48 protein-coding genes are annotated in these 56,003 nt (G+C 63.2%); 18 read left to right on the forward strand and 30 right to left on the reverse strand.

Annotation, left to right across the window (positions count from 1 at the left end):
- Positions 1-204: 204 nt before the first annotated feature.
- Positions 205-1,104: a LysR family transcriptional regulator gene (locus JFC13_RS18605; protein WP_198398525.1), complete on the reverse strand. Its 900-nt coding sequence runs from the start codon at positions 1,102-1,104 to the stop codon at positions 205-207.
- Positions 1,105-1,186: 82 nt separating this feature from the next.
- Here JFC13_RS18605 and JFC13_RS18610 point away from each other — a divergent pair, with 82 nt between their 5' ends.
- Entirely contained in the window at positions 1,187-2,224 is a 1,038-nt protein-coding gene (locus tag JFC13_RS18610) for a DMT family transporter (RefSeq protein WP_232488796.1), read from the forward strand.
- A gap of 13 nt (positions 2,225-2,237) precedes the next feature.
- Here JFC13_RS18610 and JFC13_RS18615 read toward each other — a convergent pair whose 3' ends face one another.
- Positions 2,238-3,305 (reverse strand): siderophore-interacting protein, encoded by a 1,068-nt coding sequence (locus tag JFC13_RS18615; protein ID WP_332839465.1) that lies wholly within the window; start codon positions 3,303-3,305, stop codon positions 2,238-2,240.
- 337 nt (positions 3,306-3,642) lie between these two features.
- Here JFC13_RS18615 and JFC13_RS18620 point away from each other — a divergent pair, with 337 nt between their 5' ends.
- Positions 3,643-4,605 carry an ABC transporter substrate-binding protein gene (locus JFC13_RS18620; RefSeq protein ID WP_198398527.1) on the forward strand — a complete coding sequence of 321 codons (963 nt, stop codon included), beginning with the start codon at positions 3,643-3,645 and terminating at the stop codon, positions 4,603-4,605.
- A 96-nt stretch (positions 4,606-4,701) separates the two neighbouring features.
- Positions 4,702-6,033, forward strand: a complete 1,332-nt coding sequence (locus JFC13_RS18625) for a D-serine ammonia-lyase (RefSeq protein ID WP_198398528.1) — start codon at positions 4,702-4,704, stop codon at positions 6,031-6,033.
- Between the two features lie 60 nt (positions 6,034-6,093).
- Here the strand turns inward: JFC13_RS18625 and JFC13_RS18630 are convergent, their stop codons facing one another.
- Positions 6,094-9,255, reverse strand: a complete 3,162-nt coding sequence (locus JFC13_RS18630) for a hypothetical protein (RefSeq protein ID WP_232488797.1) — start codon at positions 9,253-9,255, stop codon at positions 6,094-6,096.
- 175 nt (positions 9,256-9,430) lie between these two features.
- Between JFC13_RS18630 and JFC13_RS19565 the strand changes: the two genes are divergently transcribed.
- Positions 9,431-10,429 (forward strand): hypothetical protein, encoded by a 999-nt coding sequence (locus JFC13_RS19565; protein WP_232488798.1) that lies wholly within the window; start codon positions 9,431-9,433, stop codon positions 10,427-10,429.
- Positions 10,430-10,606: 177 nt separating this feature from the next.
- Here JFC13_RS19565 and JFC13_RS18640 read toward each other — a convergent pair whose 3' ends face one another.
- Together JFC13_RS18640 and JFC13_RS18645 are read right to left on the reverse strand one after the other, a co-directional pair.
- Positions 10,607-12,016: an APC family permease gene (locus tag JFC13_RS18640; RefSeq protein ID WP_332839466.1), complete on the reverse strand. Its 1,410-nt coding sequence runs from the start codon at positions 12,014-12,016 to the stop codon at positions 10,607-10,609.
- A complete protein-coding gene (locus JFC13_RS18645) occupies positions 12,013-12,945 on the reverse strand; it encodes an ornithine cyclodeaminase family protein (RefSeq protein ID WP_096178187.1) in 933 nt (310 codons plus the stop codon). The genes JFC13_RS18640 and JFC13_RS18645 overlap by 4 nt, the downstream gene beginning before the upstream one ends.
- Positions 12,946-13,181: 236 nt before the next feature.
- On the opposite strand from JFC13_RS18645, the gene JFC13_RS18650 reads away from it, so the two are divergent.
- A complete protein-coding gene (locus tag JFC13_RS18650) occupies positions 13,182-13,568 on the forward strand; it encodes a hypothetical protein (RefSeq protein ID WP_096178190.1) in 387 nt (128 codons plus the stop codon).
- A gap of 10 nt (positions 13,569-13,578) precedes the next feature.
- Here the strand turns inward: JFC13_RS18650 and JFC13_RS18655 are convergent, their stop codons facing one another.
- Complete coding sequence (locus tag JFC13_RS18655; protein ID WP_096178192.1) at positions 13,579-14,505, reverse strand: LysR family transcriptional regulator; 927 nt, start codon at positions 14,503-14,505, stop codon at positions 13,579-13,581.
- 106 nt (positions 14,506-14,611) lie between these two features.
- Here JFC13_RS18655 and JFC13_RS18660 point away from each other — a divergent pair, with 106 nt between their 5' ends.
- From JFC13_RS18660 to JFC13_RS18670, 3 genes are all read left to right on the forward strand, one after another.
- Positions 14,612-15,979, forward strand: coding sequence for an aromatic ring-hydroxylating oxygenase subunit alpha (locus tag JFC13_RS18660; RefSeq protein ID WP_198398529.1), 1,368 nt, complete (start codon positions 14,612-14,614; stop codon positions 15,977-15,979).
- Positions 15,979-17,190: a hybrid-cluster NAD(P)-dependent oxidoreductase gene (locus JFC13_RS18665; protein WP_198398530.1), complete on the forward strand. Its 1,212-nt coding sequence runs from the start codon at positions 15,979-15,981 to the stop codon at positions 17,188-17,190. The genes JFC13_RS18660 and JFC13_RS18665 overlap by 1 nt, the downstream gene beginning before the upstream one ends.
- Positions 17,191-17,330: 140 nt before the next feature.
- Positions 17,331-17,810, forward strand: a complete 480-nt coding sequence (locus JFC13_RS18670) for a zinc-binding dehydrogenase (protein WP_332839467.1) — start codon at positions 17,331-17,333, stop codon at positions 17,808-17,810.
- On the opposite strand, the gene JFC13_RS18675 is transcribed toward JFC13_RS18670, so the two are convergent.
- The 3 genes from JFC13_RS18675 to JFC13_RS18685 form a co-directional block, all read right to left on the reverse strand.
- Positions 17,729-18,361 (reverse strand): ABC transporter substrate-binding protein, encoded by a 633-nt coding sequence (locus JFC13_RS18675; RefSeq protein WP_198398532.1) that lies wholly within the window; start codon positions 18,359-18,361, stop codon positions 17,729-17,731. The genes JFC13_RS18670 and JFC13_RS18675 overlap by 82 nt on opposite strands.
- A gap of 95 nt (positions 18,362-18,456) precedes the next feature.
- Positions 18,457-19,524: a proline racemase family protein gene (locus tag JFC13_RS18680; protein WP_198398533.1), complete on the reverse strand. Its 1,068-nt coding sequence runs from the start codon at positions 19,522-19,524 to the stop codon at positions 18,457-18,459.
- Between the two features lie 4 nt (positions 19,525-19,528).
- Positions 19,529-21,613, reverse strand: coding sequence for an oxidoreductase (locus JFC13_RS18685; protein WP_198398534.1), 2,085 nt, complete (start codon positions 21,611-21,613; stop codon positions 19,529-19,531).
- A gap of 153 nt (positions 21,614-21,766) precedes the next feature.
- Here JFC13_RS18685 and JFC13_RS18690 point away from each other — a divergent pair, with 153 nt between their 5' ends.
- The gene (locus tag JFC13_RS18690; protein WP_198398535.1) at positions 21,767-22,498 is read left to right on the forward strand and encodes a GntR family transcriptional regulator; all 732 of its coding nucleotides are present in this window, start codon (positions 21,767-21,769) and stop codon (positions 22,496-22,498) included.
- Here JFC13_RS18690 and JFC13_RS18695 read toward each other — a convergent pair whose 3' ends face one another.
- The 3 genes from JFC13_RS18695 to JFC13_RS18705 form a co-directional block, all read right to left on the reverse strand.
- The gene (locus JFC13_RS18695; RefSeq protein WP_198398536.1) at positions 22,499-24,022 is read right to left on the reverse strand and encodes an MFS transporter; all 1,524 of its coding nucleotides are present in this window, start codon (positions 24,020-24,022) and stop codon (positions 22,499-22,501) included.
- Between the two features lie 313 nt (positions 24,023-24,335).
- Positions 24,336-25,994 carry an RNA polymerase sigma factor gene (locus JFC13_RS18700; RefSeq protein ID WP_198398537.1) on the reverse strand — a complete coding sequence of 553 codons (1,659 nt, stop codon included), beginning with the start codon at positions 25,992-25,994 and terminating at the stop codon, positions 24,336-24,338.
- A 306-nt stretch (positions 25,995-26,300) separates the two neighbouring features.
- Positions 26,301-27,815, reverse strand: coding sequence for an aminotransferase class I/II-fold pyridoxal phosphate-dependent enzyme (locus JFC13_RS18705; RefSeq protein WP_198398538.1), 1,515 nt, complete (start codon positions 27,813-27,815; stop codon positions 26,301-26,303).
- Positions 27,816-27,927: 112 nt separating this feature from the next.
- Here JFC13_RS18705 and JFC13_RS18710 point away from each other — a divergent pair, with 112 nt between their 5' ends.
- Positions 27,928-28,950, forward strand: a complete 1,023-nt coding sequence (locus tag JFC13_RS18710; RefSeq protein ID WP_232488799.1) for a LysR family transcriptional regulator — start codon at positions 27,928-27,930, stop codon at positions 28,948-28,950.
- Between the two features lie 24 nt (positions 28,951-28,974).
- On the opposite strand, the gene JFC13_RS18715 is transcribed toward JFC13_RS18710, so the two are convergent.
- From JFC13_RS18715 to JFC13_RS18755, 9 genes are all read right to left on the reverse strand, one after another.
- Positions 28,975-29,433: an RrF2 family transcriptional regulator gene (locus JFC13_RS18715; RefSeq protein WP_198398539.1), complete on the reverse strand. Its 459-nt coding sequence runs from the start codon at positions 29,431-29,433 to the stop codon at positions 28,975-28,977.
- Between the two features lie 27 nt (positions 29,434-29,460).
- Positions 29,461-30,369 (reverse strand): sulfite exporter TauE/SafE family protein, encoded by a 909-nt coding sequence (locus JFC13_RS18720; protein WP_198398540.1) that lies wholly within the window; start codon positions 30,367-30,369, stop codon positions 29,461-29,463.
- A gap of 119 nt (positions 30,370-30,488) precedes the next feature.
- Positions 30,489-31,874 carry a tripartite tricarboxylate transporter permease gene (locus JFC13_RS18725; RefSeq protein ID WP_332839468.1) on the reverse strand — a complete coding sequence of 462 codons (1,386 nt, stop codon included), beginning with the start codon at positions 31,872-31,874 and terminating at the stop codon, positions 30,489-30,491.
- A complete protein-coding gene (locus JFC13_RS18730) occupies positions 31,871-32,284 on the reverse strand; it encodes a hypothetical protein (protein ID WP_198398541.1) in 414 nt (137 codons plus the stop codon). Before JFC13_RS18730 ends, JFC13_RS18725 begins: the two co-directional genes overlap by 4 nt.
- 47 nt (positions 32,285-32,331) lie before the next feature.
- Positions 32,332-33,267 (reverse strand): hydroxymethylglutaryl-CoA lyase, encoded by a 936-nt coding sequence (locus tag JFC13_RS18735; RefSeq protein WP_332839469.1) that lies wholly within the window; start codon positions 33,265-33,267, stop codon positions 32,332-32,334.
- Positions 33,264-34,574, reverse strand: a complete 1,311-nt coding sequence (locus JFC13_RS18740) for a hydroxymethylglutaryl-CoA reductase, degradative (RefSeq protein ID WP_198398542.1) — start codon at positions 34,572-34,574, stop codon at positions 33,264-33,266. Before JFC13_RS18740 ends, JFC13_RS18735 begins: the two co-directional genes overlap by 4 nt.
- Positions 34,575-34,754: 180 nt before the next feature.
- Complete coding sequence (locus JFC13_RS18745) at positions 34,755-36,653, reverse strand: helix-turn-helix domain-containing protein (RefSeq protein ID WP_198398543.1); 1,899 nt, start codon at positions 36,651-36,653, stop codon at positions 34,755-34,757.
- Between the two features lie 48 nt (positions 36,654-36,701).
- Positions 36,702-37,970, reverse strand: a complete 1,269-nt coding sequence (locus tag JFC13_RS18750) for a pyridoxal phosphate-dependent aminotransferase (protein WP_198398544.1) — start codon at positions 37,968-37,970, stop codon at positions 36,702-36,704.
- Positions 37,971-38,156: 186 nt separating this feature from the next.
- Entirely contained in the window at positions 38,157-38,738 is a 582-nt protein-coding gene (locus JFC13_RS18755) for a GNAT family N-acetyltransferase (RefSeq protein ID WP_198398545.1), read from the reverse strand.
- 141 nt (positions 38,739-38,879) lie between these two features.
- On the opposite strand from JFC13_RS18755, the gene JFC13_RS18760 reads away from it, so the two are divergent.
- The 3 genes from JFC13_RS18760 (at position 38,880) to JFC13_RS18770 (ending at position 41,173) form a co-directional block, all read left to right on the forward strand.
- A complete protein-coding gene (locus tag JFC13_RS18760; protein WP_198398546.1) occupies positions 38,880-39,515 on the forward strand; it encodes a TetR/AcrR family transcriptional regulator in 636 nt (211 codons plus the stop codon).
- A gap of 90 nt (positions 39,516-39,605) precedes the next feature.
- A complete protein-coding gene (locus JFC13_RS18765) occupies positions 39,606-40,442 on the forward strand; it encodes an ABC transporter ATP-binding protein (RefSeq protein WP_198398547.1) in 837 nt (278 codons plus the stop codon).
- On the forward strand, positions 40,439-41,173 hold the full coding sequence (locus JFC13_RS18770) for an ABC transporter permease (protein ID WP_198398548.1): 735 nt from the start codon (positions 40,439-40,441) through the stop codon (positions 41,171-41,173). The genes JFC13_RS18765 and JFC13_RS18770 overlap by 4 nt, the downstream gene beginning before the upstream one ends.
- A gap of 79 nt (positions 41,174-41,252) precedes the next feature.
- On the opposite strand, the gene JFC13_RS18775 is transcribed toward JFC13_RS18770, so the two are convergent.
- From JFC13_RS18775 to JFC13_RS18795, 5 genes are all read right to left on the reverse strand, one after another.
- Positions 41,253-41,972 carry an ABC transporter permease gene (locus JFC13_RS18775; protein ID WP_232488801.1) on the reverse strand — a complete coding sequence of 240 codons (720 nt, stop codon included), beginning with the start codon at positions 41,970-41,972 and terminating at the stop codon, positions 41,253-41,255.
- Positions 41,973-41,982: 10 nt separating this feature from the next.
- Positions 41,983-42,867 carry an anti-sigma factor gene (locus JFC13_RS18780; RefSeq protein WP_198398549.1) on the reverse strand — a complete coding sequence of 295 codons (885 nt, stop codon included), beginning with the start codon at positions 42,865-42,867 and terminating at the stop codon, positions 41,983-41,985.
- On the reverse strand, positions 42,864-43,493 hold the full coding sequence (locus tag JFC13_RS18785; RefSeq protein ID WP_198398550.1) for a sigma-70 family RNA polymerase sigma factor: 630 nt from the start codon (positions 43,491-43,493) through the stop codon (positions 42,864-42,866). The genes JFC13_RS18780 and JFC13_RS18785 overlap by 4 nt, the downstream gene beginning before the upstream one ends.
- A gap of 152 nt (positions 43,494-43,645) precedes the next feature.
- On the reverse strand, positions 43,646-44,323 hold the full coding sequence (locus tag JFC13_RS18790) for a fasciclin domain-containing protein (RefSeq protein WP_198398551.1): 678 nt from the start codon (positions 44,321-44,323) through the stop codon (positions 43,646-43,648).
- A 261-nt stretch (positions 44,324-44,584) separates the two neighbouring features.
- Positions 44,585-46,201: a molybdopterin-dependent oxidoreductase gene (locus tag JFC13_RS18795; RefSeq protein WP_198398552.1), complete on the reverse strand. Its 1,617-nt coding sequence runs from the start codon at positions 46,199-46,201 to the stop codon at positions 44,585-44,587.
- 125 nt (positions 46,202-46,326) lie between these two features.
- On the opposite strand from JFC13_RS18795, the gene JFC13_RS18800 reads away from it, so the two are divergent.
- The 3 genes from JFC13_RS18800 to JFC13_RS18810 all read left to right on the forward strand — a co-directional run bounded on the left by JFC13_RS18800 (position 46,327) and on the right by JFC13_RS18810 (position 48,592).
- Complete coding sequence (locus JFC13_RS18800; RefSeq protein ID WP_096146109.1) at positions 46,327-46,827, forward strand: OsmC family protein; 501 nt, start codon at positions 46,327-46,329, stop codon at positions 46,825-46,827.
- A 160-nt stretch (positions 46,828-46,987) separates the two neighbouring features.
- A complete protein-coding gene (locus JFC13_RS18805) occupies positions 46,988-47,671 on the forward strand; it encodes a trimeric intracellular cation channel family protein (RefSeq protein WP_198398553.1) in 684 nt (227 codons plus the stop codon).
- Between the two features lie 57 nt (positions 47,672-47,728).
- Positions 47,729-48,592, forward strand: coding sequence for a PPK2 family polyphosphate kinase (locus JFC13_RS18810; protein ID WP_198398554.1), 864 nt, complete (start codon positions 47,729-47,731; stop codon positions 48,590-48,592).
- Between the two features lie 53 nt (positions 48,593-48,645).
- Here the strand turns inward: JFC13_RS18810 and JFC13_RS18815 are convergent, their stop codons facing one another.
- Positions 48,646-49,068 carry an OsmC family protein gene (locus JFC13_RS18815; RefSeq protein ID WP_101557472.1) on the reverse strand — a complete coding sequence of 141 codons (423 nt, stop codon included), beginning with the start codon at positions 49,066-49,068 and terminating at the stop codon, positions 48,646-48,648.
- Between the two features lie 115 nt (positions 49,069-49,183).
- Here JFC13_RS18815 and JFC13_RS18820 point away from each other — a divergent pair, with 115 nt between their 5' ends.
- The gene (locus JFC13_RS18820) at positions 49,184-50,458 is read left to right on the forward strand and encodes an MFS transporter (RefSeq protein ID WP_198398555.1); all 1,275 of its coding nucleotides are present in this window, start codon (positions 49,184-49,186) and stop codon (positions 50,456-50,458) included.
- 58 nt (positions 50,459-50,516) lie between these two features.
- On the opposite strand, the gene kynU is transcribed toward JFC13_RS18820, so the two are convergent.
- Positions 50,517-51,788 carry a kynureninase gene (gene kynU / locus JFC13_RS18825; protein WP_198398556.1) on the reverse strand — a complete coding sequence of 424 codons (1,272 nt, stop codon included), beginning with the start codon at positions 51,786-51,788 and terminating at the stop codon, positions 50,517-50,519.
- Positions 51,785-53,185: an APC family permease gene (locus tag JFC13_RS18830; RefSeq protein ID WP_198398557.1), complete on the reverse strand. Its 1,401-nt coding sequence runs from the start codon at positions 53,183-53,185 to the stop codon at positions 51,785-51,787. Before JFC13_RS18830 ends, kynU begins: the two co-directional genes overlap by 4 nt.
- 106 nt (positions 53,186-53,291) lie before the next feature.
- Between JFC13_RS18830 and JFC13_RS18835 the strand changes: the two genes are divergently transcribed.
- Positions 53,292-53,774 (forward strand): Lrp/AsnC family transcriptional regulator, encoded by a 483-nt coding sequence (locus JFC13_RS18835; RefSeq protein ID WP_198398558.1) that lies wholly within the window; start codon positions 53,292-53,294, stop codon positions 53,772-53,774.
- A 72-nt stretch (positions 53,775-53,846) separates the two neighbouring features.
- On the opposite strand, the gene recQ is transcribed toward JFC13_RS18835, so the two are convergent.
- Entirely contained in the window at positions 53,847-55,682 is a 1,836-nt protein-coding gene (gene recQ, locus JFC13_RS18840) for a DNA helicase RecQ (protein ID WP_198398559.1), read from the reverse strand.
- Positions 55,683-56,003: the final 321 nt, after the last annotated feature.

The following is a 56,003-nucleotide window of genomic DNA, read 5'->3' on the forward strand; positions in this document are numbered from 1 at the left end:
GGGAGACAGTGATGCTCAAAGACGGCAGGCCTGCGTGGGTGCCCCCGGCATCGATTGATCCGGCCAGGCGGCCGGTATTGCATGCGAGGTTCGTGGCTCAAGAAGTCATCGACACACTCTTCAACGACTGATTCAACTTCTGCAGGATCGACTCAATTGCGCATCTGTCTGGTAGGACTTTCACCGAATCAAACCTTCCTGGCTCTACCGGATCACGGCTTCATCGCTGGCGAGTTCACGAAGTGCAGTGATCGCATCGTTGATGACGCCTTGCTGCGGATGGCCCAAATCGCTGAGTGCGTGGACATAGCGAATCGGCTCGGGCGCGGCCAGGGGAATGATGGCCACTCCTTCTGGCAGTTGGTCGATCCCTAGGCGCGGCAGCAAGGTGATGCCCAGACCGCGGCTGACCATGTGGAGTGCGGCAACGAAGGTATGCGCCTCATGTTTGAAGTGCACCTGAACGCCGGCCCGAGCGCAGGCATCGAAGAGGATTGTTCTGCACGGCCCCTCGCCCTTGTCGTTGTCGATCCACGAGTAGCTCTCAATCTCTGCCAACGAGGCCTCTTTGCGCGTGGCGAGCTCGTGATCCGCTGGTACGGCGACGACGTACGGATCCTCAAGGAGAAAACTGCTGTTGATCTCGGGCGGGAACGCCGGATCTTTGGTCTCGGTGATGATGATCTGGATGTCGGATCGGTCTTCGTGCCACGCACCCTCATCCAGATTGAGCTGGACTGCCATATGTGGGAATCTGTGCTCGAGGAAAAGGACCAGCTCCGGCATCCATCGGTTGCCCGCGGTGCTGAAGTATCCGATCGAAAGGCGGTCGACTCGGCTGTCCTTCAGATCCATCACGCGCTGCTGCAGGCGGCTTGACGACTCGAGGACGCCATCGACTTCTCCCATCAGGGCCGAGCCGGTCTCGGTCAGGCACAGGCCCCGGCCGTGCCTCTGGAACAGGGTGAGGCCCATGTCCTGTTCGAGCAGCTTGAGATGGTGGCTGACGGCCGAAGGTGAAAGTCCGAGGTGCTGTGCCGCTGAGCGTACCGAACCTGTGGCAGCGACCGACTTCAGGGACTGGAGCTGAATGACAGTGCTCATTGCACAACTGTACGAAGAATACGTACAGATGTGCAATGATGTGCGCTTTTCTTCGATGGTCCAGACAAGAATAATCGAGGTCATGAAGAACAACTCGGCCAGCGGAGACAGCGCCCAGGCTCAGACGGCGGCAACTCCCGCACAGATTCAGGCGGCTACTCCCGCACTGGCTCAGACGGCGACTCCAGCACAGCAGCAGACGGCGAGGTCTCCTCGGGCCATGCCGTGGATCGCGGCGCTGTTGACGATGATCTTCTGGGCCTCTTCCTTCGTGGTCATCCGAGATGCGGCTGCTCACTACACACCGGGGCCGATGTCGTTGCTGAGAATGGGCGCGGCCGCGGTCGTGCTCTCTGCGTGGATGCTCTTCCGGCGGCCGAAGTTTCCGACCACTAAGCTGACTTGGATGATCACTCTCATCTGGGGAGTTGCATGGTTCGCCGGATACACGGTGATTCTCAACGCCGCAGAGCGTTCGATAGATGCGGGAACAGCCGCCATGATCGTGAACATCGCACCGTTGATCGTCGCGATATTTGCGGGACTGTTCCTCGGCGAGGGCCTTCCTGCGAAGCTCATCATCGGAATCGCGGTGTCCCTGGCAGGCATCGTTCTGATCACGATTGCGAGCTTCTCGGGAGTCGTTACGATCGGCGGTCTTCTGCTCAGTCTGGCAGCCGCCATCCTCTACGCGGCAAGTGTTCTGCTGCAGAAGCATTTTCTGTCACGTGACGATTCGGTGACTGTCACGTGGACCGGAATCGTGGCTGGAACGATCGCGTGCCTGATCTTCACGCCTGCCTTGATCACCGAGGTGGCTCACGCGCCAATGGACATCACCATTCAGGTCATCTATCTCGGCGTCGTACCGACTGCGATCGCTTTCAACCTGTGGGGTTATGCGATTCGCTTTCTGCCCGCTGGGGTGCTGAGCTCCTCGAGCCTGCTCGTTCCCGCGATCGTCGTTGTTCTGGCATGGCTCGCCCTGGGCGAAGTCCCACCGCCGCTGGCGGCCGTCGGTGGGGTCATGTGCCTCATTGGCGCGGCATTCGCAATTGTCCCGCAGATGCTTCGCTCGTCCGCGAAGCACCTGCTGCGGACCGAGCAATCACTCGACTGATCGATTCGGCTGCTCAGCCCTCGGCTTTGCCCTGCCGCCAGTAGCCCATGAAGGCGATCTGATGACGATCGACACCGACTTCCTGAACGAGGTAGCGACGCAGTCGCTTGACGGGCCCGGCCTCGCCGGCAATCCAGGCGTAGAACGGACGAGAATCCTTTTGGGTATTGCTCGAGCTGCCTTGGGCCGCCTGAGTCAGGGCAGTCGGTACGTCCCAGAGGATCGCCTCGTCGATGTTGATGTCCTCGAGTTCGACCGGCCAAATGCTTGCTGTGCCTGTGTCCGAAACGCCACGCGATTTAACGACTGAAGTGCCGCCCGATGCGATCAACTCAGCGAGGACCTTCTTTTCGGCGAGAGCCGTGTCCTCGACACGGACAGCATCACGGACGGCTGGTTCGAGCAGTTCCCCGTGATCGGCGTCGCCGCGGGGCAGCCATTCGATCTCGAATCCCACGGGAGCGTCGAGGTCGAGAACATCCTCGGCTGTCGGGACTTCGAGGAATGCTTTGCCCTGCGCCCCGGAATCCTTGATGGACTCGAGGATCGAGGCGATGGCAGGGACTGCTGTCTCGTCGCCGGCGAGCAAGATGTTGTCTGCATCTCCGGGCGCGAATTCGATCCCTGCGGTGGGGCCTTCTGCGTGGCGGGACGGCCCGATGATGTGCAGGCGGTGGCCGAGCTGCGCGGATTGGGCCCACGCGGCGGCTGGACCCGAATGCCCCTGGCCATCGAAGTGGAGAACCATATCGACAACGAGTTCGCGAACATCTTCGCGCCACTCGCGCACAGTGTAGGTGCGCATGGCACCTCGGATCGCCGGGTCGATCTGCAACCACGCCTGATACCACGAGAGGCCGGACTCCGGATCCTGTTCATCGAGGAATCGGAGAAGATCGAACTCGGGTTCCGTCTTGCCCGCAGAAGGGATGATGAGCTTGAACCGCAGGTCGCGCGGATGGCCGCTGACCCCGAAATCATCCAGACCCGGGCCGCCGAAGGTGATGCGACGGAACACAGGGCTGAGATCCTCGATCTTGATGACAGTGGCTTCAAAAGCGGCAATGGGTGCTTGTGGCACGGATGCTCCTTCGGTCCCCGTTGCGACGGAGAGCACGGTATGGACGACTGCAGGGCGAAGCTGCCTGCAGCGTGAGTGTACGACCTTCATCAACGAGTCTACGCCATATTGGTAAGGGTAGCCTCTCCAAATAATGCTAATGTGTTCACAGCTGGACGGTGTTTGCCTCGTTCACTGGAGGTCAACGATGAGCGATCCGCACGAATTGCGCTCTGAACTTCATTCGACATCCACTTCTTCACCTGCGACGGCAACGCCTCGCTGACAGCTATGCCACACCGACAGCAACGCCACAGTCGACGAAGACTTCATCTCTGACAAACCCGGAAGGTCACCCATGCGCCGCCGCCAACTGCTCGCACTGTCTGCACTCGCCCCATTCGCCCTTGTCGCATGCGGCAACCCGGACAGCGAGGCTGCCGCGAGGTCCGGTGATTCAGGATTCTCCTACTCCCCGGAAGGCTATGACGATGTCACCATCACACTGGATCGGCCGGTCGAACGGATCGCAATGGACTTCTACTCTGCTGCGGCGCTGGCTCCCTATGGAATCAAGCCGGTGGCGGTCTACGGCTTCGGCCAGAATGAGTCACCCGGAAAATCCTTCGATCAGACGGGAGTCCAGGTCGTCGGCACCGATATGGAACTCGATCTCGAGGCACTTGCGGCGACCAACCCCGATATCGTCATCGCCTACGGCAACGAGAAGGGTGACGGCTGGACCTGGTGGGAAGACAAGCTCACGGAGCAGGTAGGCTCGCTGGCCCCATTCGTTCCGGTCAAGCTCTCCGGGGGAACCCCGGATGACATGTTCGCTCAGTACGCCGCGATTGCACAGGCGCTGGGGAAAGACACTGAAACCGGAGCGATCGCGGAGCAGCGTCAGGAGTTTGAAGACGCTCGACAGCGCATCCGGGACATCGCCGCCGACAAAGAAGAGCTGACAGTTCTCCTGGCGAACTTCAGCCGCGAGAGCATCTACACCGCCAAAGAACTCGGGGTCGCGTCGATGCTCGCCGAGGATGGGCTTCACCTCGTGGGCCCTGATTCGGGAGCAGACAGTAGCTGGGCTGAAGTCTCATGGGAGAAGATCAGCGACTATCCGTCTGATGTCATGCTCATCCACGATGCCTCGGCCGATTACGAGAACAACCCCATCTTCAAGAGCCTGCTTCCGGTCGAACATGATCAGCTCGGTACCTGGGACGACAAGCGGGCCTATACCTACGACGGCTACACGAAATGGCTCGGTGAACTCGCGGACGTGCTGGAGGGCGCGAAGGACATCCATAAGGACTGACCCCCAGATCACCAGGTTGACTCACCGGGGGCCTCGACCGGAGAGGTTAGGCTGAAATGAAGAACCATCTCCAGTCACGAAGCGGAGCGTGAAGGCATGACCCCACACACAGATTCCGATTCTGAGTTCGATGCCGATGACCCGGTCGTCCGGGCATTGGCGGCAGGTGCGCCGACGACCTGGACCCGTCATGATCTGTCCCTCGCCGAGGTGGTTCTGCGAGACATGAAGGTTGATCCTGGCCTCATGCACCGCGCAGCACAGCGTTTCGAGCGATTCGCCCCGTGGTTCGCCGAAACCTTCCCGGAAACCGCGCCTGCACGGGGAATCATCGAATCCCCGCTCGTCCCTGCCGATGCTGCGCAGGCGGATCTCAACGAGCGCTTCGGTACCGAACTGCCCGGCAGACTGTGGCTCAAACGCGACGACGCTCTTCCGATCAGCGGATCGATCAAAGCCCGTGGAGGTTTCCACGAGGTCCTCGAATACGCCGAGGCGGTCGCCGCCGGCCACGGACTGGACCCGAACGATCCCGCCACTTACAGCGCCGAGGAATTTCATGCGCTCGCCGGAACCCACCGGATCGTCGTCGGCTCCACCGGAAACCTGGGACTGTCGATCGGCATTCTCAGTGCGGCACTCGGCTTCGCCGCCTCGGTGCACATGTCTGCGGATGCCAGAGAGTGGAAGAAGGAGCTGCTGCGCAGCCACGGTGTCGACGTGGTCGAACACTCCGGTGACTTCGTGGCAGCAGTAACGGCGGGGCGAGCCTCGGCGGAAGGCGCACCGCGGACGCATTTCGTCGACGACGAGGACTCGCGCAGCCTTTTCGCCGGCTACTCCGTCGCAGCGCTGCGGCTGAAGGAGCAGTTCGAGTCCGCTGACGTGAGGGTGGATGCCGAGCATCCGCTCGTGGTCTACCTGCCATGCGGGATCGGCGGCGGCCCCGGCGGCGTGACCTATGGACTCAAACAAGTCTTCGGTGACGATGTGCACTGCATCTTCGTGGAGCCGAGCCAAGCACCCGCCATGTTCCTCGGGGTTCGTACCGGTCTGCACAGCGAGATCTGCGTCCAGGACATCGGCCTCAGCGGGGCCACGGCCGCCGACGGTTTGGCTGTGGCGCGCCCCTCGCGCTTCATCGGTCCGGTCATCAGCCCGCTGATCTCCGGATTCGCCACTGTCTCCGACGAGGCCATCAAGGCGGGCGTCGGTGTGCTCCACCAGACCGAAGGGCTCGATGTCGAGCCTTCGGCGACGGCGGGACTGACCGTTCCCTGGCGAACGATGGACCACCTCGGCGAGGGGTCGCGCTATGCCGATGCCACTCACTTGGTCTGGGTGACCGGAGGGGCCATGGTGCCCAGCGAGGAGCGCGAACACTATGTGGCTGAGGGGCTGAACCTGCTGTCGACGATCCAGCCCTGAGCAGTGCCACCCAACCGTGAGTAGAGCGAGCCAGCCCTGACCGGAGCGACCCGGCCCTGATCAGAAGTCGTACGGGTCGCCCTCGATGTTGATCACGACCTTGCCGTCGACGATCTCAGCGGTGCCGTCGACCGAGAACGTCACCGTGTCGTCAAAGGTGTCTGATTCATCGAAGAACGAGTCGTACTTTCCCGTCACAAACGCCTCGCCTGTCGTCTCTGTCGAGATCGGCCAGGCGGGTCCGCCGTTGGGCCCGGTGGATCCCTCAGGGTCGAAGTAGCCTTCGCCCGACGGATCGCCCACGATTGCCGTCGGATACGAGGAGATCGACCATTTGATGTTCGTCGCGTCGTAGCTCTCAGCGCTGTACGAGCCGAAGGGGCAACCATCGGGCTGAGCGACGGTCTTCTTGGCGCAGCTGTCGATGAGAGTCTTGACCTGCTTGTTCACCTCGGTGCGGAAGGCATCGGTGGGCTGGGCCGCGAGCAGCGCAGGCTCGTACCCTTCCATGTCGCCTTCCTCGGCGAAGAACGCTCGGGCCTCGATCTCGTCTGCAGATACCAGGTCGGTCTCTTCGGAGAGCCCGATGGTGTACATTCCCGGGAAAGCGGGAAGGGCGAGGCCGGATTCACTGGTTTCGATATCGATGCCGTTGATCTTGACCTTGCTCAAACCGGGAGTCTCGACGGAGAGGGAGAAGAGCTCGGGCGCCTGCAGCCTCCAATCGTCGAAGAACAGTGCCTTCTTGCCCGCCTTGTGCAGAGAGAAACTTGTCGTGCCCTTGCTTCCTCCGACGTCGTAGGTCGCGGTCACTGTCGCCGAGTTCCCGTTGACATCGGCATCTTCGACGGTGACGTCCTTCGGCAGGGCCTTTGCGGCACCGAGGACGTCGTTCGTCAGCAGCTGCCGCTGCTCGGTGGGCACGTCGACATCGGCCATCTTCAGCGCGCCCTCGGCATCGCCATCGGAGAGTTCGGAGAAATACTTCTCAACGGCGGCCTCGGGGCTGAACGTGTTCCCGTTGACCTGCGTGACGACGATGAGTGCCGCGACGAATGCGAGTACCGCCGAGCCGCTGATCACCCCGACCAGAGTCGCCTTCTTCTTGTTGAAGGGTTGGGCAGGTGCGGTTCCGGGAGGTGCGGGCGAGCCGGCCCCTGCATAGGCACCGTTCGGGGGAGCGGACATCGGATAGGCAGCACCTGCAGATGGATACGCGCCAGGTTCCGCTGCAGGTGGATAGGCACCAGGGTCTGCGTGCGCCGAGGGCCCTGACTGCGGGACGCTTGGGTAGGCCGAAGCAGCGGCCCCGGCCCCCGCACCCGCACCAGCAACGGCACCAGCTCCGGCGGCTGGTATGCCGGCTCCGGCACCACGGCCAGCGACGGCATCTGGATGGATGAGGGGATGGCGTGGTTCGCTCATGCCCAGCGCCTGGCCCCAGTGTGGGTGGACGGCCCGTCCAGCGAAGAATTTCGCGACGGCCGGAACAGTCAGGACAAGCCGCGGGCCGAGGGTCCTTGACAGAACCTCGATGACAACGCCCCAGAGTGCGAAGAGGAGGAACGACCAGGCCAGAGGGCCGACACCGGCGCGGGCGGTGCCGAAGTCGTTGAACATCGTTGCAGCCGCGGCTGAGCCCTCCAGATGGATGCGGAGGGGGACGGCCAACACGGAGACCAGTCCCCAGATAGCGCAGAACGCCAACGGAATCTTCCACGCAGTGGACCATTGCGCCTTGTCCTCGCCGGCGACTGTCCAATAGGGACGGCGAGTCACGGTGGCGACAAGGGTTGCGACAAGGACGGCGGCCACGACCGCCAGCAGCCCGATCCACAGTTGCCCGGGTGCCTCGCGGCTGAAGATGGTCAGTGACTCCGAGAATCCGCCGGAGTCGAAGCCCATCATGTCTCCCTGAGCCGAGGCGCTGACTCCGCCGAGGTGGACAAGCATGGTGAGGATCAGACCCACATTGATGAAGAGCGCTGGAATCGTCTGCCAGGGCAAGTCAAAGGACAGCGGAATGATGAAGACTGCGACGATCGATAGGGCAAGGGTGGCGACGATGAGGTGGGTCCACGTCACGAGAATGGGCGGGACGAGCCACCGCAGGAAGGGAGCACCGATGGCCTCGCTGCCCTTGAAGTGCCCGGCGATCCTTGCGCAGATGCTGGTGATGAGGACGGTGAGCAGCGGCAGGAAGAACGAACGGACGGTCACGGCGGAGAACTCGAGATCGACCACCCCGCCGCTTTCTGTGATGGAGAAGCGCGCCGCAAAGATCAGTTCGAGAAGAAGCAGAACGAAAGCCATCGACAAGGTCGTGATCCCGATGCGGATCCAGGTGACGCCGCGATTGGGTGACGGCGATTTGAGCTCGCTGCGCTTCGTGAACCACCACAGCACACCGATGACGATGATGGTGATGAGCAGCGGTGCTCCCGAGGCGAAGAGGCTGCCCGACGCCTGACCCATGTCTCCGGCCTGCACGTTGAAGCGGAATACAGCCGAACCGAACAGGGACATTGCCAGCAGGACGAAGGGCAGCGCGTAGCTGATTCCGTCGGTGTTGAAACCGGTCTCTTCAGCGAGAGTGGTGAAGTCGCTCATCGAGGTGAGCAGCGCCGAGATGATGATCGAGACGATGATTCCAGCCAGCAGGGCCAGCCCAGGCGGGATCAGGGCGCTGCGCCATGTGGCTCCCTGGCTCAACGCAGACAGGTACTTCGCCGCCGACGGAGACATCTGAGGCTGAGGGTATTGGGGAGGCTGAGGATAGGGAACTCCTTGCGGCTGACCGCCGAGGTGGCCGCCGGGCTGGCTGCCCATGTGCCCACCGGGTTGGCTGCCGGGGTATCCACTCGGTTGGCTTCCCGGGAACCCATTCGTCTGATTGCCCGAGTGAGAGTAGTACGAGTTCGGGTCGGGATGCTGCTGCCCGTGGGGAGCACCGTACGCAGGATATGGCGAGCCCTGGCTAGAGGCAGGGGAGTCCGGGCTCGGGTGGGGTGATCCCATCCCTGGAGAAGGGGATGGAGATGGGGAATGCGCCTGCGGTTCTGAGTCATAGAGGTGGGACTGCTGCTGGTTGGTCTGGTTCCAGCCAGGAGCGAATCGCGCTGTGGAGTCCGGGTCGTCGTTGTCCGAGTCAAACCCGGCGGCAGTGCTGTCCGACTCTTCTGCGGCTCCGTTGTCTTTGGCGTCGTGAGAGGAGTCGCTCATGAGTGGTCCTTCATCCGTGTGGGTCTGCTTCGATGCAGGCGAGGGGTGTGTATTTGGATATAAGCCAATATGCGACCGCATATTCATTTTGTAGTGGCAATCCTATAATAGGCTTGTTAAACCATGGAAGTTGTCCTCAAGGACTCATTTCGCAAAGAAGGATCGAGAGCCGCTGATGAGTGAGAATCCACCTCCACCCGGGAGTGGTCGCGACCCTGCGTGGAACGGCAACGGTCAGCAAGGACGCGGGGCGAACCCTCCGCAGCAGCCCAACACAGGGTGGAATCAGCAGTCGGAATCGGGCTGGAACCAACAGGCCAATACTGGCTGGAGTCAGCCGGAAGAGCGTGCCAGCAATGGTTTGGGCGAAGGGCCTCCTGCGGCTCCCACCACACCCCCGTACCCCAGGCCGAAGCGCCCGCAGAGCGAATCCGCTTCGGCGCAGGCCTCACCGGGTCAGTATCAACAGCATCCACAGCACCAACAGCATCCACAGCACCAGCCGGCGCCGGCACAGAACTCCAATGCCCAATATGCGCAAGGGCCTTATCCCGCCGCACCGGCTGGGAAGTCCCGCAGCCGGAGAGGGCTTATCGCGATGGGCGTGGTTCTCATCGTCGTTGTCGCTCTCGGAATCGGATGGGGCGCAGCTACTCTGTTCGGCAATGACTCCGACGGTGACACGGTCGCCGCACCCGCCTCATCGGAGGCGACGAGCCCGGGAAGCGAGGCCTCATCAAGCCAAGGCCCCTCAGAGAGTCCCGATCCCTCGGAATCACCGGCCCTGTCGGATGACCCTGCGAAGGCACTTGAGCAGCTGATCGAAAGCGACAGACCCAGCGTCAAGGCCGACCTCAACGGGAAATGGGTGCCGCAGCTGAGTTCGAAGAAGCTGGGTCTTGAGGCCGAAGGAAAGACCTGGAAGGAAAAGGACATCCTCGCCGAACACCAAGAGTTGCGGGAGGAGTTCCCTCGCGTGCAACTGGTGTGGTCTGGTGATTTCGCCAGCTTCAAAGAAGATGACTTCTGGGTCACGGTCGTGGGTATCGGATACGACGATCCAGAGGAGGCGCTGTCCTGGTGCTCATCGCACGGTCTTGGCGCCGACTACTGCTATGCCAAGCAGCTCAACACCTCAGGTGGGATCGATGGCACAACCCGTCTCCAAGACTGACCGTGATACTGCCTGGCATTGACTGACCGTGACACTGACTAACCGTGACACTGACTAACCGTGACACTGACTAACCGTGACACTGCCTGAACTCGACACTGCCTGAACTCGACACTGCCCGGTCGAGGCTGGGCCCGGCAGTCAGACTCCGACCAGCAGTCGGGCCCGTCTGCGCAGTCAGGCCCGTCGGCGGTTGCGCACCAGATAAACGACGATACCGATGGCCAGCCACACCGCACCGAAGATCAGGGCCAGCGGATTCGCGCTGACGAGGACGATGGCGAGCAGGACGGCGCCGATGATCGGAATCGCCCCATGCGTGAACCAGCTCGGGGTCTCGGAACCCTGGCGTTTGACGAGGAAGTATCCGACCACCGAGGCCTGCACGAAGATGAACGCGCTCAGAGCGCCGACGTTGACGATGGATGTCAGCTGGTCGAGACCGTCAGCACGGGTCGTGGCCCATCCGGCGACGATGACGTTGCCGACGGCTGCGACGAGGATTCCCTTCCACGGGACACCGGTCCGCGGGGACACCTGACCAAGGAACTTCGGCACCTGACCGTTGCGGCCCATGTCCATCAGGATGCGTGAACCGGCGGCCTGTCCGATCATGGCGGAGAACGCCGCACCGACGGCCTTGGCCAGGGCCAGCAGCCAGTGCACCCAGGTCCCGAGGGTGGCATCGACGGCATCGTAATACGCTGCGCCCTCCAGCTCAGGATTTGCCTGCAGCTCGGCAGGAGACAACGGCGAGAGCAGACTGCCCACCCAGGTCTGCGCCACGAAGAAGACGCCTGCCAGAACAAGGCAGACCAAGGTGGCGCGACCGACGATCTTCGGCCCGCCCTTGGCCTCCTCGGCGAATGTCGCCAGAGAATCGAAGCCGAGATAGGACAGAACAGCCACGGACACCGCGGCCAGAACCGCGGTGATCGAGAACGCGCCGACGCCCGTCAGCGGGGACAGCCAATTTCGGCTGGGCCCGTTGGCCGCCAGATAGATGACGCCGAGAACGAGGACCAACCCGAGCACGAGCACTTCGATGACCACCACCAGCGTGATCACCCGCGAGGCGATCTTCACGCCGGCAAGGTTGAGACCGGTGGTGAGAATGACGGCGATGCCGGTGAACAGCCAGACGGAAATGCTCGGAAAGATCGAATTCAGAGCGATGCCCGTGAACAGATACGCCACGGACGGAATGAACAGGTAGTCGAGGAGGATCATCCATCCAGCGGTGAATCCCGCACGCGGACCGATCCCCGCCGAGGCGTAGGCGAAGACCGTGCCTGCCCGCGGAATCTCCCGTGACATCCGCATATAGCTGACCGCAGTGAACGACATGACGATCGTGGCCACGATATAGACGAGCGCAACGGCACCGCCCGAGTTCGCGTCGAGCGTGCCGAAGACGCCGACCGCGGCCGCCGGTCCGATGAACACCAGGCCGATGAAGACGAGTTCGGTCAATCCGATGCTGCGGCGAAGTTCGCCCGATTTCCCTGCGGCCCCAGAGGACCCTGAAGCCCCAGAGGATCCTGTGGCGCCTGTGGACCCGTCGGATCCTTCGGCAGACGTGCTCACGCTTTGCCTGCCAGTTCCGTGGCCACGGCCAGGTCCTCCCACGACATGCCTGAGCCCTTGAAGATGACGGTCTGGTCCGCCTCGGCGCTGATCTCGCCGTTGCTGAAGCGCTTCATCGTCACGAGCGAATCCGCGTCCAGTGCCCCGTCGGAGATCGCGAGGACGACGTCCCCGCCCTCCCGCAGCACTGTGCTGAGGTCTTCAACTATCACCATCGCCGAGGTGAAGAGTTCAGGTGGCAGCTCACGCGAATGGGGATCGTGGGATCCGCACGCCATGATCACAGCACCGGGCTTGACGAGATCTGCTGAGAACAGGGGTTCGCTCGCGGTGGTGGCGGTGACGATGATGTCGGCGGCGCGCAGTGCTGAGTCCACCTCGGCGGTCTGCGCTTGCAGCACCCTGCCGCGGTCACGGACATCGGACGTGACCTGTTCGGGGGAGCGGACGACGAAGACGACATCTGCGAGCTCGACATCGAGGACATCAGCGATCGTGTCGGCATGCCCCACACCCTGCGGGCCGGCGCCGAAGACCACGACATTGACCGGCTGAGTGAACCTGGTCAGGGCAGGTTCGATCGCAGCGACGGAGACCGCCGGGGTGCGCAGGGTCGTCAGCGCTGCACCATCGATGACGGTCCGCAGCTCGAGGGTTGCGCTGTCGTACATGAGGTACTGGGCCATGATTCGGGGGAGGCCGCGTTCGGGATTGCCGACGGAGACGCCGGCGAGTTTGACCCCGACCCAGTCGCCGATCTCCGAGGGCATGAAGATCATGTTCCCGGCGGAGATGTCGGTGATCGTGCGCGGGATGTCATCGGCGGGGTCGAAATCGCTCGTCAACGCTGCACGCAGGGCGGCGACCGCCTCGGCGGGGGAGAGTGCGGCGAAGACAGCTTCGGCATCGAGGTTCTTCACTTCGTCCATCGGTGTGCACATCCTTCGTGATTAGCCCTGGGGCTGGCTTCTTGCAATCGACCTTATGCCACCCCCGGTCGGCGTGTGAATGCTCTTCAGGATGCGAAAGTCCGGGTGAGCGCGTCACCATCTCGTCACATGAGCACGGCTGTCCAGCGTCGAGGCGCGGCTACGATGGACAGCGACAATGGTCAACGGTCGAAGACTGGTGGTCAGCCGGTTGAGGGCGAAGGGCGAATGCGACGATGGCTCAGCAGAATTTCGGAATGCCGCAGCAGCCGGTGCCGCGGCACCCGGTGGCACAGCACCCGATGTCGCCGAACGCTGCCCCGCAGTACCTCATGCCGCGGCTGCCCTCGGTGGTTCCGGGGATTCTGCTCATTGTGGCGGGAGCCCTCGGAGTGCTGCTGGCGATCGGAATCATCATGATTCCCGGAGTGCTGTTCCTGCTCGGTGGTGGCGGCAACGTCGATGCCTTCAATGACTTCGCCTCCGGTTTCGTCATTACCGCAGTCATCGTGGGCGTGATGTCACTGGCGGCTCTCGTCACCGGAATCGTCCTCGCGGTCCGCACCGCGAAGAAGCGTCGTCGCATCAGGCACGCGGCCATGGGCTGGCCCACGTACCGGTGAGGCCCTGCCGTCACACCCCGCGCTGAGCCACCGAGGCGGCGACCTCGTGGAGGATCTCGAGCGCGGCCGCGATGATCGGCTGGCCGGCAGACCCGCTTCGCAACCCGGTGAGGATCTTCCGGGACGGAACCGGATCGCCGCGCAAGGGTACGCGGGCCACATCGTAGCCCTCAGGCAGCCTGGCCAGCCGGGGGATGAGCGCGACTCCCAGCCCGGCGGAGACGAGCGCGGCACCCGTCTCCCACTCCCGTGACTGGTGTGCGTTCTCGGGGAAAAAGCCGGCCGCGGCGCAGGCGGTGCGCACGAGACGATAGTAGGGCGAACCGGGACGGTCGAGGATCCAGCTCTCCTCCGCGGCTTCGCTGAGGAGCACCGCGGACCGGGTCGCCAGGCGGTGATCGCTGCGGACGAGGAGGTCGAGCCGGTCGCTGACCAGCGCATTCTGCTCGAATCGGATGTCGCTGCGCGGCGGCAGTGGGTCTGTGGCCACGACGACGGCGATATCGGCCTGCTCTGTGACGAGGAGTTCGAAGCACTCCTCTGGTTCGGCCTCGATGATGGTGACCTGCGAATCGGGGAACAGCTCGTTCACCCTCTCCGCAGTCGGTGGCAGCAGTGCCGCCGCGGCAGTCGAGAAGCCGCACAGGCGCAGTCGCCTCTGCCGCAGGGGAGAGCCGGAATCGGCTTCGGCGAGCTCTCCGCTGATCTCCTCCCAGCGAGTGAAGAGCTCCTGTGTCCGTTCGAGTAGGAGCTGGCCCGCTCGGGTGAGGACGAGGCCTCGTCCTCGCTGTTCCAGGATGGTCAGCCCGAGATCCTTCGACAGAGATCGCAGCTGGTGGGACACCGCAGACGGAGTGTAGCCGAGACGGTGCGCGGCCTCGGTGAGGGTCCCGACCTCGGCGAGGATGCGAAGCACCTGAAGACGATGATCGATCATGCAATATTATTGCACGATCGAGTCGAAAAAGATTCGCTTTTCTTCGTAGGTTTTCCGACGGACACTGGCACTAGGCAACAGCAATCGCAGCGAGGCGGTGATACCGATGACTTTGGCACCCGAAACCCAGAACCGGACGACCTCTGTCGACCCCCGGACCAACCACGTCGGCACCGGCGCAGGTGCTGGTGGCACCGGGACCTTCGACCCGGACCGGCTCATCGACGAGCGTCGGTCAGGGTACTGTCTTGACGCCCCGTTCTACCTCTCCGATGAGTTCTATCGCAGGGACATCGACGCGGTATTCGCCGCGACATGGATCTTCGCAGCGGCAGCTGCCGAGGTGCCCGAGCCCGGCGATTTCGTCACCATCGACATCGGCGACTATTCGGTCATCATCATCCGCGATGACGACGAGGAGATCCGCGCCCACCACAACGTCTGCCGCCACCGAGGCGCTCGCCTCCTGTCCGAGACCAACGGGTCCGTGGGCAATATCGTCTGCAGCTACCACCAGTGGACCTATTCACCCGAGGGTGACCTCATGTCCGCTGGCGTCCAGGCTCCCGGCTTCGACCGGACCTGCTTCTCCCTGCGCTCGGTCAGCGTCCGTGTCGTCGCCGGCCTGGTCTTCATCTGCCTGGCGCAGAATCCTCCGGAGGACTTCGCCGAGGTGGCCGATCGGATCTCGCCCTACATCGAACCGCACGCCCTGGGTAAGACCAAGGTCGCCGCCCAGGTGGATCTCATCGAGCACGCCAATTGGAAGCTCGTCATGGAGAACAACCGCGAGTGCTATCACTGCGAGGCCGGGCACCCGGAGCTGACCTGCACCTTCTTCCCAACCTATGGCTACGCCCCGGACGAGATTCCCAAGCGGCTCAAGCCCGCCTATCAGCGCTACCTCGATGCCGAGGAGCGACTGAAGACCAACAGCGAACGCAATAACCTGCCCACGCAGCTCATCGCAGAGCTCAGCGGCCGAGCCACCGGCTTCCGGATCGAACGGGCGGCTCTCGACGGAAAGGGGGAGTCGTACACGATGGACGGCGGGGCCGCCTCGGCGAAACTCCTCGGTGAACTCGATACCCCTGAGCTGGGGCGACTGTCGATGCACACTCAGCCCAACGCCTGGTTCCACTTCATGGGCGACCACGCGGTCACCTTCTCCCTCATCCCCCTGGGGCCCGACACTACGCGGGTGCGCTCGACCTGGCTGGTCCATGAGGATGCGGTCGAAGGCGTCGACTATGACGTTGAGAACCTCACGACTGTGTGGGTGAAGACGAACGAGCAGGATGCGGCGCTGTGCGCGAAGGCCCACCGCGGGATTTCGTCGCCAGCCTATGTTCCGGGGCCCTATGCGCCTACGGAGAGCGACCTCGAAGAGTTCTGTACGTGGTACATCGAACGGCTGCAGGCTCACAGGGCGCAGACCGACGTGCGGCAGGCTGACCAGGGAGGACAGAGCTGATGACGATCTACCAGGAGACACTGAACGCCGACTTTGACGCGGCAGCTCCCGGCTATGCTGCGACGGCCCCCGGCACTGACGCGGCAACCCCCGATGCCGACGCAGAACTGACCGGGATGGTCGAATGCGTGTCCATCACCGAGGTCACGCACAACGTCAGAAGCTTCGAGCTCTTCGCCCCTTGGATGACTCGGATCGACTTCGAACCCGGACAGTACGTGACGGTGCGCATCCCCGAACTCGAGTGTGAGCGCTGCTATTCGATCGCCTCGGCGCCGTTCGGGACGAACACATTCACTCTCACCGTCAAACGCGTGGACGGCGGCGCGGTCTCGACCTACCTGCACGATGTGCTCCGGGTCGGCGACCGGGTCCACGTCGACGGTCCGTACGGTCTGTTCAGCACCAGTTTCCATCCGGCCGCGAAGCACCTGTTCGTCTCCGGCGGCTCGGGCCTCTCCCCGATCATGTCGATGGTGAGGTCCCTGTTGTCGCGGTCCGCCGGTGCCCAGACCGACATCGTGCTCATCCACAACGCGGCCACTCCGGCCGACATCATCTTCCGGCTCGAACTCGAGCAGCTGGCCGAGGTCCCCGGCGTGAGCGTGGTGACGATGTGCTCGAGAGACTCCGCCGCTGAGGTGTGGGCCGGTCGCCGTGGTCGCATCACTTGCGAGACCCTCGCCGAGGTGGTTCCCGAGTTGGCAGATCGTGAGACCTTTGTCTGCGGTCCTGCCGATTACATGGCCGCAGTTCGAGTGATGCTCGACGAGCTCGGCGTGCTGGGGAGCCGGGTGCACGAGGAGTCCTTCGTCTTCGCAACCTCACCAGCCGAGCGGTTGGCCAAACGGGCTCAGTTCGCAGAAGCCGAGGCGTCGACCGGAACAGCCCCGGGACGGGCAGCGGAGGCTGTCGGTCCACCGCCGGGGTGCGGCTCGTCTCCGCTGAGGAGATTCGGCATCGACTTCACGAGCAGCGGCAAGCACGTCGAATGCGATCCTGAGACCACGGTTTTAGACGCAGCAGTCGAGGCCGGTATGGTCTTCCCGTCTTCATGCGAAGAGGGAATGTGTGGAACCTGCAAGTCAGTCCTGGTCAGCGGCGAGGTCGAGATGAACCACGCAGGAGGCATCCGCCCCAAGGAGATCGCGGCCGGGAAGTTTCTGCCCTGCTGTTCGACGCCTTTGAGTGACCTCGTTGTGGAGCGGTGACTGAACTCAGCCGACGGCGATGCTGACGACGATCTTCTGCACTCGGGGGATGAGCTCGTCGAGGTCCTGCCCCTCAATGCGGATCCACTGCTCCAGCTGAGCGGCCGAGAGCACGGACATGACCGCCTCGGCGTGCAGTCGTGCTCAAGGGCGCGACGGTGATCGGCACGACCTCGTCAGGGGAGAAGGCCGAGATCGCCCGGGCGAACGGAGCGAGCCATGTCTTCGGCTACGAGGACTTCGCCGATAAGACCCTGGAGGTCACCGACGGCATCGGCGCCACCGTCATCTATGACGGCGTCGGCAAGACCACCTTCGACGGTGATCTCAAGGCCGTGCGCACCCGGGGCACGATCGTCGTCGTCGGCAACGCCAGCGGTCCGGTCGACGTCAACACGCTCAACACCTCGGGCTCGCTCTTCCTCACCCGCCCCACCGTTGCCGACCACGTCCGCACCGCAGATGAGATCCGCGGTCGTACAGATGAGGTCTTCGCGTGGATCCGCAGCGGAGACCTCAGGGTGAGCATCGGCGCCCGCTATTCCCTCGCCGAGGTGGCCGATGCCTTCACGGCACTCGAATCCCGGGCGACGACTGGAAAGATCATCCTCGAGCACTGATCACTGCTGCTTGAGTTTGGTCTCCCGCAGCCCGTACGTACCCAGCACATAGGGCTTGAAGTCGACGACCTCGCTGCTGATTCCGTACAGCGCCTTCTGCTGGATCTTCGCGTAGAGCTCGTTCTGCTTGTCCGGCCGGGGGAGATGAAGGAGCTTGCCGGATCCCCGTAGCCGGCAGAGACGACATCGACGACGGATTTCCGGTCGACCGCATAGGACGTCGCCCGGCGCACCTTCGGGTCGTCGAGACCTTCGACGGTGGTGTTGAGGTTGAAGTAGAGGATCTTCGTCGCTTCGAAGGCGGTGGCCGAGACATCCTGCGAGCGGTCCATGGTGCTCATGCTCAAGGGGACAGGCTCCTCATCGATGTGAGCCTGACCGCCCTGGAGCTGGAGTCTGCGGGTGTTGTCCTCGGAGACCACATTGAATGTCACCGAGTGCAGACTCGGCACACTCTCTTCCCAGTAGTCGTCGTCGCTTGCGTCCCGCGCGTAGTTGAGTGAGAAGAGGACGTCATCGGCCGTGAGCTCCGTGCAGCTGTGGAACTTCACGTTCTCACCCAGATCGCACGTCCACGAGAGCTAGTCCTTCGACTTCTTCCAGTCCGTCGCGAGACCTGGAACAACTCCGGTCCCATCGGATTTGTTCAGCGCAGAACGAAGCCCGGAACCAGCTCATCGCGGGGATCGACGACGAACGTGCAGGTGGAGACCTTGTGCGCGCTCGCCTCGATGATCGGGATGACGCCGTCCTTCACCTCGGCGAGGACAGCGGCTCGGAATCGAGTGCCGATGATCGACTCGTGGAGAAGAGTCTGGCCGGCTGCCAATTCTCCGCTGGCGTGGAGAAGGCCGATTCGCGCTGCCGTCCCGGACCCGCACGGGGATCGGTCGACCTGGCCGTCGGCGAAGACGGTCACGTTCCGGTGGTGGAGCTCACCACCTGGCCCTAGGCCGAGGCGATTGACGATGATGGTGCCGTAGATCCCGCTCAGTCTGCTGTCGCTGCGATGCTGTGACAGCGGATGATCGGCCAACGCCGTCTTCACCCGGCGTCCGAGGCTGATGAGTTCGTTGAGATTCTCCGGCACGACCGTGAGGCCGATTCGGTCCGCGTCGAGGCAGGCATAGATCGCGCCACCCCAAGCGAGATCGACGTTGACCGATTGTCGACCGGAGCTGGACTCTTCTCCTCCCATCGCGCTCTTCGGCGGCCCGTCATCGCAGCTGATATCGATTTCGATGTCGGAGGCGATGACTCCACAGGCGACGTTGATGAAATCGACCGAGGTGACTTCGCCGTCGGGGCCGGTATGGACGGTGGCGGTGACACGGCCCGAGGGGACGTCGATGACGACATCGGTGACTCCCGATTCAGAAGCGGTCACCAATCCGGATTCGACTGCCCATGTTCCCAAAGCGATCGTCCCGTGGCCGCAGGCAGTGGAGAATCCGTCCTTGTGCCAGAACAGGACTCCGAAGTCGGCACCGTCGTCATCGGGGGCAGTGACGAATCCGCCGTACATATCGGCATGCCCACGCGGCTCGAAGACCAGCAGTCGGCGCAGTCCGTCGACCGCCTCGCTGCCGATCGCGTTCATCCGCTTCTCTGCCACGGTGGAACCCGGGATATCCACAGGGGGATCGGCGACGATCCGGAAAGGCTCCCCTCCGGTGTGATAGTCGATCGTGGTGATCGTGGCCTGTCCGCTCATCTGCCTAGAGCCCCATTCCCACTCGCAGTCCTTCGAGGACCGCGGCGTGGACGTTGCGTGAGGCGACCGCATCACCGATCCGGTACAGCGCGAAGGGAGCGCTCGCCTCGGCGGCGGGGCCCGGGGAGGCCGATCCGGGGGTGACTGCTCTGCTGTCGCGATCCGGCTGGGTGCGACCGTGGACCCAGGCGTCGAGTTCGATCTCACCGTGATTGCTCGAGTGCGGTTTGAGATCGAAGTAGACATCGTCGTTGGGCGTGGTTCCGAAATCGACGACTACGGCATCGGTCTCTATCTCGGTCTCGATGCCCGAGTAATCATTGCGCAGTCGTGCGGTGACCAACTTGCCCGCGATCTTCGGCTTCGCCGCGAGCCTCTCGCCGAGGTGGACGGTGACCCCGAATTCGGAGAACACCTGGAGGTAGGCGGGGGAGTTCATCGATCCGACATCGACGCCGATGGTGCGTTCGGGGCTGACATAGGTAACCTCCTGACCGTTGCGGGCCAGGTGCTCGACGGCGTCGAGGGCAGGGTAGAAGCCATGGTCGTCGAAGACGAGGACCCGGGACTTGTTGCGCAGGCTGTCATCCATGACGTCCCAGACGTCGAACGAGGGCCCCTCCTCACGGAAGGGGTAGCCGGCGTCGGGGACACCGCCGGTGGCGACGATGACGACATCGGGTGACAGTGCATGGATGTCGTCCGCCTCGGCGAAGGTGTCCACGCGGATGTCGACGCCGTGCTTCCTGCACTGCTGCTCCCTCCAATCGATGATGCCGATGAGGTCACGGCGACGCTGGGAGCGTGCAGCGATCTTCACCTGACCGCCCACCGCAGAGTCGGCCTCGAGCAGGGTCACCCGGTGCCCACGCACTGCAGCCACGCGTGCGGCTTCGAGGCCGGCGGGACCGGCGCCGACGATGACGACGTGCTTGGGGCCGGACTCGACGTCGCGGGTGATCTCCTGTGGCAGATCGGCCTCGCGTCCGCTCGCTGGGTTGTGGATGCAGGTTGCAGCCCCGGAGGTGTAGATGCTGTCGAGGCACATGTTCGCCCCCACGCACGGGCGGATGTCATCCTCCCGCTTCTCCTCGATCTTCTTCACCAGATAGGGGTCAGCAAGCTGCGCCCGGGTCATGCCCACGAGGTCGACGCAGCCATCTTCGATCGCAAACCGGGCCGTGGGCGCATCGGCGATGCGAGCGGCGTGGAGAACGGGGATGTCGATCGCTTCGCGGATGCGACGGCAGGTTTCGAGCCAGGGTGCCGAGGGGGTGCCCATGCCGGGGATCGCCTCGGCGAGCTCCTTGTCTGAGCTGATGCTTCCGACGTTGAGGTTGAGGAAATCGACGCCGTGGGCCGCGTACTCCCGCAGCACATCGGTGGCCACATCTTCGGTGATGCCGTCCTCGAGCTGTTCGAGGACTGACATGCGGACGCCGAGGGCGAGGCCCTCCGAGGCGCCGCGCATCGCGTCGATGATTTGGAGCGGGAAGCGCATCCGGGCCGCGAGGTCACCGTTGTACTCATCGGTGCGCTCGTTGAAGCGGGAGGCGAAGAAGTAGTCGATGAGGTGGCCGGTGTGGAGGAACTCCAGACCGTCGAATCCTGCTGCTTTGACTCGAGCCGTGGCCGCCGCGAAGTCCTCGACCACCCGCTCGATGTCGAATTCCTCCATGCCCTTCGTGAAGGAGCGGTGAGTAGGTTCGCGGTGACGGCTCGAGGAGATGAGAGGCAGCCAATCGGCGGTGAAGTTCGAGTTGCGCGGGCCGAGGTGGGTCAGCTGGATCATCACTGCGGTCCCCTCGGCATGGCAGTCCTCGGCGATGGCGGACAGCCAGGGAATCACCTCGTCGGTGGAGAGGTCGACATTGCCGAAGGCGGCGGGGGAGTCCTTGGACACAATGGCCGAGCCGGCTGTCATCGTCAGTCCCACCCCACCGCGGGCCTTCTCCCGGTGGTAGAGACGGTAGCGGTCCTTGGGCATGCCGAGTTCGGTGTAGGCCGGCTCATGCGCTGTGGAGACGATGCGGTTCTTGAGCTGCACCGGGCCCAAGGTGAAGGGCTGGAGCAGAGGATCGTGGGACATGGTTCCTCCTTCTTCGCAGGAACGACAGTGGTCACTTCGCAGGAACCACAGCGGGGTTTCGACGACGCCAAGTGGGTGGTAGTCGATAACCGATTACTTCACTCAATCGTGAGTCGTTGTGGTTATGCTGTCAATAGCCATCGAAGGAGAGTTTTGATCAGAAGCGAGTCCTCCACCTCTGCTGCGAAGCGACAGGCACCGACGCCGAGGCCTGCACCGGCGCCTGCCCCGGTGCGACCGGAGTCGGCTCCGTCGCTGCGGGAGCATGCGCTTGTCGTCATCCGCCATGCGATCACAACCGGTGATCTCGCCGAGGACACGATCTACTCGGCGGCGGGGCTGGCCAAGCAGTTGGGGATCTCGTTGAGCCCGGTCAGGGAGGCCATGATGTCTCTCGTGACAGAGGGAACCGTCGAGGCCGTGCCGAATCGCGGCTTCCGTCTGGTTCCGGTGACGCGGGAAGACCTGGAGGAGATCATCCGGATCAGAGCGCTGCTTGCCGATCCGGCAGTGGAAGCTCTGTGCTCCCGTGCTGTGGAGGATCCGACATCATGCGAGGCCGCACTCGGTGATCTGCGCCGGAATGCCGAGGACGCTCTGGCCGCTGCCGCCCGGGACGACACGATCGGATTCATGACTGCCGATCGCCTGTTCCACGAACACCTTCTCGAATACGGGCTCGGCAGGAGAGCTGCAGAGATCAGCCTGCGCCTGCGCGACCAGTCGCGAGTCTTCGCGGCGCACTCGATCGCCTCGGTCGTCGACAGCGAGTCGGCTCGGCAGATCGTCGACCTCGTCGGACTCATCGAGGCAGGCCGCTCTGAGGAGGCACGTGCCCTCGTCGTCGACAACCTCTTCTATTTCAAACGCGCCATAGATCGCTAGCTAGACCTGAGCCACGACCGGGATCGGCATGGTGTCCATATCGAGGTCGGGGTTGTCATCCTGGGTGCGGGCAAGTTCGACGGCTTCCTCGTGCGTGTTGACCGTCGGGAACGACCCCGGCAGCGGCCGGTGTGCAGATTCCTTCATGAGCAGCACGGCAACGAGAGCAACGACGGAGAAGAACATGATGTAGAACGCGGGCATGTACGAGTTGCCGGTGGCGTCGATGAGCGCCTGGCTGACCAGCGGTGTGGTGCCGCCGAACAGAGAGACTCCGAGGTTGAACGTCAGGCCCATTGCACCGTAGCGCGAGGCCGTCGGGAACAGGGCAGGAAGCGTCGACGCCAGGCAGGCGATGTAGAAGCCCGCCGGAACCGCAACTATGAACAAGGCAATCGTGATCGCCCACATCTCACCGATCTGCATGATGGCGAACGCCGGAACGATGAGCACGATCGTGGCAGCTGCCGCGACAATGAAGACGAACTTGCGTCCCAGTCGGTCCGAGAGCCTGCCGATGAGCGGAAGGCACAGGGACATGATCACGAGCACCGGAATAGTGGCCGTGGCTGCTTGGACGTTCGAGACCTTGACAGTCTCCTCGAGATAGGTCGGCATGAAGCTCGTGAGAGCGTAGCCAACCGTCTGCGAGCCGGCGACGATGGCGATGCCGATGAGGATCTCTTTCCAGAAGTGACGGACGACGCCGATCAGACCGTGGCGAGCGTACTTATCGTCCTTGACCTTCACATCGAGACCTTCGGCAACCGAGGCTTCGAAGCTGGGGGTCTCTGGAATCTTCAGTCGGAACCAGATGGCGACGGCGCCAAGGGGGATTGCGATGAGGAACGGGATCCTCCAACCGCCGTCGACCATGGCTGTCTCACCTGCGACGCTGGTTGAGACGATGGTGGTGATGGCGACGGTGCCCGCACCCGCTGCGAAGCCGAGGTAGGAGCCGACATCGAGCCAGGAGGCCCAGAAACCACGGGACTTGTCAGGAGCGAATTCGGAGACGTAGGTGGTGGCACCGGCGTATTCGCCGCCGGTGGAGAAGCCCTGGATCATCTTGAGCAGGTAGAGAGGGATGATGACCCACAGGCCGATCTGAGCTGCGGTAGGCAGCACGCCGATGAGTGCGGTGGCGGTGGCCATCGTGGCCATGGTGAAGAAGAGGACCTTCTGGCGCCCGATCTTGTCGCCCAACGGTCCCAGGATCATGCCGCCGAGGGGGCGGACGAGGAAGGAGACTGCGAAACCGAACAGGGTGACGAGGAGCCCCATCTGCCTGTCCATGCCCTCAGTGAAGACGGTCGTCATGGTGACGGCGAGGTAGCCGTAGACACCGAAGTCGAACCACTCCATGAAGTTGCCGACTGTGGTTCCGCCTATTGCGGTGCGAATGGACTTCTGCTCGATGACGATGCAGTGGTCGGCCTCCAAGCGCTTCTTCTTGAGAGCCTTCCGCTCCCGGCGAGACGGCTTTGCCCCATCCGGTACGGGGGTTGCTTGGCCTTCTGACATCAGTGGTTCCTCGTTTCAGATGCATTTCGATCTTCTACCGCCCGTCGAACCTGAGGGTTCCAGGGCGTTCGGTTTTCGACAATGCTGAACATCTTTACTCGATTAAACACCCATGTCAACAAATTTGGTGATCCAGATCACGATGAATTGTCGTTCGGATAAGTATTCAGTGGGACTGCTGCAAGCGACCGGGGTATTTACCTCAGGTGAACCTGTGGTTATTAGGAGCAGTCGCGGCGGAGGGGTTTTGGGCGTGCGAATGGGAGATTCGCGTCAGCTGACGCGTCAGTTCGAGGTGCACCTCGGTCTCGGATCAGGGGGTGGGGTTTTCGGAGCCTGGTGAGCTCGGCTCCTCAGGCGACTCATCAGTTGGCTCATCAGATGGCTCGTCTGACGGCTCTTCGGACGGCTCGTCGCTTGGCTCCTCAGTCGGCTCATCCGACGGAGGTGGGTCCGAAGGTGTTTCGGGGTCGTCGGATGGTGGTGGTGTCGGCTCCGAAGGCGATTCAGGGTCTGGTTTGTCAGAATCCGACGGACTTGGTTCGTCAGGTTCTTCTGCTGACGGGCGATCACTGCTGTCGCCCTTGTCGCCGGGATTGTCCTCGGTCGATGGACTGTCGTCGGACCGGCTGTCATCGTGCCCTGGGGTCTGGGATGACTTCTCATCCTCGTCCCTGTCGGGGTCGGATGTCTTCGAATTCTCGGATCCCGCCTCTTGGTCGTGCTTATCCGAGTTCGTGTCATCTGGAGACTGGGAGTTGGTGTTCTTGTCGTCCTTCTTCGGGGAAGAGTCTTTCTTCGAGGAGGAGTCTGCAGGTGAGACTGCAGTGCCTGCGTTGCCGGATTGAAACCCCGTCTGCTCTACTTGCTGCGGCACTACGGCCATACCGACGAGTGTTCCCAGGAGGCCTATGCACGCGGCGACCACCGGGATCAGAACGGGTTTCGGCATGCTGAAGCCAGCTGGTGCAGGCGTTTGGGCCGAGGTCTGAGCGGCTGCGGATGGCGCACCGAACACGGTGAGAGAGGTGGACTCATCGGCTGCTTCGGGTTCCAGTGTCGCACCTGCACCTGCACCTGCACCTGCGCTCGCACCTGCACCTGCGGCGAGGCCAAGGCTCGGCGGGGCAGCCGCGGCTGCGTCCGCGCCTTGATCGTCTGCGCTCTCGGCTTCGGCATCTGAGCCCTCGGCCACGGTTGGGGCCGGCGTCGGCTCTGTGGCTGGTCCGTCTGCAGCTGCAGCTGTCTCGGCTCCAGGGCTTTCGGCAGCAGACGTTTCGAGGACAGCGGTTTCGGTGACGTCAGTCCCGGTGCCAGCGGTTTCGGCGACAGCGGGAGCTGGTTCTGGATTTGCCTGTGCCAGGGTGGCCGAGAGGCGTTCGATGACGATCGGCGAGGTCAGAAGCGCAGGAATGAGCGCGGTACGGTGATCGGCGGTTGCCTTGCTGTCCGTGGGGCGGACCTGCTGCCATTCGTCCTGCAGGCCTTGACGGGCGCGACCAGCCAGCCTGTCGACTGTCGATGCTTTGATATTCAGCTGCTCGGCAACGGCCTCGGGTGAGAGCCGTTCGACTTCGCGCAACCACAGGATCCGCTGCCAGTTGTCGGGCAGGTTAGACAGCGCCTGTGAGACAAGCGCAGCTTCTGGAGCTTCTGCGTCCGAACCGCTCGCTGACGTCGTCAGATTCGCGAGCTGTGCGTCGATCTCGGCGTCCACCATTGGGCGGAGACCCTCGGCTGTGTCGGAGGACCTGTTGAGCAGGGACCTGAGCACACTGAGGAAGGCATCATCTGTGACCTGTCTGGCCTTCGCGTCGGGCAGAGAAGTTGATGCTCTTGCTACGGCGTCATCGCGGTAGCGGCGGTAGATCTCGGAATAGGCACCGGCAGTTCCGGCCTCGATGAGCGAGAGGAGCTCGCTCTCTGTGAAATCGGCGAGTTCTTCCCCTGGCTGATGTGCGTGCACGTCCATCTGGTCCTGAATCATTCGGTAGCGGCATGCAGTCTGCAGCTCGTCATTGCAGACTGTGTCTGGTCCAGCAGCGAGAATAAGGGAAGCACAATCTGTGTGAAATCTATCCTCAGCGGTGACTGTAGCCGACAAGCCGGCTTTTTGCATCCAGTATCACTATTTGAACAATCAACCAGTCTTATGGGGTCGATGAAGGGATCCGAACAGAGGCAAGGGGCAGCTTCGAGCAACGGGCCGCTTCGAGGCAATAGTCACGCTGGCGGCAACAGACAAGCTGACGACAATGGAGAAGCGTCAGGCTGGAAGTCAGGCCTTGAGCACTCGGAAGGTGCTCAGCTTCGGATCGACTCCGCCGCGGACGTGTCCCGATGGGCTCGCCGCCACGGCCTGCAGGAACTCGACGGTCTCCGCGGTGATCTCCTCACCGGGGAGGACATTCGGGATTCCGGGTGGGTACGCGGCCAGCGAGCTGACGCTGGTTCGGCCGACAGCCTCGGCGGCGGGGACGAGCTCGGAATCCGCGAAGTACGCATCACGCGGCAGGGCAACCAGCTTTCCGGGGCTCGGCAGCGCCGGGATCCCGGCCGGAGCTGTCGCAGCATCGGCCGGCCCGTCGTTCTCGTGTTCGAGGCGCATCTGGTCCAGGGCATCGAAGAGTCGGCTGAGGTCGGGGGACTTGCCGATGCCGATGAGGACGACGATCGTCGTGGCCGTCGCCATCTCGGCGAAGATGTCGAATTCCTCGGTCAGGCGCTTGCGCACGGCATGGCCGTCGAGTCCCGTCGAGGTGATGTCGATGGGCAGGCGGAAGGGGTCGATGTCGACGACATCGGCATGATTCATGAAGTCCCCGGAGAGCAGATGGTAATGCTCGGAGCCCTCGATCCGGGCACGGATCTGGCGGATGTTCTCCAGTGAATCGGAGATCGCATCATGCGAGTTCACGAGATCGCGGCGGGCGATGTCGATCGATGCCATCAGGTGGGCGTTTTCACTGGTCGAGGCCGTCATCATGAATGCACGGGCCAAGGCCGGCTCGAGACGGTTCGCAAATTCGGTGTCGCCGAGGTGGAGCAGAGCTGACTGCGTGAACGATCCGGCAAGTTTGTGGGTGCTCATGATGACGATGTCGGCGCCCAGCGTCACCGGGGATTCCGGCAGGTCGGGATGGAATCCGAAGTGCGCGCCCCATGCGGCGTCGATGATGAGGGCGGCTCCGGCTTCGTGAGCGACCTCGGCCAGTGCCCTGACATCGGCGACGGCACCGAAGTAGCTGGGCGTCACGAGGTAGACGGCGCTGACCTTTTCGGTGTGTGAGGCGATGGCTTGACGCAGTGAGTCCGGGGTGACTCCGTGGGCGATGCCGTTGACCTCGTCGACGTTGGGATAGACGAAACCGGGGTTGAGACCGGCCAGCACGATGCCGTCGATGAAGCTCGAATGGGCGCTGCGCTGGGTGACGACTCCCGTACCCAGGGTGCCGATCGCCAGTGCTGCCATACGGTTGCCCTGCGAGGAGCCATTGGTGAGGAACCAGGTTCGCCGCGCGCCCCAGGCCTCGGCGGCCAGCTGCAGGGCTTCGTCCTTCGGGGTGTCGACACCGAGGTCGATGCCGTCGAAGAGCGGGGGGATGTCCAGGGAGAGGGTGTGCTCGCCGAAGAACTCGGCCTGACCTGCAGAGATTCCCGTGGTGGTGCCGCCGTGTCCGGGGGTGGACAAGAACAGCGAGTCACGTGCTGCCGCCGCCTGCAGCGCATCGGCATAGGGCGCGTGGGTCGTCGCGTTCCCCGGGAATGCCGGATGATCTGAGACGGAGGTCATGGGGGAATCCTGGTGCACGGTCATGAATCCAGATTAGGGAACGGACCCTTGCCGGGAGAATACCAAGTTTCCTAAACTGATGAATACACAGTATTGATCTATTGCTCGGAGAATGATGGAAACTCTCGATACCCGAGGGCTCTCGGCCCTGCGTGCGATCGCCGAGACAGGCTCGGTCGCAGCGGCGGCGACCACACTGGGGTGGAGCCAACCCACGGTGAACCATCATCTGCGCAATCTGGAGAGGACTCTGGGGTCGACGCTGATCGAGAGGAGTCCGCGCGGATCGCATCCGACGGTTGTGGGCAACCTCGTCGTCTCCCGAGCGATCGAAATCCTGGGTCTCTGCGATCGCCTCGGTGACGAGGTGGCTCTGTGGCGCGAGGCCCAGGCCGTCCCGGTCAGGATCGGGGCTGTGCCGACGGTCGGTGCGCGAGTGATTCCGAAGCTGCACAACCAGCTGCAGAGACGACCGCGCTGGCAGGCCCACGACGAGATGGCCGCCGCGAACCCGGCCCCGGCAGAGACGACCACCGCTGCCCTCGACGTGACCATGGATGAGCATGCGAAGCTCGTCGCCAGGCTGGAGGCCGGAGACCTCGATCTGGCGCTGCTCGTCTCGACCGACATCGACAGAACCTGGATTCCCTCGACCCTGACCGCGAGGCACCTGTATTCGGAGCAGCTCTTCCTCTGTGTGCCGAAGTCCGTGGACCCGATCGCCCTCGACGCCCACGGCATGCCCGACCTCACCTCACTCGTGTCCCAGACGTGGGCGTTCAGCATCGATCCTGGTGATGCCATCGACGAGGTGGTCAGGTCGTTCTGTGTCGCCGCCGGGTTCGAGCCTCGGGTGGGGATGAGGATGGATGACTATGCGGCGATCATCCGCATGATCGCAGCGGGGCTGGCGGTCGCGGTGATCCCTGATTCCTCTGTGCCGGAGGACCCGACGGTCGAGATCATCCCGATGCCGATGGACGCCTGCCGCCGCGACGTGCTCCTCGTGTCCCGTGCCCGGGCGGCGGAGTCGAGTAAGAAGGTCTCGCGGCATGACCCGATCGTCGCCGCCCACAACGCCGCCATCGCCGAGGTGGTCGCCGACGTCGGGGTCGTCACCGCACAGTGGCGGTGACGATCGTTGTGTGGTTGTGACTGGTCAGTGCGGCTGCCAGGCGTCTTCGATCGCGACCTTCTCGGTCACCTCGACGGGCAGGGACTTCGAGGCCAGCGCCTCGATGGTCACCTGTTCGAGGACGTCGCGCAGGGCGAACCTGGCCGCGATCCACACCTGCTGGAGGGACTCGGCGGCATCGTCGTACTCGACGGCTTCCGGGCGCTGCCCGTAGATCGAGACCAGGGGGCCGTCGACGGCCCGGATGACGTCGGCGATGGTGGTGGCGCTCGCTGGCCTCGTCAGTTTCCAGCCCCCGGATTTGCCGCGGACGGAGGCCACGATCTCGACTCTGCGCAGGTCGGCGAGGATTGCCTGGAGGAATCCCTTGGGGATGCCCTGTCGCTTTCCCAGTTCGTCGGCGCTGATGGGTCCACCGTCGCTGACGTTGGCGATCTCGATCAGGGCGCGCAGCGCATAGTCGGATTTCGTGGTGACCCGCATGCCGTCATAGTAACAGCGGGTTCAGCTTCAGCTGCCCGCGCTGACCTCGACCTCGGCCTCCTGGGCGGCTTCTGCGCGCCGAGTTCTGCGCTCGTTCCGTACAGCCTGAACGATGAGGGCGATCCAGACGGCCGCGAGCACCACGAGGATGGTCGAGACGATGGCGGTCGAGGCGCCGAGCGCCAGGGCGATGGTGCGTGCGTTGGTGAGGATGATGATTCCACCGGCTGCGATAGCGAGGACCCGAGCCGGAAGGATCTTGACCAGCCAGGCGGCGAAGGGGGCGGCGATGATTCCGCCGATCAGCAGGGCGGCCGCGATGGACCACTCGATGCCCGAGGAGCCGAGGGCGAACAGGAACCCGAGCGAGCCGCCGACCGCGACGACGAATTCGCTGGTGTCGATCGAGCCGACGACCTTGCGCGGCTCGAGCCGGCCAGAGGACAGGAGCGTGGTGGTTCCGACTGGCCCCCAGCCGCCTCCGCCGATGGAGTCGAGTGCACCGCCGATGAGACCGACGGGGACGAGGAGCTTCGGGCCCGGACGTCCTTTGAAGGTGGGGCGGCGGCCGCCGAGGGCGAGGAAGCGCCAGATCACATAGACGCCGAGGAGCAGCAGAATGCCCGAGATCCACGGTGTGGCCGCGTCACCGCTGAGGCCGGCGAGGAATGTGGCGCCGGCGAAGGCTCCGATGAAGCCGGGTACCGCGAGGGTCGAGACCGTCTTCCAGTCGACATTGCCGAACTTGTGGTGCGAGATCCCGGAGACCAGCGAGGTGCCGATCTCGGAGAAGTGCACCGCCGCCGAGGCGGTTGCCGGGGCGATCCCGGCCGCGAGCAGCAGGGTCGTCGACGTCACCCCATAGGCCATGCCGAGGGAGCCGTCGATGAGTTGGGCAAGGAGCCCGACGAGTCCGAGGACGATGAGTTGGCGCATAGTGGTGACCTTTCAGCATGCCGACGATTGTTGAGCAATTCGATCGATGCCAACAATACCCACTAAGTCCATCGGATTACTAGACTATGAATTTCTGTGACGTTTCCGGACCTTTCGCGTCACAGTGCCAACACCGCAGGAACGGTCAGGACGGCGACGTAGTACCCCATGAACTGGACGCCGGCGTGCATGCCGATCATGCGATTGAACAGGCCGCCGACCAGGCCCACGGTGATGGTCACACCGAGCGCGAGCAGCCCGCCTTCGTAGAGGCAGATGACGCAGATCAGCGCGGCGAAGCCTGCGATGATCGCCTCGTGGGAGACCGATTTCATCACCCAGGTAGCAGCCCGGTGGGCGTTTCTCATCACGAACGGATAGGCCACTGCAATCGCGATGACTGCGGCGATGACCGAGAAGAGCGCGAACTCACCGGTCGACAGCAGATCGTGCAGGTTGTTCGTCTCACCCGTCTCCGCGTCAAGAGTGTAGACGGGCGGAGCGTTGAACAGTGGTGCTGCCGGGCCCGCGGCCATGGGTGAGAGCGGAAGCCCGATGGCGATCAGCGGTATCAGGGTCTCGGCGATGTAGGTCGACTCGGTGGTTCCGTTCCTCACGGACACGACCGTTGTCAGCCGATGGAAGCCGTTCTTGATCCGGCTGCCGGCGATCTCACCCATGAGCACCGCCATGGCGACGGGTGAGAAGACGAAGGTTGCGCTGGTGATGACGGCCGAACCGCTGGTGTAGGCCAACTGCTTCCGGTCCAGGACTGTGAAAGGGTTCGGCAACCTTGCACCACCGGCAGGTCGGACGTCGGGAGCGAGGTCGAACTCACGCTTGCCTGTCTGCGTCATCGATCGACGCCCTGCGGGAGACAGAGCAGAGAACAGATCATAGATGAGCGGGCCGGTCGCAATGCCCAGGAAGAAGGAGGTTGTGAAGGTCGCATCCTTCTGTTCGAGGATGAATGCCTGCAGCCCGACGATGATGAGGACGAAGGGAATCAGTGCGACGACTGCCGCCAGCTTTCCCTTCGAGGTATACGCGACGAGAATGGCCGCCGCGATGAAGATCCACGGTGCTGCGGCACCGATGGCCTCAGCGAACGGAGTGAGGACCAGGGCGAAGAGAATCGACAGCGGAATCGCGATGATCACCGAGATGACGCCGCCCGATATGGCCTTCTGCAGGGCGATATGAGGCACTCCGAGAGAACGCAGCAGCTGCGCTTCTCGCAGCATCGGCACTGCGGTGGTGTCGCCGGGTATCCCCAACAGCGTTGTGGGCACGGCGTGAGAGATGTGCTTGGCGATGATCGCTGCGAGGAAGAAGGCGATGACACCGGCCGGCGGCACACCGATGAGGATGACGAGCAGTGCCAGGGGTGCGACGATCGCTGTCTCGTCGGTGCCTGAGATGAGGCCGATTCCGGTGAAGAGCACTGCAGCCAGCAGAGCCATGCCGATTGCCCACAGGATCGGTTCGATGAGGTCCGCGCTCACAGCTGTGCACCCTTCGCTCGGTTCTCATGATTCTCGACCAGGGCGTCGAAGAGCCCGAGTGCTCGGATCTCTTCCTGCACTGCCGGTTTGAGATCGCGAGGGTCACCCAGGTCTCCGTACTCTTCGACGACTTCGTCGATAACTTCCTGCCGGTTGCGCGTGTCAGCCTCTGATTCATTGATCACTCGCTTGGGCCTGAATAGTATTCCGGAGATCACAGCACCGACGATGCAGCCCACGATCCCGATCAGGAGGGCATAGGAATGCCCCAGTTCCGGATCGCCGGTGGTCGTGAAGAAGTGGTCGGAGATGAGGAACGCCGGTACCGCCACCCCGATCCCGATGGCAATGCTGCCGACAAGGTGTTTCGAGTCGACGGTGTCATTCCAGACTTCGAGCAGCTGTGGCATCTTCGCCTACCTTCTGTTGATGAACGGTCTGTGGATGAACGGTGGTGCTACTGATTGACGATGGCCGCCGAGGTGGCCGAGGCCAGTGGCTTGCCGAGCTGCTGACCCAGCCACTGGCTTGTCTCTGCGACCGCGCGGATGTCGGCTCCGGTCGAGATTCCCAGGCCCTGAAGCATCCACAGGAGATCCTCGGTTGCCAGGTTACCGGTCGCCGAACCCGCGAACGGGCAGCCTCCGACGCCACCGGCAGAAGCGTCGAACTCACTCACTCCGAGCTGGAGGGCGGCGAAGACGTTCGCCAGCGCCTGACCGTAGGTGTTGTGAGTGTGCAGTGCGATCGCGTCGACGGGGACGCCGCTGTCGATCAGTGCCTGCAGGACAGCAGTCACGTGTCCAGGTGTTGCAGTGCCGATCGTATCTCCGAGCGAGATCGACGAGCAGCCGGCCTCCAGCAGCTGCGCAGCCGCGGTGACCACGCGTTGCGGATCCACTGGACCTTCCCAGGGGTCGCCGAAGACCATGGACAGATACCCGCGGGCGCGCATCCCCACCGAGGTGGCCGCAGCCGCCACATCAAGGTTGCGTGCCGTGGTCACCTCGAGGCTGTCGCCGAGGTTGGCCCGAGAGAACGACTCCGTGACACTGACGAAGACGGCGACGTCTTTGGCCCCGGCCGCCCTGGCATCGTCGAGTCCGCGTCGGTTGGGAACGAGGACCGGATAGGAGATGTCCGAGTCGAGGTCGAGCACGTCGAGAACTGAGCGGGTGTCGGCCATCTGCGGAACGGCCCGAGGAGACACGAAGCTGCCTGCTTCGATGGTTCTCAGACCGGCACCGGCCAGTCGGGAGATGAGCTGCGCACGCGTCTCGGCGGGCAGAGTGACTGATTCGGCTTGGAGGCCGTCCCGTGCGCTGACCTCGTAGACCCTGACCTGAGTCGGCAGCGTGTCATGGGTGAACACCTGAGGGAGCGAGTCCATCATTTCGATCCACCTGAGCGAAGCTCGGCGAGGATGGCCTGAACTCGGTCGAAGCGGAAGGTCTTCTCGTCGATGAGCCTCTTCACGATGGCCTTGGATTCCTCGGCAGTGGCGCCGGCAGACACGGCGAGGTTCTTCGCATGCAGCGACATGTGGCCGCGCTGGACACCTTCGGTGGCAAGGACTCGCAGGGCCGCCAGATTCTGCGCCAGCCCTGCGGCGACGATGATTTCGGCCAGATCTTTCGCCGTGCTCACCTCGGCGATCTGGAGTGCGGTTCTGGCCGCAGGGTGGACCTTCGTGGCACCGCCCACGAGGCCGACGGGCATCGGCATCTCGAGGTTGCCGACGAGGTTGCCCTCGGCATTCTTCTCGAACGTGGACAGTGAGGTGTAACGACCGTCGATGAGGGCATGCGAATGGGCCCCGGCTTCCACAGCGCGAGTGTCATTGCCGGTGGCCAGGACGACGGCGGAGATGCCGTTCATGATGCCTTTGTTGTGTGTGGCGGCTCGGTACGGGTCGGCTGCGGCCAACTCATAGGCGTGGAGGATGTTGTCGACGACCTCGGCGCCTCCCAGCAGCTCCTTGTCGAAGACCGCGCGTGCTCGGCTCAGACGCAGATCGGCCTTATTCGTCAGGATTCGCAGGAGTGCGTCACCTTCGGCGATCGCCGCGAGGCTGCTTGAGACGGCCTCTGCCATGGTATTGACCGCATTGGCCCCCATGGCGTCGCGGACGTCGACGTGGAGGTGGACGACGACGTAGGTTGCCGACTTCGCCTCGACGAGACGGACATCGAGGCCCTTGACGCCTCCGCCGACCTCGACGAGCTTCGGATCCTGGGCATTGGCCAGGTCGATGATCTCCTCCTGGCGTTCGAAGATGCGAGACCGGGCGGCATGGGGGTCTGCCACATTGATGAGCTGGATCTGCGCCTGCATGATCGGCTGAGATGAGCTGGTGAAGAACCCGCCCTGGGGGCGTGCCATCCGGGCGGCGTTGCTGGCAGCGGCGATGACCGAAGCCTCTTCGGTGGCCATGGGTACGAGGACATCGGTGCCGTTGATCGTGAAGTTCGTGGCAGTTCCCAAGGGCAGGGAGAAGACGCCGAAGACGTTCTCACTCAGGTTCGCGGCCTGTTCGGGGCCGAATGCAGTCGCATCGATCTGGGCGAACACCTCGGTGTCGAGCCCGGTTGCCTCGGCTACTGCCGTGCGACGTTCGTTGACCGACATATTGCGGAAGTCGGCGATACGACTGTTCTCTGCCATTGTGTGTCTCCTGTCGAGTCTTCTTCGAGTCTGCATCTGCCGACTGCGGCTGCCGAAAGCGGCCGAGCTGGGCCGGTCAGAACGTTCGCGCAGAGTAATTCCGCGCAGGGTTCAGTCAAACACTTCGGGACTCGATCGCCTATGGCCGTTATGGCCATTGATATCTCCAGCCACTAGCTGGATCGGCCAGGGTGGGTGGCTCGTGCCTGGCTGCATTCAGATCTTCTGCTGGAGCTGATCCAGACGGAGTGCGACGTGGAGGCGGAACGCATATTCGGGTGCACGCCAGTCGGTGTCGAGTACCGTGTCGATGCGCTCCAGGCGCAGCTTGACGGTGTTGACGTGAACCGAGAGAGCGGCGGCGGTGCGGCTGACGCTGCTGCTGTGGTCGAAGTATGTGCGCAGTGTGGTGACCAGATCGGCCGATTGTCTCCGGTCCCATCGTCGGAGGGGGCCGAGCATGCGCTCCATGAACTGTCCGACGTGTTCGGGGGCCGAGCCGAACATGGCTGTGTAGGGAGCGAAGTCCTCGGCAGGACACACGCCTCTGGTGATCGAAAGCGAATTGAGGACACGCACGCACGACCACAGCTCGTCCTCTGCGGTGCGCAGCTCCGAACGCTGGAAACCGGTGTCGGAGACGACGACCAGGCAGTTGCGCAGGACTTCTGAGGCTGTGAGCAGCTCCTCCAGCTGTGTCCGGGTTCGATGAGCCGAACGGGGCAGCAGCACTGTCAGCCCAGGGGAGCGCTGGGTCATGAGAATCCGCGGCTCGATCCGAGTCAGGTACGAGCCGATGCGGTCGAAGTCGTTGGGACCGGCTTCGACTACTATCAGCTGCCAAGGGCCGAGGAGGGTGAAGTTGCTGGAGCGTGCTCGCGCTCGCAGCTCGTCCAGACTTCTGGTGTCGGCGATCAGATCGACGGCCAGTTCGCCGCGCACACGGTTCTCGGCGTCGGCACGTGAGAGCTCGTTCATCTGGATGAGGGCCAGGGACTGTGCAGCCTGAGCGACGATGCTGTGGTCGCCGTCTTTCGGGTCGTTGTGGAAGCGCACGAACAGTCCGCTGTGCTGACGTCTGTTCGACGCCACCGAAGCGGCGATGAGCCGCTTGGCCTGAGCAATCTGTACGCTGCGCCCGGTGCGGCGACTGGTGTCTATGGCCGCATGGATGTCTTCTCGACTCAGGTCGACTTCGGCGAGGAAACCCTCGTCCGCTGGGAATTCGGGGGAGTCGAGGCTCCAGTTGTCGACGATGAGCACCTCGGCGCGGAGAGTTTCGGCGATGACGTTGGTGACGGCTGCAACACCGTGGCCCTGCAGCACCAACTGGGTCAGCTGCTCTTCGACCTCGACGAGTCGCTGCAGTGTATTCGCTTTGGCCGCAGCCAGTTCTTCTGCGGCAGCTGACAGCGCGGCCGCCTCGGCGAGTTCGCCCATGAGTCGTGCGGTCTTGAGAATCACCGAGGCATGGTCTGCCAGGGCGGAGAGCAGAGTGATCTCATCTGCTCCGAAGTCATGGGGGTAGCGATTCGCCGCGAACAGGGCGCCGAGTACTTCACCGTCGACGACCATCGGCACTCCGAGGAGTGACTCCATGCCTTCGGCCTTGACCGCTGAGTCCACACGCCGCTCATGAGGCAGCTGGGTCAGGTCATAGTCCGAGGTCCAGTGGGCCGCGCGGTCGCGGACGACCCGGCCTGCAAGTCCGACTCCCGGTGGCACCCGGAGAGCTGGGAGTCGGAGCGAGATCGCCCCGCGACTGGCTCTGACGTTGAGCTCGTCGGTTTCGGGGTTGTATTCGGAGAGGTAGGCGATGTCGCAGCCGATCAGCGACTTGGCTCGGTCGACGAGCTTCTGCAGAAGGCGTTTCGTGTCTCTGACCTGGATGAGCTCCGAGGCGCTTTCGAGCAGAGCTGAGCGTTCATGGTCCTTCTGGCGCCAGCGAACCATGGTCGTGGACAGATCGAGCAGCGAGTCGATGAGGGCCGACTGCCGCCCGAGTTCTGATTCCAAAGAGCTGCGATCGACGGGGTTGCCGCGCGCGATCAGGCTGATCGCCCGTGCGACGGATTCCACTGCTGCTGTCTCCGGTCCTGCTGTGCGCTCCGTCATGGGGCCATTATCTCAGCCCGGACCACCAGACCACGTGCCCTGGCAAGCTCACCCCGCTGCGGGGGACATCTCCTTGACGGTCGGCAGTTCGCAGGTGCTGCTCGCCTTCTGCTGGTACCCGGAGAGGAACTCGCCGAGGCGGTTGATCGATTCGTCCAGCACCTCGACGGAGGGCAGGGTCACGAGCCGGAAGTGGTCCGGGCGTGACCAGTTGAAGGCCGAGCCGTGGGAGACGAGGATCTTCTGCTCGCGCAGCAGATCGAGCGCGAACTGTTCGTCATCGACGATGTCGAACTTCTCGACGTCGAGTTTGGCGAACATGTAGAGCGCGCCGCTGGCCCGATGTGCAGAGACGCCGTCAATGGAGTTCAGCCCCTCGTGTGCGAGATTCATCTGCGCACCGAGTCGACCCTGAGGCAGGACGAGGTCCTCGATTGACTGCTTGCCGCCCAGGGCAGCCTGGATCGCGTGCTGAGCGGGAACGTTCGCACACATGCGCATATTGGCCAGGAGCTTGATCCCCTCAAGGTAGCTCTTCGCCTCGGACAGCGGTCCGGTGATGGCCAGCCAGCCGGCGCGGTATCCGGCGATCCGGTAGGCCTTCGACAGACCGGAGTAGGTCAGGCACAGTACATCGTCGCCGGTGAGCGTGGCCATATTGACCATTTCGACATCGTCGTAGGTGATTTTCTCGTAGATCTCGTCGGCGAAGATGATGAGGTCGTGGCGACGGGCGATGTCGACGATCTTCTTCAGGGTCTCACGCGAATAGACGGCGCCGGTGGGGTTGTTCGGGTTGATGACGACGATGCCGCGGGTGTTCTCGGTGATCTTCGATTCGAGGTCGTCGAGGTCGGGCTGCCAGGCGGTGGCCTCGTCGCACAGGTAGTGCTTGGGCGTGCCGCCGGAGAGCGCGACCGATGCCGTCCACAGGGGGTAGTCCGGGCTGGGAACGAGGATCTCGTCGCCGGGGTTGCACAGCGCCTGCAGGGACAGGGTGATGAGTTCGCTGACTCCGTTGCCCAGGAACACCTCGGAGGTGTCCAGATTGTGGATGCCGCGGGTCTCGTAGTACTGGACCACGGCCCGGCGCCCGGAGAGGATTCCGCGCGAATCGGAATAACCCTGCGCAACGGGAAGCTGCTTGACCATGTCATGGACGATCGCTTCGGGGGCTTCGAATCCGAAGGGGGCGGGGTTGCCGATATTGAGCTTGAGGATGGTGTGGCCCTTGGCTTCCATCGCCTCGGCCTCTTCGAGGACGGGTCCCCGAATGTCATAGAGGACGTTGGCCAATTTCGACGACTGCCTGTACATGGGAACCGTGAGAACCTTTCGATGCGACGTTTGCTGATACCGCTATTACCACGCTATGGCCCTCGCCGAGGTGGTTCTGACCAATCAGAGGCCCGTTTCGTGAACCTTTGACCGGTTTTCGGATTGTTTGCCAGACCTTTCGTCACACGGGTCACTTGACGTGGGCCAGCATCGAGAGGCGAACCCTCATACTTGCTGTCGGTCGCTGCGCAGCATGCCGAAGATGAGCGTGTCGCTCCATTCGCCCTTTGACCACCAGTCCTGCCGCAGGTGAGCCTCCTGTCGCATGCCGATGCGTGAGGCCATCCTCGCCGAGGCGGTGTTTCGGGCATCCATCTGAGCGACGACTCGATGGAGGCCGTCGTGGGCGAAGGCGGCATTGAGCATGGCGATGGCGGCTTCGGTGGCGAATCCGTGGCCACTGGCTGCGGGATTGAGCACCCAGCCGATCTCGGCCTTCTCCGATGACTCTCCGTCGAACCAGATCGCGATGTCGCCGATGACGACCGAGCCTTCGATGCCCTCGAGCCCGTCCGCGGTTTCGATGACCAGTGCGAGTGCGCGAGCCTCGGTGTCCAGGCCGGTTCTCGGAATGCGCTTGGATACCTCGGCCCGCGCCACCTCGGCGGTCCACGGCTCGCAGAGGAGAAACTGTGCGACGTCTTCGCGGGAGTAGATGGGCAGCAGCGCCTCAGTATCGGACTCCCGATACGTGCGCAGGTGCAGGCGGTCGGTGGTCAGCGGCAGAGACAGCTCCTGCGGAATCATGCGTCTAACGCAACCATGAGTCCCGGGTGTGCGCAAGGGGTTGTACGGTCCACGCCGACCGTCTGCAAGGACTTCATATCGGTGACAAATGGCATCATCAGGCCCGACTGGCTCTGAGTCCTCCCCGCTAAGCTGAGGAGCATGGTCGAGTCAGAATCCGCGCCCCGTCGCAGGGGGCGTCCGCGGAAGGGACAGAGCGGGGACACCCGGGCGATGATCGCCGAGGCGGCCGCCGCCGAATTCTCCGAAAAGGGATACGAAACGGCGAGCATGCGTGGCATCGCCCGCCGCGCCGAAGTCGATCCGGCGCTCGTCCACCACTATTTCGACACGAAAGCGGCCCTGTTCGCTGACGTCGTCAAGCTCCCAGTCCGGCCCGACAAGATCATCGCTGCGGCCCTCGATGCTCCCCTTCCCGAACTCGGTGCTTCGATCGCCCGCACGGTGCTGCTCGCGTGGGAGGACCCGAAGGTCAAACCCGTGGGCGTGACGATTCTGCGTTCGGTCGTCAACGGGTCGGCGGCCGGAAAACTCGTCCGTCAGTTCCTGCTGCGCGAACTCATGTCCGCGATTGCCCAGCGCCTCGAGAAATCGGGCATCGAAACCGTGCAGGCGCAGCAGCGGGCCTCGATGGTCCTCTCTCAGATCGCCGGGGTGCTCATTCTCAGGCATGTCGTCATGGTCGAACCACTGACCTCCAGCCCGATCGAGGAGGTCATCGCTCACGTCGTTCCCGCGGTGCAGGGTCATATCGAGGGGCGCCGGGCAGAGCGCTGAAGGGACCTCGTCGTCCTCGTGGTCCCGCCTCGGGCCGGTTGCCGGCTCACGCTCTTGACGTGAGCGGCCTGGAAGCGTCTAATTCATCATATGATGAATAACGCGATCGAGACGCGCGGTCTGCGAATTTATCGGGGTCGAACCACAGTCATCGACGGCCTCGATCTCACGGTGCCCGGCGGAGCGATCGTCGGTCTGCTCGGGCCCAGCGGCAGCGGCAAGACGACTCTCATGCGGGCCGTCGTCGGGGTGCAGATTCTGGCCGGCGGATCGGTGAATGTCTTCGGTCAGAGCGCGGGGAGCGCATCGCTTCGGCACCGAGTCGGCTACATGACTCAGCGGGCCAGCATCTATGACGATCTGTCCGTGCGGCAGAACCTCCGCTACTTCGCTCGCGTTCAGGGCGCTCCTCGTTCGGATGTCGAAAGGGTCATCGATCGCACGGATCTGTCCGGGCAGGCCGATCGTTTGGCCAGGTCCCTCTCCGGCGGGCAGGCCAGCCGGGTCTCGCTGGCGGCAGCGATGCTCGGCTCGCCGGACCTGCTCGTACTCGATGAACCCACCGTCGGCCTCGACCCTGTGCTGCGCGGGGATCTGTGGGCCATCTTCCGCAGACTCGCCGAGGAGGGGACGACCCTCCTCGTGTCGAGTCACGTGATGGACGAGGCGACTCGCTGCGATCGACTCCTGCTCATGCGTGAGGGCGATCTCATCGCGGACACGACCCCAGAGCAGCTTCTGACGACCACTGGTGCCGACACGGCCGAAGACGCGTTTCTGCGGATCATCGAGACCGACGACGCTGGACCGAATCACTCAATCGGCGGTCGCGGTGGCCGTCGTGCCTCGCGATCAGGACGTCTGTCTCCCACACGTCTGCTTGCCGTTGGGAAGGGCCGGGTTCAGCGGAAGAAGGGGCCACAATGACTCCGATGCGAACCCTGGCCACAGCCGGACGCGTGCTGCTCCAAATCCGCAACGATCCACGCACTATCGCTCTGCTCCTCGTCGTACCCAGCCTCCTCATCGGGCTCGTGGCCTGGATCTTCGATGAGACCGAGGTATTCGCGACAATCGGCCCGGCGATGCTCGCGCTCTTTCCCTTCATCGTGATGTTCCTCGTCACGAGCATCTCCACCTTGCGCGAACGCCGCAGCGGCACGCTCGAGCGACTGCTGTCGATGCCCTTGGGCCGCGGTGACTTCATCCTCGGCTACACGCTCGCCTTCGGGATCCTCGCCGTGGTCCAGACCGCTGTCGCCGTCGCCTATGCCACGCTGGTGTGCGGTCTCGAGATCGAGGGATCCGTATGGATGCTCTTCGTCGTCGCGATCGCTGATGCTCTGCTGGGTACGTCGCTGGGACTGCTCGCAAGCGCCTTCGCCCGCACCGAATTCCAGGTTGTGCAGTTCATGCCTGCGCTCGTTTTTCCCCAGATCCTCCTCGGCGGCATCTTCCTGCCCCGTGATCAGCTGCCCGAGGTGCTCGAGACCATCGGCGACTGGCTGCCGCTCTCACACGCGATCGATGCGCTCACGGCAGTCGCGAGCGGCGATGAGGATTCCAGCTACATCTTGCTGCGCATCCTCTTCATCGGATGGTGGATTCTCGCCGCGATCATCATCGGTTCGCTGACGCTGCGACGGCGCACGCAGTAGTACGGCTGACGCGCCTTGAGGGTCGCTGCGAGACACACCCTCCCGTCTGCTGTGCCGCAGAGCACCCATCTAGCCGAAACTACTTCTTCGGCCTGCTCAGGGCCCGTTTCCACGACAGCTTGGGCCCCGACTGCAGGATGGAACGTTCGAAGATCCGGGTCGCCAGCAGCAGAGCCAGGATCGTGGTGATCGCGAGGATGAGCAGGGAGACGAGCGGCTCCCACCATTCGATGGTGCCGAGGAAGATGCGCATCGGGACCGCGACCGCCGCGGAGAAGGGGATGTAGGACATCACCGCCATCACCGTCTCGTTGGACGAGAAGAGGATGACGGCCATATAGGGCAGGACGATGAGCATCATGATCGGGCTGGATCTCGAGCCCAGGTCCTCCGTCCGGGAGACCATCGAAGTGGCCGCGGCGTAGAGGGAGGCGATCATGACGAACCCGACGATGAAGAGCGGGATGAACCAGGCGATGGGCTCCGTGACCTTGCCGAGGACCAGATCGTTCCCTCCGATGGCGGCCCCGATGAGGACTGAGAGCGCAGTCAGGCCGATCTGTGCGAAGGCGAGGATCGAGCACACAAGCACCTTGCCGAACATCAGCACCTTCGCCGAGGTGGAGGCGAGGAGAATCTCGACGATCCGCGACTGCTTCTCCTCCACCGCCGAGGAGGCGATGGTCGTTCCGAAGGTCACCGCCGACATGAAGAACACGAGCCCGAGGCCCAACCCGATCAGGTACGTGAGCCCCGGCCGGTCATGTTCGCTCCCCGATGCCTCCAGACATCTCGGCAATGGCCATTGCCTACAGGCCGATGGCTACGATCGGATCGGTGGTCGGCTGGTCTGAACCGCCCTTGGGTTCCACAGTGACGCCGAACAGACTTCCTTCGGCGAAAGGCTCATCGGCGATGGTCACCGGTGCGTTCGTCATCAGCCCCACACTCTCGGGGCCCTCATTGCCGATCACCCACATCTGCAGGGATTTTCCTGCAGGAGAGACTTCGACGTCGCGAGGACTGAAGCGAATGAGCTGTTCCTTCTCGGACGAGACCACAGTGACCGATCCGCCCTCGGGCAGCTCGGCAGTGCTGGTTTTCAGATCGCCGGCTTCCATGAGACGAGCGGAGTCGTCGAGCTGTTGCTGAGCAGCTGCCAGTTCGTCTTCCAGCTCGTTCTGCTTCTGCCAGGAACTCACTCCGACGCCGGCGGCGACGATGACAGCGGCAGCGGCGGCAGCCATCGGCACCCAGGGGCGGCGCTTCCGACGGTGCTCGGCCAGGTCGGCAGGCGGTGGTGCGTCCGAGGACGACTGATTGTCTGCCTGCGGTGCGGGTTGAGCCGGAGCGTTGAGCTGAGTCGGTGCTGATGACTGAGTCTGCTGCTGTTCAGAACCAGCCTGTTCCAGTCTCTGTGGTTTCGCGGCAACATCCTCTTGAGCATGTGTGCTCGGGATGGCGAGAATTGCGTTCCGGGTGGTTGCACTGATGGGTTCAGGGGCATCAGGGACTGAAGATTCAGACGCTTCTGGATCGGATTCGGCCATGAGCGCCATGGTGTCTTCATACTCGGCGACCTCGGAACGGAAATCAGCGTCGGTGTCTGCGAGAGCCTGCGCCTCGGCAAGCTCAGCTTCGCTGAGTCCACCCAGAGCCAGCCCGGCAGCCAGATAGTCGCGATCGGCACTCATCGGCGTACCTCCAACTCTTCTCGCAGCTTTTTCATTCCGTCTCTGATTCGTGACTTGATGGTGCCGAGAGGCACCTTGAGATTCTCCGAAATCTCAGCGTGGGTCAGGCCCTGGTAGAAGGCCATGACGATGGGTTGTGCCTGGTCCTCGGGAAGGATCTTCAGCGCTGTGACGGTTCTGTCCGACTCGGATCGATCGATGACCGTCTGTTCGACCTGCTCGCCCTCTTCCGTCGACGATCTCAGGCCGTCGGCGTAGTCGCGATCCTGTTGTGCCTGAACACTGCGGACGCAGTCGATGGCTCTCCTGCGGCACAGTGTGATCAGCCATGCCCTGCCTGTCCCACGTTGTGGGTCGAACCCGGAGCACCGGGTCCACACTTCGGTGAAGCATTCCTGGAGCACCTCCTCAGCGAGCGACTGACTTCTCACAATCCGCAGGATCACAGCCATGAGTATGCGCGATTGTGCCACGAAGAGTTCTTCGAAAGCGGACCTGTCACCGGCGGCGATCCGCAGCAGCTGGTCGCTGCTCGGGTCTGGCGCTGTGGTGACGGTGCCGTCTGACGCTCGGGCATCATATCCCGGGGGCCCATGGCCTGGAGCCGAAGGATCATCTGAACTCATTGTCCAATCATGTCATCCGATCGGCTTCTGTTCTTCGGTTGTCCACACATCGTATGAAAGTTGTCCACACATCGTATGAAAAAGGTGGTGGCCAAGGGCCGATCCGAGATGTCGAAATCGGTCCTTGGCCACTGCCTCGTGAAGCTCTGGTGTCACTTAGAGGGCATCATCACACTGTCGACCATGTACACGGTGGCATTCGAGGTGGCCACGCCACCGCAGACCAGGCCGGCATCGTCGAACTTGAGGTCGTCTCCTTCACCGGAGATCGTCACCTTCGAACCTTCGACGGTTTCGTGCTCACCGGCGATCTCGTCGGGGGACAGCTTTCCTGGGATGACGTGATAGGTGAGAACCTTGGTCAGCATGTCCGAATCCTTGGCCAGCGCATCCAGGTCGTCCTTGGGTACGTCGCCGAAGGCATCATCGGTGGGTGCGATGACGGTGAACTCGTCTCCATTGAGAGTGTCGACGAGGTCGACGTCGGGATTGAGCTTGCCCGAAACGGCCTTGGTCAGGGTCTTGAGCATCGGGTTGTTCGATGCCGCTGTGGCGACAGGGTCCTGTGCCATTCCTTCGACCGATCCGCCGCCCTTGGGATTGGCCTCGGCGTAGGCGGCACAGTCCGGTCCGACGAGATCCCCGCCGGCCATGGCGTCGTCGCCCGACTCTTCTGATGCGGCAGGGCTTTCCGCAGTATCACTGGACTTGGTCTCGGTATCACCGGACTCGGAGTCGGAACCCATGTCCGAGCAGCCGCTCAGAGCCATAAGACCGATCGCGCCGGCGGCCAGGATGGTGGTGGTGCGATTGCGAAGCAGCGTTTTCATCGTTCTTCTCCTAATTGAGGTAATGCATCAACGGTGGTGCGTATCAGCGCACAGCTTTGAAGTTGCCTTCATTGCTCGCTGTGTACCTGGTATTCGCAGCCCGTCTGGTTCTGGATGGGTGAATTTCAAAGATTCTTTGGACGTCCTTTTCACGGAGCCCTCTGCGATACCTTCGGACCTGCGCAGATCGGCCCCAGCCTCCGCCTGAATGGGGAGTCTGGGGCCGTGAGGGTGTGGTCCGGTGAGTGACTGAGGATCGCTCTACTCGACACTGAACTGGATGTGGTGGTGACCGGTCGCGGAGTTGGGAATGGACTTCCTGCGCTTTGGGGTCTGGACGTTTCCGTCCTGATCGATCGCACGCACCGTGACGGTATGCAATCCGGAATCGACGTCGCTGAAACCCGTCTTCCACTGGCGCCAGGTATCGATATTGACCTCATCGCCGAGTTCCGCCGAGGTCCATTCCCTGTCGTCGAGTTTCACATCGACTCGCTTGATGCCGCTGCGCTGCGCCCATGCCGTGCCAGCGACGGCCACATCACCGGCAGGCACCTTGGCCAAGGGCTTCGGCACTTCTACCCTCGACGCGACGAGGATGGGCGCCTTGGCATCCCACCCCCGATCAGTCCAATAGGCGGTCTTCTCATCGAAACGAGTGACTTCGAGTTCGGTGACCCACTTGGTGGCCGAGACGAAACCGTAGAGTCCGGGAACGACGAGGCGGGCGGGGAAGCCGTGTTCGGGAGGAAGCGGACTGCCGTTCATTGCAACGGCCAGCAGGGAGTCCCGGCCATCAGTGAGGGCTTCGATCGGCGTCGAGGCCGAAAACCCGTCGATCGAATGGGAAAGTACCATGTCTGCGTCCTTGTTCGGCTTCGCCCGGCGCAGCAGCTCACGCACGGGATAGCCCAACCAGGTGGCGTTGCCGACCAGGTCACCTCCGACAGGATTGGAGACGCAGGTGAGTGTGATGTGGTGCTCGTCGAGGGGAAGATCGAGCAGATCGTCCATCGTCAAGGTCACCTCCGACTCGACCATGCCATGGATTCTCAGCGACCATTCCTCGGGATCGATGACCGGAGGAGCCAGCGCCGTATCGATGCGATAGAAGTCCTCCGGATCCGTGATGAAGGGTGCGAGGCCCTTGACATCGGGATGCGCCGAGGCGGGGATCGGGGGAGCCTTCTTGGCAGGTGATGGCAGCACCAGTTTGGCCACCGCGGCTCCCGCATCCAGAGTCAATGCGGCCACAGTCTGTCCGGCCGCCATCGCAGCGGCGCCCACTGTCCCGATGATGCCGGTGATGATGAAGAAACGGCGACGAGACGGCTCTGAAGCCGGCGTCTCGGTCGAGTCGGATGAGGACGGTTCGGGTACAGACGAGCCAGTGGGACGGGCAGCTGCAGGGAACCTCCGGGGAGCTGCGGGAGCCGTCCCTTTCTCAGTGCGGCTCATTCCAAAGCTCATCAGGAGACGGAAGACGGCCAGGCCCAGGGCGAGCCCGATGAGCGTCGGGATGATGTCGACGACACTGGACTCGGGGCGGATGAGAATGACGATGATGGGCACCAGCCCGGCCCCACACAGCAGCGCCGTCGCCAGACGGAGCCGGTGAGAGGCCAGCCATCCGATGAGCCCTCCGAGCACCAGCGCGCCGAGACCTGTGGTGAGAATGAGGAAGAGCTTGTCATTGGTGCCGAAGAGGTCGATGACAGGTTTGACGAGACCAGTCGGTGCCAGCGGAATGATCGTCTGACCCAATGCCAGCAGAGGTGCCGCCGGTGGACCGAACGCGCGGGCGATCAGGTCGGCGGCACCGAACAGGACAAGGGTGGCGACGATCCCAGCGAGGGCGGCGCGAAATGGTCTTCTCATGTACAGGTATTCGGAGCGGACGACGATCCGGATGGGCGATCAGGGCGCGAAGATTCGCTCCTGGGTTGTGTCTCGTTCACGAAATTGTCAGTGAACTTGCCGTCAAGCTGACGTAGCATAGTGCAATGACTGAGAACCCAGGATACGCCGAGCCGCAGGCGCCAAGCGGAGACTCGGATGAACCAAGAAGCGCAAGTGCCCCCATCTATACGGCCAAGGTCGAGAACCTCGGCGGGACCTCGGGTGAAGTGCGAGTCGAAGATGGTATGACACTGTCGACGGCCCCGACCTCTCATACCGATCAGGGCAGCAATCCGGAGCAGTTCCTTGCCATGGCCTGGAGCACCTGTCTCGGTGAGACACTCAAGGTTGTGTTGGCAGTCAACGACGTTGAAGCACAGTCCCGCGTTCGCGTTGAGGTCGACCTGCACGGTGAGTCCAACGCCGGGTTCCACTTCGTGCCCAGGGCCTACATCTCCATCGATGGTGTCTCTGCCGCAGACGCGGAGAAGTACGCGGGGCGCGCCCATGCCCGGTGCCCGATCTCGAAATTGCTCAAGGGGCAGGGCAGTCCAAGCGTCGAGATAGAGGAATACAAGAACCCGGACAACTTCCAGCTCAGCTGAGTCCGATTCCTGTACGGACGAGCACGGCACGCTCCACCTCGGCGCACTGATACTACAGTGGTGACCAGGCGCCGAGGTTGGACAACCGGCGTCGGCCAATGCTGACCACACGCCGATCGGCGTTGGGTGCGCCGTTGACAGGCCGGAGGGGGAGTAAGTCGTGGAGGTGCAGGAAGCAGTCTTTCTCGCGCTCGACCTCACCGGTACCTTCGTCTTCGCAGCCTCCGGAGTCCTCCTGGCTGCCAGGCGCGGCTTCGACATCACCGGGGGCCTGGTTCTCGGAACGATGACCGGCATCGGTGGGGGCATGATCCGCGACGTCCTCCTCGACCGAGTGCCGAACGCGCTCGGTCAGCCGATCTATCTGGCCCCGCCCCTCATCGCCACACTGCTCATCTACCTCATCGGCAAGCACGTCTCGCGGGCCCGGATCTGGATCGTGACCTTCGACGCGATCGGACTCGCGATCTTCAGCGTCACCGGTACGACGATCGCCCTCGGCGCCGGTGCGACCTACCCGGCAGCCCTGCTCATGGGCGCACTCACGGCGTGCGGCGGCGGTCTCATGCGCGATGCCGTGGCCAGTGAGGATCCGGCGATCTTCACCGGCACCGACCTCTACCTGATCCCCGCCCTCTTCGGAGCCGGTGTCACGCTCATCGCCGATGCGACAGGAATCCTGGGCAGCGTGGTGTCCCTGATCATCGCCGGGCTCGCGTTCACGTTCCGAATGCTGGCCTGGAGGCTGCAGTGGCGGGTACCGCAGCCGATGCGGCAGTGGTCGTATCGGGAGACCGAACGGAAGATGAAGAGGCTGCCCTCGGTGTTCCGGAAGCCCGACTGAGGGCGCAGAGCCACCACAGATATAGACGCTGACCATCCAGCCTGCAAAGATGAGCTCATGAGCGAGAAGACAACGCTGAGTTGGACCGAGGATCCGGAGCCGCTGCTGCGGGCAGGCGAAGGATTTCGACTCGATGATGTTGATCCGCGTTCGACCCCGGGCTACGAAGGCAACAAGAAGTCCGGACGCAAGGACCTCAAAGCGTGCATCCCCGAACTCGACGATCTTCAGGAACGGCTCTTCGCGGCCCATCATGATGAGGAGTCAGGGCCAGCGGTTCTCCTCGTCCTCCAAGCGATGGACACGGCAGGCAAGGGCGGAATCGTGCGCCACGTCGTCGGATCAGTCGATCCACAGGGCGTGGAGCTCGCCGCGTTCAAGGCGCCGACGAGGGAGGAGCTCTCCCATGATTTCCTCTGGCGCATCCGACCGCACGTGCCCGGGCCTGGCATGATCGGCGTCTTCGATCGCTCCCACTACGAGGATGTGCTCATCGGCAAAGTCCGCGAGCTTGCCGACGACGAAGAGATCGAGCGTCGCTACGCCGCCATCAATGGCTTCGAGGCCGAGCTCGCCGAGGCGGGTGTGCGCATCATCAAGGTCATGCTCAACATCTCTCCGGATGAGCAGAAGGACCGGTTGATGGAGCGCCTGGACCGCCCGGATAAATACTGGAAGTACAACCCGGGTGACGTCGACGAACGTCTCCTGTGGCCCGACTACATGAAGGCTTATCAGGCGGTGTTCGAACGCACCTCGACCGAGGCGGCCCCTTGGTACGTCGTCCCTGCTGACCGCAAATGGTACGCACGACTGGCGATCCAGCAGCTCCTGCTGAACGCGCTGCGGAACATCGACCCCCAGTGGCCGGCCGCGGACTTCGATATCGACGTCGAACGGGAACGGCTGGCCGAGAGCTGAGGCACGGGTTCTGGGAGCCCTCGGGCTCGGTGAGGCTCAGCTGCGGCCGGAGGTCAGTCGCGGCGGATGCTGAAGTCGACCTTCGTCTCCTGCTCGACCGTGCGGGAGACCGTGCAGTACTTGTCATGGGAGAGGCCGACGAGCCTCTCGATGCGAGAGTCGGCCTTGCGGCCCTCCTCGTCGTCGGGAAAGGCGAGGTCGAAGTCGAGGTGGACGTTGTCCACCCGGGACGCACCGTCCTCGTCGATCTTGTCTGCCACGGCCGAGACGTCGAAGCGCGTCGGCTCGGTGTGCCTGCTGGTCACAGTGTCGACATCGATGGACGAACATCCGGCGACGGCTGCGAGCAGCAGTTCGACGGGTGTCATCAGGCCCTCACCTCGGCCGAATTCGATGCTCGCCCCACTCGGTGCGGTAGCCCGGTAGTGGTTCTCGGCGAGCCTGGTCAGTTCGATGCTGCGGGTGTCTTCACTCATGGACTCATCATGTCAGGAATCACGGCGCCGTGTCGTCGATCTCTGCTGATAGGAATCGTGTTCCACGGTACGGAAGCGGAAGGGGCGGATGTGTACGTGGTGCCAGAATGGGCGGGTGAACGAGACACGAGACGGTTCGGCCGAGAACACCCCTAGTCCCCGCCGCTTCGGCGTGCTGCGCAGCTGGGCGACGGCTCCGTACCTGGTGGGAACGGGTCTGGCGATGATGGGCGACAACATCGAGCACGTCATCACGTACTGGGTGCTGTGGCAGAAGTTCGAGTCCCCGGCGCTCGTGGGATTCCAGCTCATCAGCCATTGGCTGCCGTTCCTCCTGCTCTCGGTCTACGCGGGATCCCTGGCCGAACGATTCGACTGCCGGCGCCTGATCCAGATCGGACAGGTCATGTTCATGGTCGTGTCCCTGTGCTGGGGCATCCTCTTCCTCACCGATTCGCTCCAGCTGTGGCAGACATGCGTGCTGCTCGTCATCCACGGCTTGGCCGGATGCCTGTGGGGACCGGCCGAGCAGATGATGCTGCATGACTTCGTCGACCGCAAGGAGCTGCCGAGCGCCGTGCGGATGAATGCGACCTTCCGCAGTCTCGGAATCCTGTTCGGACCCGTCGTCGGCTCGGCGCTCCTGCTGTCGTTCGGGCCGACCTGGGGCATCTTCATCAACATCATCTTCTACCTGCCGCTGACGATCTTCCTGATGCGCACACCCTTCACCGGGCACATCAGGAGCGGGAGTCCGAACAAGACGCGTACAACTCTGGTGCAGTCGCTGCGAGTGCTCGTCGACGTTCGACACAACCGCTCCATCATCGGCATGCTGCTGCTGGCCGCACTGGCCTCGATCACGATCGGCGCCGTGCTGCAGACGGCGATGCCGGTCTTCGGCGGCCTACTGACAGGCCCCGGCGGAGACAGTGACTTCACGTACGGGCTGCTGCTCTTCGCGCTCGGCGCTGGCGGTGTGCTCGGCGGGTTCTTCCTCGAGGCCACGGGCTGGGTGCGACCGACCCCGGAGGCGGCCGCAGTCGCCGCAGCCGGACTCGGTGCCAGCTCGATCGTCTTCGCGCTGACCTCGCACCTGTGGCTGGCGCTGACCGTCCTCGTGCTTGCGGGGGTCTGTAAGATCACCGCCGAATCGACCGAGATGGCCATCATCCAACTCGAGGCGCCGCCCGAGATCCGCGGACGCGTCATCGGCTCCTACTCGATGTTCGGGCCCGGAATGCAGACGTTCTCGGGCGTGACCGTCGGCGTGCTCGGCACGATCGCGACGATCCCGCAGGCCGTGACGATCGGCGGCGCGGTTCTGGCGATCGGCGCAGTGGGAATCGGCGCATATGCGGTGGCCGGACGCGGGCGCCCGGTCGGCTGACCACGCCTGTATCAGCCCGAAGTTCAGGTGAGGAGCGGGACGGGCCGAGCTCCGAGCCTCAGGTGACGGCGCCGCGGACCTTGTGCGCAGGGGCGTCCCAGATCCGGTTGTCGAGGATGTCGCGCAGGGCCTCGACCGTGTCCCAGACATCGGTGAAGCCGAGGTAGAGCGGAGTCAGTCCGAACCGCAGCACCGCCGGTTCCCGGTAGTCGCCGATGATTCCGCGCTCGATGAGCGCACTCATGATCGCGAAGCCCTCTGGGTGGGTGATCGAGACCTGGGAGCCGCGGTGAGCGTGTTCACGTGGGGTGACGATCTCGATCGGGTGCTCGGCCAATCGGTTTTCGACGAGGCTGATGAACAGGTCGGACAGTTGCAGGGACTTCGCCCGCACCGCGGCCATATCGACTCGACCGTAGACGTCGAGACCCACTTCGGCCACCGACATTGAGATGACGCCCTGCGTACCGGTCAGATACCGGCGAATGCCGTCGGCCGGAGCATAGTCCGGTGACATCTCGAAGGGCTTCGCATGCCCCCACCACCCGGACAGCGGCTGCGTGAAACGGTTCTGCAGCGCCTCTGAGACCCAGATGAAGGCAGGGGAGCCTGGCCCGCCGTTGAGGAACTTGTACGTGCACCCGATCGCCATATCCGCGCCCGATCCGGCCAGATCGATCTCGAGGGCACCAGCCGAATGGCACAGGTCCCAGATCGCCATGGCGCCGCCGGCATGGATCGCCGAGGTGGTGCTGCTCATGTCGAAGAGTCGTCCCGTGCGGTAGTTCACGTGCGTAAGCACGACCAGGGCTACCTCGTCGGTCATCGTCTGAGGGAAGCCAGCAGTCACCTCGGCGTCATCGACGAGGCGGACCTCGTAGCCGTCGCCGAGCTGCTCAGCCAGCCCTTGGAGCATGTAGATATCGGAGGGGAAGTTCTCCCGCTGGGTGAGGATGACGCGACGATCCGGTGAGTCGGCGGCCTGCATCTTCAGTGCTGCCGAGGCCGCCTTGAATAGATTGATCGAGGTGGAGTCGGTGACGACGGTGCTGCCTGACCCGCCGCCGACGATTTTCGAGACCTTATCGCCGAGTTTTGCGGGAAGGTCGAACCAACCGGCGGCGTTCCAGGAACGGATGAGCCCGGTGCCCCATTCGTCAGCGATGACCTCGTGGGCGCGCTCGGCCGCTCCCTTCGTGCGGGCGCCGAGCGAGTTTCCGTCGAGATAGATCGTTTCGGGCGGGAGGATGAACTCGTCGCGGTAACTGCGCAGGGGGTCGTTCCGGTCGCGTAGTTCGCAGGCTGTGCGGTCCAAGTCGGCGATGGTCATGTGATTGTCCTTTCGACAGTATTGGTTGTCAGTTTTGCAGGTGCGTTGGATTCCTCTTCCCGGGCGGCCAGAATCCGTGCGACTGCGGGATAGCGCAGGATCGCGATGAGGGCCCCGACACACAGCCACGAGGCGAGTGCGATCCACACCACGCCGGTGAAGTCGGCCGTGAGCAGAGTGATCTGGTAGAGATTGGTGACCGTGCCGACCAACGTCAGGGTCCAGTGGAGCCAGGCGGGGATCCGGAACTGAGCATGCGCGTAGACATCCCGGAGCTTGTAGCGCATGCGCAGGGACACGATGAGGACGATGATGAGCATGACCTGGACCAGCGCCGAGGCCGCCGTCCCGATGATCGAGATGTCGAGTCCTGCGATGGCTGGGATGATGCCGAGGATGAAAAGGGCTGTGAGGATCCAGTGCGGAGTTCCGAATCTGGCGTTGACTCGGCCGAACGCCTTCGGCATCCACCCGTCGTCGGCAGCTGCCAGAAGCCCTTTCGACCCCCACAGGAGCTGAGCGTTCAGTGTGGAGATGATTGCTACCATCGCTCCGCCGAGAATGAAGAACACCCACCAGCCGCGGGGCATAATCTCCTCAGCGACGATGGACAGGGGCTGGTCGGCGACTTCGTTGATGGGAAGAATGCCAACGGCTGGAACAGCGATGAGGATGTAGAGAAGTCCGACAATGAGGGTGCCGCCGATCATCGAGATCGGGATGTCGCGGGCCGGGTTCTTCATCTCCCGTCCGAGCTCGGCGACACCGAAACTGCCCATCGTGGCGAACGTGAGCAGGGCAGCCGCGGACAGCAGCTGAGTGAATCCGTTCGGCAGCGGTTCGGGATAAGTATTCCAATCGATGTGGGCGAATCCGCTGACGATGAAGGCGGAGAAGCCGATGATCATGAGGGCCATCAGCCAGACTCCGGCACGTGAGGAGAACGAGGCGCCCATCAGATTGGCGACATAGAAGATGCTGACGATGATCACAGCGACGACAACCGGATTGAAGAAGTCGGAGAGCGTGTTGAGGTAGATGCCGGCCGAGAGCCCGTAGAGGCTGAGTGCGCATTGCTGCATGAGCGCCATCCACATGTTGATGAAACCCAGGCGCGGATGGATGACACGGGCGGGCCAGGTGTATGTGCCACCGACGGCGGGCAGCGCTGAGGCAATCGATGCGTACGGGATGGAGACGACGATGATCGTGACGACAGCGATGATGTAGGCCCAAGGAGTGCCCCCTCCGGTGATGCCGATGGCGACTCCGGTGAGCGAGACGATTCCGCCGCCGATCACCTGGTTGATCGTCACTCCCAAGGCACCCGGTAGTCCGATGGTGCGTTTGAGCTGGTCCTGATTGAGGCGTTCTGCCACCGATGCCTCCAATGTCATTTGCCTCAACGATGAGGCAGTCGAACTTTCTCGATACTCTAGACAAAAGCACGACTAGAAGGTTGTCAATTCGAAGGTTGTGCATCATCGATAGGGGAGAAGTGACGTGAATTCGGATCTGATCGCGAATCATCGTTCTGAGTCGAACAATATTCCACTGGCCGATGTGGACCTGGCGATCCTGCGAGAGCTCAGTGCTGATGCTCGGGTCTCCAACAAAGATCTCGCCGCGCGCGTGGGATTGGCCGCGTCCACTTGTCTGGGTCGGGTCAACGCCCTGAAGACGCGAGGTGTTCTCAGAGGAATCCACGCAGACATCAATTATGAGGCCCTCGGACTGCACGTGTTCGGAATGATCTCGGTGAGAATGACCCCGGTGGGGCGGGCGCAGATGAGTGAGGTCATCAGACGGCTTCTCCAAGTGGCAGAGACCCTAGAGATATTTCAGGTCTCCGGCGAGAGGGACCTGCTCGTGCACATCGCCACCGCTCATCCGAAGGGCCTGACCAGATTCATCGAGGAACATCTCTCGGACCCGACGATCGCCCATACTCAGACGAGTCTGGTGTTCGGACATCATCGACCGTGAACGAGCGCATTACTGAGAGTCACATGACGAACTGAACCAGCTCGTTTTCAGGCGACCAGGCTGGAGCGGAGGTCAGGCTGCCTGAGCCTCGAGCACCTCGAGAACGCCGGGGCCATAGCGTTCGAGCTTCTTCAGGCCCACACCGCTGACCTGGCCGAGTTCGCTGATCGAGTTCGGCTTGGCTTCGACGATTCCGTACAGCGTGGCATCGGGGAACACGACGTAGGCGGGGACGCTCTGCTCTTTCGCCTGATCGGCACGCCAAGACCGCAGAGCCTCGAACAGGGCTGTGTCCGCGGTCCCGAGTTCGACGTCGGGGCCGCCTCGGCGCTTGGCTCCTGCCTTCTTGGATCCGGACTTCTTGACGGGGTCCACACGCAGAGACACTTCCACTTCGCTGCGCAGAACCGGGCCGGCGTCCTCACCGACGACGAGCACGCCGTAATCGCCGTGGGACTCCAGGAGACCGCGGGCGAGGACCTGGCGGACCACAGTCTTCCACTGCGCTTCACTGAGGTCTTCGCCGATTCCCCAGACACTGAGGCTTTCGTGATCGGCCGCGCGGGAGCGCTCATTGTCGTTGCCGCGCAGGACGTCGATGACCTGGCCCGAGCCGAACTTCTGGCCGCGTTCACGGTCGAGGCGGATGACGGCTGAGAGAAGCTTCTGTACCGCCACCGTTGCGTCCCAGGTCACTGGGGGAGTGATGCAGGTGTCGCAGTTGCCGCAGGGATCTGATTCCTCGTCGAAGTAGCGCAGCAGCTGCACGCGCCTGCAATCGACGGTCTCGCACAGGGCCAGCATGGAGTCGAGGTGCGACATCGCGCGCCGTTGGTAGGTGCGATCGCCGTCGCCCGACTCGATGAGCCGGCGTTGGGAGACGACATCACCGAGACCGTAGACCATCCACGCATCGGCCGGCAGTCCGTCACGTCCGGCGCGACCGGTCTCCTGGTAGTAGCCTTCGACGCTGCGCGGCAGGTCGAGGTGGGCGACGAAGCGGACATCGGGTTTGTCGATTCCCATGCCGAAGGCGATCGTCGCGACCATGACCACGCCGTCCTCGCGGAGGAACCTGGCCTGATGATCGGCGCGCACTTCGGACGGCAGCCCTGCGTGATAGGGCAGGGCGTTGATTCCTCGGGCCACGAGCGCCTCGGAGAGCTGTTCGACACCGCGCCGGGACAGACAGTAGACGATGCCCGAGTCACCGGAATGTTCGGTGGTGATGAAGTTGATGAGCTGAGAACGGCCAGATTGCTTCGGTTCGATGCGATAGGTGATGTTCGGACGGTCGAAGCTGGCGACGAAATGCTGGGCATCGCCGAGGTGAAGACGCTCGGTGAGTTCGGCATGCGTGGCGGGAGTGGCCGTGGCGGTGAGTGCGATGCGTGGAACGTCAGGGAATCGTTCGGCCAGCACTCCCAAACCCAAGTAGTCGCTGCGGAAGTCGTGGCCCCACTGTGAAACGCAGTGGGCTTCGTCGATTGCGAACAAAGCGACCTGTGCACGTTCGAGCAGCGCCATTGTGCGCGGCAGGACGAGGCGTTCAGGTGCCAGGTAGAGCAGATCGAGTTCACCGGCAAGGAGTGCGCGCTCGACGTTCTGCGCTTCATCGAAGTCGAGGGTCGAGTTGAGGTAAGCCGCCCGCACACCAAGGTTCTCCAGGGCGGCGACCTGATCAGCCATGAGCGCGATCAGCGGAGAGATCACGACGCCAGCGCCGGGCCTGACGAGGCTCGGTATCTGATAGCAGAGAGACTTTCCACCGCCGGTGGGCATGAGCACGACCGCGTCACCACCGCCCACGATCTGATCAACGACCGCTTGCTGCTGACCCCGAAACTCGTCATAGCCGAAGACATCGTGGAGGACGTCGAGCGGGGAGGTTGTGGGTGCCGAGGTCATGCGCTCCAGCCTAGTGGACGGTGCTGACTCGGCCGAACTTCGTACGCGGAGCCCACGTGTGGTGTCGGTGCTTCGTCAGTGACAACGAGGTCGTGGGTACACACGGGTACAGAGGAAGTGGATATGCACGGTATGGATGCCGTGGGTAAACACGGGCATAGAGGACCACGCGCTGCAACGACGACCACAGTCAACGGCAGGCCTTCACGGACATTCTTTGGGGGTGACCTGAGGACGTGTGGTGGGCGTCACGCCCAGTTTTCCGATTTCGAGTTGCACGCACCGGCTGGCCTGGTCTAGAGTTGTATCTCGTTGCCCCGC

Source organism: Brevibacterium antiquum, assembly GCF_016107655.1.
Classification (GTDB): Bacteria; Actinomycetota; Actinomycetes; order Actinomycetales; family Brevibacteriaceae; genus Brevibacterium; species Brevibacterium antiquum.

Excerpts from the sequence above, each read along its gene's own strand:
- JFC13_RS18605 (WP_198398525.1), bottom strand. The coding sequence starts at position 1,104 with ATGAGCACTGTCATTCAGCTCCAGTCCCTGAAGTCGGTCGCTGCCACA.
- JFC13_RS18610 (WP_232488796.1), top strand. The coding sequence starts at position 1,187 with ATGAAGAACAACTCGGCCAGCGGAGACAGCGCCCAGGCTCAGACGGCG.
- JFC13_RS18620 (WP_198398527.1), top strand. The coding sequence starts at position 3,643 with ATGCGCCGCCGCCAACTGCTCGCACTGTCTGCACTCGCCCCATTCGCC.
- JFC13_RS18625 (WP_198398528.1), top strand. The coding sequence starts at position 4,702 with ATGACCCCACACACAGATTCCGATTCTGAGTTCGATGCCGATGACCCG.
- JFC13_RS18630 (WP_232488797.1), bottom strand. The coding sequence starts at position 9,255 with ATGAGCGACTCCTCTCACGACGCCAAAGACAACGGAGCCGCAGAAGAG.
- JFC13_RS19565 (WP_232488798.1), top strand. The coding sequence starts at position 9,431 with ATGAGTGAGAATCCACCTCCACCCGGGAGTGGTCGCGACCCTGCGTGG.
- JFC13_RS18645 (WP_096178187.1), bottom strand. The coding sequence starts at position 12,945 with ATGGACGAAGTGAAGAACCTCGATGCCGAAGCTGTCTTCGCCGCACTC.
- JFC13_RS18650 (WP_096178190.1), top strand. The coding sequence starts at position 13,182 with ATGGCTCAGCAGAATTTCGGAATGCCGCAGCAGCCGGTGCCGCGGCAC.
- JFC13_RS18655 (WP_096178192.1), bottom strand. The coding sequence starts at position 14,505 with ATGATCGATCATCGTCTTCAGGTGCTTCGCATCCTCGCCGAGGTCGGG.
- JFC13_RS18660 (WP_198398529.1), top strand. The coding sequence starts at position 14,612 with ATGACTTTGGCACCCGAAACCCAGAACCGGACGACCTCTGTCGACCCC.
- JFC13_RS18665 (WP_198398530.1), top strand. The coding sequence starts at position 15,979 with ATGACGATCTACCAGGAGACACTGAACGCCGACTTTGACGCGGCAGCT.
- JFC13_RS18680 (WP_198398533.1), bottom strand. The coding sequence starts at position 19,524 with ATGAGCGGACAGGCCACGATCACCACGATCGACTATCACACCGGAGGG.
- JFC13_RS18685 (WP_198398534.1), bottom strand. The coding sequence starts at position 21,613 with ATGTCCCACGATCCTCTGCTCCAGCCCTTCACCTTGGGCCCGGTGCAG.
- JFC13_RS18695 (WP_198398536.1), bottom strand. The coding sequence starts at position 24,022 with ATGTCAGAAGGCCAAGCAACCCCCGTACCGGATGGGGCAAAGCCGTCT.
- JFC13_RS18700 (WP_198398537.1), bottom strand. The coding sequence starts at position 25,994 with ATGGACGTGCACGCACATCAGCCAGGGGAAGAACTCGCCGATTTCACA.
- JFC13_RS18705 (WP_198398538.1), bottom strand. The coding sequence starts at position 27,815 with ATGACCTCCGTCTCAGATCATCCGGCATTCCCGGGGAACGCGACGACC.
- JFC13_RS18710 (WP_232488799.1), top strand. The coding sequence starts at position 27,928 with ATGATGGAAACTCTCGATACCCGAGGGCTCTCGGCCCTGCGTGCGATC.
- JFC13_RS18715 (WP_198398539.1), bottom strand. The coding sequence starts at position 29,433 with ATGCGGGTCACCACGAAATCCGACTATGCGCTGCGCGCCCTGATCGAG.
- JFC13_RS18720 (WP_198398540.1), bottom strand. The coding sequence starts at position 30,369 with ATGCGCCAACTCATCGTCCTCGGACTCGTCGGGCTCCTTGCCCAACTC.
- JFC13_RS18730 (WP_198398541.1), bottom strand. The coding sequence starts at position 32,284 with ATGCCACAGCTGCTCGAAGTCTGGAATGACACCGTCGACTCGAAACAC.
- JFC13_RS18735 (WP_332839469.1), bottom strand. The coding sequence starts at position 33,267 with ATGATGGACTCGCTCCCTCAGGTGTTCACCCATGACACGCTGCCGACT.
- JFC13_RS18740 (WP_198398542.1), bottom strand. The coding sequence starts at position 34,574 with ATGCAGACTCGAAGAAGACTCGACAGGAGACACACAATGGCAGAGAAC.
- JFC13_RS18745 (WP_198398543.1), bottom strand. The coding sequence starts at position 36,653 with ATGACGGAGCGCACAGCAGGACCGGAGACAGCAGCAGTGGAATCCGTC.
- JFC13_RS18750 (WP_198398544.1), bottom strand. The coding sequence starts at position 37,970 with ATGTACAGGCAGTCGTCGAAATTGGCCAACGTCCTCTATGACATTCGG.
- JFC13_RS18755 (WP_198398545.1), bottom strand. The coding sequence starts at position 38,738 with ATGATTCCGCAGGAGCTGTCTCTGCCGCTGACCACCGACCGCCTGCAC.
- JFC13_RS18760 (WP_198398546.1), top strand. The coding sequence starts at position 38,880 with ATGGTCGAGTCAGAATCCGCGCCCCGTCGCAGGGGGCGTCCGCGGAAG.
- JFC13_RS18765 (WP_198398547.1), top strand. The coding sequence starts at position 39,606 with ATGATGAATAACGCGATCGAGACGCGCGGTCTGCGAATTTATCGGGGT.
- JFC13_RS18770 (WP_198398548.1), top strand. The coding sequence starts at position 40,439 with ATGACTCCGATGCGAACCCTGGCCACAGCCGGACGCGTGCTGCTCCAA.
- JFC13_RS18780 (WP_198398549.1), bottom strand. The coding sequence starts at position 42,867 with ATGAGTGCCGATCGCGACTATCTGGCTGCCGGGCTGGCTCTGGGTGGA.
- JFC13_RS18785 (WP_198398550.1), bottom strand. The coding sequence starts at position 43,493 with ATGAGTTCAGATGATCCTTCGGCTCCAGGCCATGGGCCCCCGGGATAT.
- JFC13_RS18790 (WP_198398551.1), bottom strand. The coding sequence starts at position 44,323 with ATGAAAACGCTGCTTCGCAATCGCACCACCACCATCCTGGCCGCCGGC.
- JFC13_RS18795 (WP_198398552.1), bottom strand. The coding sequence starts at position 46,201 with ATGAGAAGACCATTTCGCGCCGCCCTCGCTGGGATCGTCGCCACCCTT.
- JFC13_RS18800 (WP_096146109.1), top strand. The coding sequence starts at position 46,327 with ATGACTGAGAACCCAGGATACGCCGAGCCGCAGGCGCCAAGCGGAGAC.
- JFC13_RS18810 (WP_198398554.1), top strand. The coding sequence starts at position 47,729 with ATGAGCGAGAAGACAACGCTGAGTTGGACCGAGGATCCGGAGCCGCTG.
- JFC13_RS18815 (WP_101557472.1), bottom strand. The coding sequence starts at position 49,068 with ATGAGTGAAGACACCCGCAGCATCGAACTGACCAGGCTCGCCGAGAAC.
- kynU (WP_198398556.1), bottom strand. The coding sequence starts at position 51,788 with ATGACCATCGCCGACTTGGACCGCACAGCCTGCGAACTACGCGACCGG.
- JFC13_RS18830 (WP_198398557.1), bottom strand. The coding sequence starts at position 53,185 with ATGACATTGGAGGCATCGGTGGCAGAACGCCTCAATCAGGACCAGCTC.
- recQ (WP_198398559.1), bottom strand. The coding sequence starts at position 55,682 with ATGACCTCGGCACCCACAACCTCCCCGCTCGACGTCCTCCACGATGTC.